The organism is Acidaminobacter sp. JC074, from assembly GCF_022496765.1.
Classification (GTDB): domain Bacteria; phylum Bacillota; class Clostridia; order Peptostreptococcales; family Acidaminobacteraceae; genus JABXKX01.
In genome coordinates, this window is record NZ_VANV01000009.1 from 345,599 (window position 1) to 395,812 (window position 50,214).

Below are 50,214 nucleotides of genomic sequence, written 5' to 3' on the forward strand. Positions count from 1 at the left end.
TTCATGTAAAGCTTTTCAGATATTTCTTGATCGCTCATCTGCTTCTCTAGCATTTCATGAACGAGCTTGACCGGTCTGACGCCAACCAAAGTACCATAGTGATTGACTTTACCAGTGATCTTGCTCATCAAATCATAAAGCACTCTTGAATTAGACCTTTTGACTGCTCTCTTATCTTTTGCAGAAAGCTCCGAATAAGTTATCTCCTTAATTGTCGCCTCCACCCTAAAAGCATCTTCTTCTTCAATTATTGTGTTTAGCAGTTCCTCATCATCATCTACAAAATCAACTTTGTCGACAAAAGTTTTTAATAAATGTTCAACTTCATAATGAAACTCGTGATTTATCTTAACTTTCATTTTTCACCTACATAAATGGATTGTGTTCTCTTTCAAAGCCTATAGTGGACATAGCGCCATGTCCTGGATATACCTTGGTTTCATCATCAAGTCTTAACAACTTAAATGCAATGGAACTGATAAGGGTCTGATGACTGCCACCATACAAGTCAGTTCTACCTACAGAACGGTTAAAGAGTGTATCACCTGTAAATAAGTGATCATCAATATGGATACACATCCCACCTTTTGTATGGCCAGGCGTCATAATAAACTTCATGGTCTTGTTACCAAAAGTCAATTCATCTTCATCTCTAACGTACTGGTCTGCTGTAAAACTGATGGCATGGTCACAAATCCTTGAAGATTCATTAAAATCAGGATTTTGTAACATATCATCTTCATCTTCTGAAGCAATGACAGGCACATTATATAAGGCCTTTAGTTCTTCTACAGCCCCTATGTGATCGCCGTGACCATGTGTTAAAACAATATACTTCACTTTTGCCTCATGTTTTTTAACTTGTCTGTCTATCACATTTGCCTGTGCACCAGGATCAATTATAACTGCTTCTTTTGTTTCATCACACATTACAAAAAAACAATTTACAGCAAACTTTCCAACTACTATTCTTTCTATCATAATTAAAACCTCTTTTTACTATCTAACATAACAGTTACAGGACCATCGTTACAAATATCCACTTGCATATCCGCCTGGAAAACACCTGTCTCAACATTAACAGACTCTTTAACATAAGAAACCAACTTCATATAAAGATCATTGGCTTCATCCGGTCTAGCTGCTTCACTAAAGGAAGGTCTTCTACCTTTTCTACAGTCAGCCAATAAAGTGAACTGAGAAACAATAAGCATCTCACCATTTACATCTTGAATGGATAAATTCATTTTTTCTTCTTCATCTTCAAAAATCCTAAGCCCTAGAAGTTTGTCCGCTATATAAGTCATGTCTTTTTCAGTGTCTCCTTTTTCAACACCTAAAAGCACCATAAATCCAGGTCCGATTTTACCTACTACCTCTTCGTCAACAATCACACTTGAATGCTTGACTCTTTGTACAACAGCTCTCATTTTTTCCTCCTATAAAAAGCTGGCATCTGCCAGCTTATGATGTTACTCTTTTTACTTCTATAATATCTTCTAAAGTCTTTAACTTACTCAACAAGCTATTTAGTTTATTTATATCTGTTACTTCAATACTTAAATTTATAACTGCAACACCTGATTTTAAAAGCTTGGCACTGACACCTGTAACCACTAAATTGATGGCGGTAATAATAGATGTAACCTCAGAAAGAAGACCCTTTCTATCTGGTGCTATTACTTGAATTTCAGTTGTAAATGTTGCTGTCTCAGCTACATGCCAAGCCACTTCAATAAATCTGTTTTTCATCTCATCGGTATTTTCAAAGTTCTTACAGTCAGCGCGGTGGATGGTTACCCCCCTACCTCTTGTAATGTATCCGATGATGTCATCACCAGGAACAGGCGTACAACATTTTGCAAATCGAGTTAAAACGTCATCTAAACCTTTAACAACAACTGATTGACCCGCACGTTTCCTGTTGCGCTCTTGTTCTCTCGTTTCTTCTTTTTTAATTTCAATGCTTGTAATATCTTCTGGTTCTTGTTCCTTTTGGTGTTCTTTTCTATAAGCTTCTTTTAACTTAGGAAGCACCTGATTCATCATAATACCACCATAACCGATGGTAGCATATAAATCATCTAAAGAATAAACACTCAGTCTTGCCATTAAAGGATCTAACCACTTGTTCTGCATCAACTCATTTGGTTTAAAACCAGCTTTTCTGATTTCTCTTTCAAGCATTTCGCGACCTTTTTCAATGTTTTCTTCGCGACGTTCTTTCTTAAACCAGTGTTTGATTTTATTCTTAGCTTGGGTAGACTTTACAAAAGTCAACCAGTCTCTTGATGGACCGTTTGAGTTCTTTTGAGTCATAATTTCAACAATCTCACCCGTGCTTAATTTATATGATAATGGGACAATACGACCATTGACTTTAGCACCGACACATTTGTTGCCGACTTCTGTATGGATCTTATAGGCAAAGTCTACTGGCGTTGAACCATCTGGTAGTTCTATTACACTTGATTGTGGCGTAAAGACATATACCTGGTGGTCTAAAACATCAATCTTTAAAGAAGACATAAATTCTTCAGGATTATCAATGTCACCTTGCCATTCCATCATTTGTCTTAACCAAACAAGTTTTTCATCGATATCAGACACGCCTTTTTTCTCTTTATAAGAGAAGTGGGCAGCAATACCATATTCTGATACTCGGTGCATTTCATGCGTTCTAATCTGTACCTCAAAGGGTTCCCCTTCATTGCCCATAACGGTTGTATGAAGCGAACGGTACATATTAGGCTTTGGCATAGCAATATAATCCTTAAACCTGCCAGGAAGTGGTTTCCACATAGTATGGACCACACCAAGCGCCGCATAACAATCCTTAACCGTATCAACTAGGATCCTAATAGCTGTAATATCATATATCTCTGAAAACTCTTTATTTTGATATTTAATTTTCTTGTATATAGAATAAAAGTTTTTCGGTCTACCATATATGTCATAGGACATATGGGTTTCATCTAAAGATTCAGAAATCTGAGCGATTACAGAATCAATGTAAGACTTTCTTTCAGATAACTTTTTATTCATTTTTGATGATAAATCATAATATACTTCTGGTTCTAAATAAAGCAAACATAAATCTTCAAGCTCACCCTTGATCTTAAAAATACCCAGTCTATGTGCAATTGGTACATAAATTTCTAAAGTCTCAAGTGCTTTTTCCTGCTTCTTGGCTTCAGATTGGTACTTTAAAGTTCTCATATTATGAAGACGGTCTACAAGCTTGATGAGTATAACTCTGATGTCTTTGGCCATGGCTAAAAACATCTTTCTCAGGTTTTCAACTTGTATTTCTTTTTTTGTCTCATAATGCATTTTTGTAAGCTTTGTCACACCGTCTACCAACTGGGCAACCGAGTGACCAAATTCTTCTTCAATCTCTTCGAAATCTGCATCCGTATCTTCTATTGTATCATGTAATAAACAAGCTACAATTGTGTCTGAATCTACTTCTAATTCTGCAACAATTAAAGAAACAGCAAGGGGATGAATAAAAAACGGTTCTCCCGATTTTCTCAACTGGCCTTCATGGGCCTTCTTTGAGTAAACATATGCCTTCTTTAATTTTTCTATATTAACATTTTTATTAATGGATTGAATTTTTTCAATATACTCATTAATTTCCATACTACACCTTCTAACTACTAAATGATTAATATAGTTATTATATAACAAAACACTTCCCTAAACAACACATAAAAGGCTATATTAGAGTTAAAAAAGCCCGCTACAATAGCGGGCATTTGATTAGTATTCTATTACGTTTCTAACTGTGTAATCTTTTAATGTTTCTCTACCATCTAAGAATGATAATTCGATTAGAAAAAGAACTGCTGAAACTTCTGCGCCTAACTTTTCTACAAGCTCTGCAACGGCTTTAGTTGTACCACCTGTTGCAAGTAAATCATCCACGATCAAGACCTTGTCACCTTTTTTAATGGCATCTTTATGAATTTCTAAAGCATCTGTGCCATACTCTAATTCATATTCGTGCTTAACTGTTTCAGAAGGTAATTTACCTGGTTTTCTAACAAGAACCATTGGCTTTCCTGCTTCATAAGCCATAGGTGCACTGAAGATGAATCCTCTAGCTTCAGGTCCAATGATAACATCATAATCATACTCATCAGCAATTTTCACAAGTTCTGCAATTGCAAACTTAAATGCCTCTGGCTCTTGCAGTAAAGTTGTGATGTCCTTAAAACTGATACCTTCTTTAGGAAAATTCTCTACCGTTCTTATTTTACTTTTTAAATCCATACTTCCTCCTGTAATCATTTAATGATTTCCTTGTAAATCTTTATATAATCGAAAAATTCATCTCGTATTGATGAGACCTTCTGGAATATATCTGAAGATTCCAGATTCAACCTTTCTTTAGGTCTAGGTAAAACTTCAATGTGATAAGCATCTGATTCAACGAGCTTAATCAAATTCAAGTAAGATAATATCCTGAGAGACAACTCACACTTGATCACATCCATATGAAGCATTTTCGAAAAATCTTCTAAATCAATGGTTAACTTACCTTCTTCAGACAACAAAGCCTTATATATATCAACCAAGTCCAAACGATGGGGTATGGCTGTGTATAATAACTCTGCTTGGGATTTTTCATCCACATAAGGCTGGGTCATATACTTAATTCTCGATTGACTGTAGTTCTCTAGTAAGCCTGCCCATGCTTCACTGTAAAGTAAGTCATAGACAACAACCTCATCATAATTTTTAAAATCTATATTTTTAAAGATTGGATTAACCACAATGTCCACAGATGATTTCTCAGAAATATCGTTAAAGTGGATCCTTATATCTTGAGAACTCACATCCAAGTCATCTAATCTAAAATACAATTCTATAAAAGAATAAAAAGATTGTACCAATACTAATCTTCTACCACCACTTGAAGTACAATAATCAAGTCTTGAAGAACTTGTTGTATCAAAATCAGTAAAAGCATACGATGGCCTCTTAGGACCATCTAGTCCATTATAAAATAAAGCACGTGCCAATGTCTTTGTAAATAATTTACCAATTTCTGAGCCCTTATAATAGTCAGGCTGTAGACGTCTGATATCTTTGATCATAAATTGGATGGTTTCAATGCCTCTGAAGACATTTTTAGACAAAGTCATTACCATATCCAATTGATCCGTAGACCTTAGGTCTTTAAACTCCTCTGCCATTCTAAAGCCAATGGCATCAAAAGTTCTCTTACCATCATGTAGGATAAGTTTAAGGTGATCTTTTTCCTGACCAAGCATCCTTACACTATCTACAGTTAAACCATTGTATACAAATGACGGTTTGGGATTACCAAGACCATGAGGCTCTAACTCATTTAGGGCATCTAATGTTTCATAAGTAATCTCATTACTATGAACAATAGAATCTATTTTAACACGAGGCACTAGGTCCTCTTCTGTAATGTGCTTTCTTGCGTATTCATTTATTTCAAATCTTAGCTGGTCAACATCGTTTTCATGTAGAGAAAGACCTGCAGCCTGCTTATGGCCACCAAAACCTATAAAAAGGTGTTTACAAGCATTCAAGGCATCAAATATTGAGATGTCTCCAACACTTCTGGCAGACCCCTTAGCCACACCATCTTCTATGGATAGGATGACGGATGGTCTGTGGTATTTCTCAGTTATTCTAGAAGCAACAATGCCAATAACACCTGTATGCCAGGCAACACCAGAAACAACAATGATCTTTTCTTTTTCCAAATCCACTTGTGCTTCAATCAAGTCATCAATGGATTCTACGATTTCTTTTTCTATGGCTTGTCTCTCGATGTTTAACTCATTTAAGGCTTTGGCTAGACGAAGTGCTTCATCTTCATTCTTACTTGTTAGAAGCTCCACACCAAGACCTGGCTTGCCTATTCTACCTGCGGCATTGATCTTTGGTCCTAGATTAAAACCAATATGTCCAGTGTTAATCTCTTTATCTAAAAGCTCAGAAACTTCCAAAAGGGCTTTTAAACCAAGGTTTTTTGTATTAGATATAACATCTAAACCGACCTTTGTAATCGACCTGTTTTCATCTACAATAGGAGCAATATCTGCAACAGTACCTAGAGCAACGACATCCATAAACAAATCGTAATGATTTACAAAACGGTCTCTTAACAGACCTTGCACAATTTTCATGGCAATGCCAACACCAGCCAGCATATCAAATGGATAGTTACAATCACTCTGCTTAGGGTTTAAGACCGCATAAGCATCAGGAATTTCTTCCTGACAATTGTGGTGGTCTGAAATAATGATGTCCTTTTTCATCTTGTTAACAAAGGCCACTTCATCTACTGATGTGATACCGCAATCAACACTGATAATCAAGTCACCACCCTGTTCGATGATTTTATTAAGACCATATTCAGAAAGACCATAACCTTCTTCTAACCTATTTGGAATATAGTAATTAACAGGTACACCTAATAAATCAAAACATATCAAAAGAACTGAAATAGATGTAATGCCATCTACATCATAATCTCCATAAATCCATATGGATTCTTCATTGTCCATGGCGTCACGAATTCTATCAATGGCCTTTTTCATGTCCTTCATCAAAAAAGGATCATACAATAAGTCTATAGATGGATTTAAAAAATCCTCTACATCTTTTTCAGTATCATAACCTCTGTTAACGAGTATTTGCTTGATGATTGGATGAACCTTGGTATCAAGGTTTACCTCTTTATTTTTTTCTATTGTCCATTTTTTACTATGTAAACTCATACTTTTATTTTACCTTCTTCTCTTCCCCTTTTTATGATAGTTTAATTTTTACTTCATGTAAAGAAAAGAAAAGCTTAGAGCCACAGCTCTAAGCAAGATTTCTATTGAACACTCTTATAGTGTTGTTGTTTATCAGCTCTTGATCTCTTCCATAATGCCCAAAGTGGACTTGCAATAAAGATCGAAGAATAAGTACCAGCTAATACACCTGCCATTAATGGGAATGCTAACTCTTTGATAGAATCAACACCTAAAACATAAAGCGAACCAATAACCAGTAGTGTTGTAACTGATGTGTTGATTGAACGAACAATCGTCTGCTTTAATGACTTGTTTGCAATTTCAAAGTAGTCAGGACGCTTTTCAAATTTAACGTTCTCTCTGATTCTATCAAATACAACAATCGTATCGTTTATTGAGTAACCAACAACTGTTAATACCGCTGCAATAAATGCTGAGTTAACAGGTACTTGGAAGATCGCATAAACTGATAATAAGATTGCAACGTCATGTAACAAGGCTAAAATTGCCGCTACACCAAACACAATTTCAAATCTGAAAGTGATGTAAACAAGCATACCTGCAGCTGCAATGATTACAGCCCATAAGGCACGTGTCTTAATCTCATTACCAACACTAGCACTGTATTGATCTGTTGATCTATGCTCAGCATTTGGGTAAAGTGATTTGATCATTGTTTCAATTTCAGCTCTATCATCAACTGATAAAGAAGTTGTCGTTCTGATGATAACCTCTTGGTCTCTTGTCTCATCAATACCAGTCTTAATAACTGCAGAGTTTAAATCTTTGTTAACGCCATCAAGACCTTCTTCAATATCTTTTGTATCAAATGTTTCATTTAAGTTGTACTGAATTTGTGTACCACCTTGAAAATCGATACCTTCATTTAAACCATTTATAGCAAACATGCCGATTCCAACTAGGATAACACATAGAGAAATGGCAAACCAAATTTTATAATGCTTTAAAATATCCATATTCCCTCCTATGCACCAAAGTATTTTCTATTCTTAACCCAGCCTAATGCATCGATATTTACAAGCACAGTTCTCGTAAAGATAACTGCTGTAAACATTGAAGCAACAATACCTATACCTAAAGTAGTAGCAAAGCCTTTGATTGGACCTTCACCAAAACTGTAAAGTACAACAGCTGCAATTAAAGTAGTAATATTCGCATCCATGATTGTTCTCATCGCACGCTTAAAGCCTGACTTAATTGACGCTCTAACTGTCTTGCCATTTCTAAGTTCTTCTTTTAATCTCTCAAAAATCACGACATTCGCATCAACGGCCATACCCACACCAAGTACAATACCAGCTACACCTGGAAGTGTTAAAGTCGCTTGAAGACCAACCATTGTGAAAAGAATAATTGTAGAATATAAGATAAGTGCAAACGATGCTACTAAACCTGGTACTCTGTAGTAGAATAACATAAATATTACTACAAGAATGAAACCTATTTTAGCTGCATTAATTGCAGAATCCAATGCATCTTGTCCAAGAGTTGGACCAATTAATGATGATTGAACTTCTTCTAATTCAAGTGGTAAAGCACCTGATTTGATCTGTAAAGATAAATCAATTGCCTCAGACTGAGTCATGTTACCACGGATATATACTTGACCTGTACTTAATACAGAATCAGCGATCGGCGCTGAAATAACAACACCATCTACAGCAATAGCAATAATACCAAAACCAGATTCTCTTTGAACATATTCAAGAGTCGTTTCTTCAAATGCCTTAGCACCAGCGCTATCCATTTCTAAATCAACAACATAACCTATTGCACCAGTTTCTGTATTTAAGAATCTGCTACCAGAGTTCTTAATTGATGAACCATCCATGATTTCAACGGCATCAAAAGAACCAACAAGTACATTACCTGCATCTACTTCTGCTTGATCAATCAGTTCACCTTCAGCTACCTTATGAAAAGTTAACTTTGCAGTTGTACCAATAAATTTCGCAGCTTCATTTACATCTGAAACACCCGGCATTTCTACACGGATTCTTCTTTTGTCGTAGTTAACAGTAATCTTAGGCTCCATTAAACCTTTACTGTCAATACGTGTACTCATTACAGCTTTTGTTCCGTCTAACTCTGTGCGGATACGTTCTTCGGTCCATGATGGATCTACAATCGCCTCGTATTCAAGTACAACTCCACCTTGAATATCAAGACCAAGTTTCATTGAATCTGCTACTGAAGATACACCTACAGTTTCTGTACCGATTCCAAAGAATGCAGTATATACCATTAATCCTACAATTGCAATAATTAAGATCAACGATACTAGCTTTCTAGACTTCATGTTGTTCCCTCCAATATTAATTATTTTTTATGTGAGTTCGCTTCTTTTACATAACCTTTTGCAGAATCCAAAAGACCTTGTATAGCTTCATCACCTAGTGTTTTCACAACTTTTCCTGGTGATCCAACAACTAAAGATTTAGATGTTATTACCTTGCCAGGTGGAATTAAAGCACCTGCACCAATGATAACATCATCTTCTATGATGGCCCCATCTAAAACAATGGCACCCATCCCTATTAAAACACGATTGCCTACCGTACAACCATGAACAATAGCATTATGTCCAATTGTAACATCATCACCAATAGTCGTCTTAAAACCTTTGGCTACATGGATAGTTACATTATCTTGTACATTGGTACGCTGACCTATTTTGATGTTTTCAACATCGCCACGTAAAACAGCCCCATACCATATGCTTGAATCCTCACCTAATGTTACTTTACCAATAACAGAAGACGATTCTGCTACAAAGCAAGATTCATGAATTTCTGGTAAATAGTTCTCGTATTTAATAATCATTTATTCCTCCATTAACTTCGCTTGAATGTAAAGTGACGCTTCAAGTCTTTTCTTTTCCATATCACAACCTAAGTCATATGGAATGTTAATGTCATTATTAAAATTGAATGCATTGGCGTGACAGCCACCAGAACAGTAGAATTTAGCCCAACACGTCTTACACTTCTCTTTGTTGTAGACATGTGCATTCTTAAATTCTGTGCTTAAGTGGTTGTTATAAGTACCTTCTACAACACTACCGATTCTGAAATCTTCATTGCCAACAAACTGATGACAAGGATAGATATCTCCATCTGGTGTAATTGCCACATACTCAGACCCAGCACCACAACCCGTTAGACGTTTAACCACACATGGTCCTTGAGATAGATCTACAATGAAGTGGAAGAATGAAAAATCATTTTCTTTACCTCTTCTTGAAACCAACTCTTCAGCCAATAGATCATATTGTTCATAAATAGTCTCTAAATCTTCTTCACGAAGTGCATAGTCGTGGTGACCTTCAGCAACAACCGGCTCTACAGAAGTAGACTTAAAACCTAAGTCAGCCATATGAATGACATCTTTTGCAAAGTTGGTGTTGAATCTTGTGAAAGTCCCTCTAACATAGTAGTTCTTGTTACCACGCTTTTCAACAAGCTTCTTGAACTTAGGTACTATGATATCGTAAGTACCACCACCGTTAACTGTGTATCTCATTAAATCGTTAACTTCTCTAGTACCGTCAATACTGAGTACGACATTGTCCATATGCTCATTGATATAATAAATTTTATCATCATCTAATAAAACACCATTCGTTGTAATTGTAAATCTGAAAAGCTTGTTGTGCTCTTCTTCCAACGAACGACCATACTTAACCAATTCTTTAACCACTTCAAAGTTCATTAGCGGTTCACCACCAAAGAAATCAACTTCTAGATTTCTTCTGTTACCTGAATTATCAACTAAAAACTTAAGTGCTTTCTTCCCTACTTCTAGACTCATAAGACTTCTATCGCCTTCAAAGTCACCTTGCGAAGCAAAGCAGTATTTACAACGGATGTTACAGTCATGAGCGATGTGTAAACACATTGCCTTAATCACTGGTTTTCTGTTTTGGAATTCCAGATTCTCAATGTAGCCATCCTCAGAAAAAAGTTGTTCATGGTCAATCAAATACTGTAATTCACCTATGGCTGATATAACTTCTTCTTTGTCGTATTTGTTAGCTAGAAGCTCTGCAGTCTCTGATGCTTGATTCTCAGGAAAATGATCCAATATATCAAAAATCATTTCATCCACAACATGCACAGCACCACTGTTTACATCTAGTACAACATAAACCCCATTTTTCTCAAACTTATGTATCATATTTCACCTTTTCCATTCTACAAGAATTTAAACAAAAAACGAGCTAATAGTACAAGTACTACTATTAGCTAGAATTTCTTATTTATTTTCACATTCTTGGTTAGCTACTGTACAAGAAGTCTTACATGCTGATTGGCATGAAGTTTGGCACTCGCCACATCCTGCATGAGAAGCAGTTTCCTTCAATGTACCTTTGTTTAATGTCTTAATGTGTTTCATACTACACCTCCCTACTTTTAAGCCACATAAAATTATATCATAAGCCAGTCGATAATTAAAGCGAAAAAAAACAACTCGCAGATTAATCTGCGAGTATTTTAAATCTCAAAATCATCTATTTTGAAATCATCATCGTTATCATTATCGTTATCATCTTCAACAGACGTTACTTCTTCTGTTTCAGTAGTTGGATTGACACGAATTGCCACAGCATTTTTCTTGATTCTAACTTTTGATTCCTCCGAAAGAATAACATACTCATCATCTTCCATCAGAATAATTTCACCAATGAAACCACCTATGGTTTGAACCTTATCGCCTACTTTTAAAGAGTTCAATAAGTTCTGAGCATTCTCTTGTCTTTTCTTTTGAGGTCTAATAATCATAAAGTATAACAATGCACCAAATATTACGATTGTTGGTAACATACTTAAGATGCTACCTTGTGCAGCTGTGAATAATGCAAAATTTAAACCCATTTATGAAGCCTCCTTTATAATTCCCAAATCTAATAAAGATTTATTACTATGTTAATAGTACCAAAAAAGCCTGATTAGAACAATATGAAAATTCTAAAAGAAAAGTCTCAAACATTAAATGTTTATAAACTACTTACCATAGTATCTTTGGAAGAACTCTTCCCTAAAGTCAAGAAGTCTATCATCCATAATAGCCTGTCTTACATCTTTCATCAAATTAATTAAGAAGTAAAGGTTGTGTGTTGTTAATAATCTTGATGATAAAATCTCACCTGACTTAAATAAATGTCTTAAATAAGCTTTGGTATAATTTCTACATGTGTAGCAATCACAATCTGGATCTAGCGGTGTAAAGTCTTCAATATGCTTGGCATTTTTGATAACCACCTTACCCTGAGACGTCATAGCTGTACCATTTCTAGCAATTCTAGTTGGTAGTACGCAGTCAAACATATCGATACCGCGAATAACACCATCTATAAGCGCATCTGGGCTACCAACACCCATTAAATATCTCGGTTTGTCTTTTGGAAGCAGTGGTACTGTATAGTCTAGTACTTCATTCATCAAGTCTTTTGGTTCACCAACACTTAGGCCACCAACTGAATAGCCTGGAAAATCCAGTTCTAAAAGTTCTTTAACACTTTGCTCACGAAGGTCCTTGTACATACCACCTTGAACAATACCGAATAAAGCCTGTCTGTCAGGGTTCTTATGTGCATCTTTACATCTCTTCGCCCAACGTGTTGTTCTTTCAAGAGACTTCTTTACATAGTCATAATCCGCTGGGTATGGCGCACACTCATCAAAAGCCATCATGATATCAGAACCTAGGGCATTTTGAATTTCAGTTGCTTTTTCAGGAGATAAGAAATGTTTAGAACCATCAATGTGAGATCTAAATTCTACACCCTCTTCAGTAATCTTTCTTAAGTCACCTAAAGAAAAGACTTGGAAACCACCAGAATCTGTTAAGATAGGTCTGTCCCAGTTCATAAATTTATGAAGGCCACCAGCCTTTTCAATCAACTCATGTCCCGGTCTTAAATATAAGTGATAAGTATTTGACAGAATAATCTCTGCATTCATATCTTTTAACTCTTCCGGTGTCATCGCCTTAACCGTTGCCGCTGTACCTACAGGCATAAAAATCGGTGTATTGATGATACCTCTTGGTGTGTGTAATCTACCAAGTCTAGCACCTGATTGCTTACACTCCTTTATTAATTCATAACGTATTGCCATCATAGCCTCCTATAATAATATCATAGCATCACCAAAGCTAAAGAATCTATATTTTTCTTTAACTGCAGTCTCATAAGCATGTAATACTTTTTCTCTATCAGAAAAGGCACTTACTAACATAATTAATGTAGACTCTGGTAAATGAAAATTCGTAATCAAACCATCTATAATCTTGAAGTCATAACCTGGGTATATGAAAATTTCCGTCCAACCAGAACATTCTTTTAAAGTACCATGCTGCTGCATAACGCTTTCTAAAGTTCTCGTTGAAGTAGTACCCACAGATATGATTCTACCACCATTTTTCTTTGCATTTAAAATAATGTCTGCATTTTCGTCATCCATCATATAAAACTCGGAATGCATTTTATGTTCTAGTACATCATCCACCTTAACCGGTCTAAATGTACCAAGGCCCACATGCAAAGTCACGTAGGCAATATGAATACCTTTTTCTTTGATCTTATTCATTAAGTCTTCCGTAAAGTGAAGACCAGCAGTTGGTGCTGCTGCAGAACCATTATGCTTAGAATAAACTGTTTGATAACGTTCCTGGTCATCTAGGGTCTCAGTGATATAAGGCGGTAATGGCATGGTACCAACTTCTTCTAGAACATTTTCAAAAACACCTTCATAGAAAAACTTAACCATTCTTGAACCTTCATCCGTAATGTCAACGACTTCACCTGTCATCAAGCCTTGACCAAAAGTAAAGCTTGAACCAATTTTCGCTTTTTTACCTGGTTTAACAAGGCATTCCCAAACATCTTTTTCTGTTTGTTTTAAAAGTAAAAATTCAACTGTAGCACCTGTTTCTTTAACACCAAATATCCTTGCAGGCAATACCCTAGTATTATTAAGTACCAAACAATCACCTGGATTTAAAAGATCCAATACATCCGCAAAAATGTGGTGCTCAATAGCACCACTTACTTTGTTTAGATACATCAGCTTTGATTGATCTCTCTTTTCCAGAGGTGTTTGAGCGATTTGCTCATCAGGCAAATCAAAATAAAAATCTTTCGTTCTCATAATTCCTCTATTCTATATGTGTTCCTGTATAATAAAAGGTCAAAATATCTTCAAAATTTAAACCTTGTTCAGCCATATTCTTTGCGCCCCACTGACTCATTCCAAGACCGTGTCCCCATCCTTTTCCATGGATGGTGTAGCTGGTTGCTTGAGATGTAACCTGTGAAGTGGACTTGCCACTAAAGACATTTATGTTAGAATCCAGCGTATATGTTTTACCATCTCCAGAGATAACTGTCAAGTTACTTGGTGATTTTTCTTGAAAACTTTGTCCATCTGTGACAACTATCGCATTATCTGGCACAACCTTAATCAAGGTAGACTTCATTTCATTATAACCAAATACTTTTCTAATGTCTTGCTTTGGTAAAAGTACTGTCTCATTGCTACCAACAAATGTAGCCTCATAAACTCGGTTATTGTCTGTGTACTCTGAAATAAAGAAGTTCTTTAAGGAACCAAGATTATAACCCTTACTTTTTAAAGTGTTTTCTATAAAAGACTTGGAATATTCAAGTGTCCATGAATCGTTCGGCGCACCCAATGAAAAGGGATCATAGATGCCTTTGGTATAATCCTGCGGTGACGAAAATACATTTTCACTGTTTTCAGTATAACCACCACTGTTAGAATGATAAAAAGCATTCACAAGTGTATCTTCATATTTTAAGACCAAACCACTTGTTTCATCAACTGCCTGATTGGATACAGGACCTTCATACTTATAACCACCATAAACCTGTGATAAAGTCGTATTGTCTAAGTTAAAGCCATAATGACTAAATTTGTTAAAGTTTGCTACAGCAAAATTTCTTGCAACAATAGCCTGAGCTTTTAAAGCTTCAATCGGCCATGACTTATCCATCTCTCTCGGTACAACACCATACAGGTACTCATCCATGTAGACATAGTTAATAACAGAGACATCATTGGTACTGAGTCTTTTAGCTCCAAAACCGCCTCGATATGGCATGTCACCGAAATACGAGAAGGCATCCTTTAACTCAGCATTCATAGGCGCTACAACATAATCATTTGTCGTGTCTAAACCAAACAAAATTTGACTATCTTTTAAGACAACCAAGTTTGGATTGGGTAAAGCCACAGTCCCACCTACAGACTGAGCTTGACTGTTCGCTGTACTTTGATTGGTAGAAATACCATAAACATAAAACAAGTCTTTTAAAACAACAAAACCGCCATTAAGTTTCTTGGTATCTGCCTTGGCAAGTTCATAACTCGCATAAGGTCCCATGACAGCATGATAGCCGTCATCTTTTACAAAAGCAAATTGACTTATATCCGTTTGACACAAACTTTGATAAGCACCATCTACAAGTTGACCAATTTCAAAGGGTACTTGTCCCTTAATGGTAACCGGTGCCTTTTGATCATTTGAATCAAGGGAAGTATACTGTAAACCAATTTTTATGATAGTTTCATCTTTTACTTCAGCAAATCCCATTATAGAAAAAACAAGTGAAAGAATCAACGATAAAACAAGAATTAAAGAGATTTTTCTCATAGCTACTCCTCTAGAAGATAAAGTCTGTTAAAATGCTCGTATGCATGCCTTGTTAAGACTCTACCACGTGGTGTCCTGTTGATAAAACCAAGTTGCAACAAATAGGGTTCGTAAACATCCTCTATGGTGATTTTTTCCTCACCTGTTGAAGCTGCCAATGTATCAAGGCCTACAGGTCCTCCACCGAACTTATCCATAATTGTAAGGACAATACGGCGATCCACCCCATCAAGCCCTAACTTATCAACTTCTAATAAGTCAAGTGCTCTGGTTGCGATATCATCTGTAATCACACCATCACCTACCACTTGTGCATAATCTCTTACACGTTTTAAAAGACGATTCACAATTCTAGGTGTCCCTCTTGATCTTCTAGAAATCTCTGTTGTCGCACCTGGATTGATGTCCACACTCATAATACGAGCAGAACGTCTTACGATGCTAGACAACTCCTTGGTTGTATAAAGCTCTAACTTACACATAACACCAAAACGATCTCTTAATGGAGAGGTTAACTGGCCTGCTCTTGTAGTCGCACCGATTAGAGTAAACTTTGGCAGATCTACACGCACTGACCTTGCGCCCGGTCCTTTACCAATCATGATATCCAAAGTAAAATCTTCCATCGCTGGATAAAGGACTTCTTCAACATGTCTGTTTAAACGATGTATTTCATCAATGAATAAAACATCATTTTCTTGAAGACTGTTAAGAATAGCAGCCAAATCCCCAGGTCTTTCTATAGCAGGGCCTGATGTTACCTTGATATTTACATTCATTTCATTTGCGATGATATTGGATAAAGTTGTTTTACCAAGTCCCGGCGGACCATAAAGTAAAACATGATCAAGTGGCTCACCTCTCATTTGTGCAGCCTGTATAAAAATTTTAAGTTTTTCTTTTTGTTTTTCCTGACCAATATAATCATCCAAAGTCTGAGGTCTAAGTGTCTTGTCAATAAGATACTCATTTTCCTTCAGATTCGGTGTGACAAATCGGTCATGTTCTAAATTGTCAAATCCATCAAATCGATTCATTTTACTTCCTATCTATTCATGAGGTTTTTAAGGGCTAGCTTAATGATATCCTCTGTTGACAAGTTACTAGCATCAATACCTGAAACTGCCGAGTTAATTTCGTTATGGGAATAGCCAAGTGCAAGTAAAGCCGCTTTTGCATCCTCAAAACTTGTATGATCAATGTCTAAAGTTTCTTGAATCACTTCACCATGATCAACAGATATATGCATGACTTTTTTGACCTTGTCTTTTAACTCCAAGATGATTCTCTCCGCCGTCTTCTTGCCAACTCCATTGGCTGTGGTTAACACCTTTACATCTCCCGATATCAAAATGGTATACAAACTAGTATAAGGGATTGATGATAAGATGGCCAAGCCAACTTTTGTACCAACACCCGATACGGATGTTAAGAGTTTGAACATTTTAAGCTCATTTTTTGATGAAAAACCACAAAGGGTCATTGAATCTTCTCTTACAATCAACTCAGTAAAAATACAGATCTTTTCACTGTGATGTTGCAGCTCAGCAATGGTCGTTAATGAAGTCATCACTTTATATCCTATTTCATTAGACTCGACTACTATGTAGTCTTCATCTACATGTTCTACATATCCTTTTATATATTCCAGCATAAAATTCTCCTTCTTATGCTCTATTCTAACACAAACATACATTCGATAACAGTCTTGTTCATTGACTATCTTATTTTCTTAACAATTCAAAAACAAAAAATAACAAAAACCTAAGGGGAACTTAGGTTTTTGTCTTAGGGTTTAACTTAGATAAAAGTATCATTAGAATGTCTTTGACATCTATTAACTAAAGTATACACGATATTCTCACAAAAAACCACAAAAATTTAAAAACCATCTGATATTTATTTCATTTTCTTAACAAGAGTTTCTTTTTGTTAATTAAGTTCAAAATATGATTCATATCGATTCGTATCATCAAACCAGATTTCATTATGATACTTAAAGCCGAGCTTTAAAAGTAACTGCCTTGATGCCATGTTCTCTGGCAGACATGCAGCAATAACTTTGTAGTCACCCTTTTCACTTAAAAACTCAAGCGCTGCTCTGCCCGCTTCATAACCATAACCCTGATTGTGATAATCAGGCATGATATGAATGCCAAACTCAAAAACACCCTCTTCTTCGAAGGAAAAACCACAACAACCGATGATTTTCCCCTCTAAGACCATGGCAAACAACTGAGTGCCATAGGTCTCATAATGCTGTAAACCTCTTTTAATGGACCGTTTTACTTGTTCTATGTCAAGTACAGGCTCAATAAACTTCATAACCTCAGGATTGCCCCATAAGGCTAGACCAGCTTCAAGATCATCTTCAGTCCATAATCGATATGTTAATCGTTCTGATTTAAATAACATAAATACCTACTTTAACAAAATAATGTTCTCTATAAACCTTCTGATAGATATCTTGCCACCAGAAGACCTTTTACCTCTGATGTAATCCATTTCAGCCTTAACATTTTGAAAATCATAAAGTGAGTTGGAATAGGCTAAGAAAATCTCATTCATATAATCTTCTATACCGATATTGGCAAGGTTAATAAGTCCCTTATTGATAGCTCTTCTCAGCCTTTGCTCCATAGCTTTAGGATTATCAGATAACTCTTTACAAATATCTTTTACTTTAAAGTCAAAAGTTGATTGCTTGTTTTCAATCATGTAATTGCATATAGCCAATATATCTTCTGTTCCTTTTTCACCCATTATACCAAGCTTTGAGAATATAAGCTTAATGGCCCTCATTGGATCATCTTTAGGTTTTTCAACACGTTTTTCGTTCTTTCTAAACATATTGCCCATGATTTCAAACTTGGTTTCCAAGTCGATTTTTTCTGTTACCTTTTCAATAACCTTGGCCACTTCGTTTCTGTTGATCGGCTTATTGATAAAGAACTCAATCCCAGATTCATAAGCCTTAGATATCATATTCTTATTGGTTACTTGAGAAATCATGATACATTTTGGTACCTTGCTTAAAGATTGCAAAGCACTGACGATAGCTATACCATCTACCTCTGGCATCAGTAGGTCTATTAAAACAATGTCTGGTTCTAAATCAGACACCATTTGAACCGCTTTACGTCCCTCATGACAAACACCAACTACTTCGCCAAGTGAAGAAGACTGAATAATGCTTTCCATAATTCTTATGATCTTATGGTCATCATCCACTATAACAAATCTCATATTACCCCCCTGCTAATTCCTTGTCGATATAAACGAAGAAATCTGTCCCAACATTTTTTATAGACTTCACTTCTATTCGACCATTTAATCTATTTTCTACAATTTCTTTGACAAGTGCTAATCCAACACCTCTGCATATATCGCCTGTTTCTTCATCAAATTTTGTGGAGAAACCTGTTTCAAATATAAACTCAATATCTTTTTCATCAATACCAACACCATTATCTGAAATGGTAAAAACAAAGTACTTACCCTGTTCATGAAACTTAAGCTTAACCGTCCCATAAGAGTTGTTTTTCATCAGCTCCTCTATGGCATTGTTAACCAAGTTTCTTAGAACAGACATAATCAAGTAATGCTCTTTAACATAACGACTTGTGTGTACACTGGTTATAAACTGAATATCAGAATTGTTGTCCTCTAGATACCTTGTAATAGAAAACCTTAGTATTCTAATCAACTCAGTTAACCTCATGATACTAGCTGTTTCCTCACCATCGGTAATCTTACCAAGACCATCCACAACTCTCGAATAATTCTTTTTTATCTCATGTATGTCTGTTGCAATTTTTAAGGCTATTTTTTTTATGTCCTCATCACTCATATCTTCAAGTTCAGAATAAAGTGAGTAAGCATCCCCCATGACATATTCAATATAGTCCATATTCTTCTGAATAAAGTAGGCTTCACTTTTTAGTTCAGATGTCAGCATCAGAAGCTGCTTATAACGTATCTCATGTTCATCTTTTCTAATCAATCTCGAATAGTAATTTAAAAACATGACAATGCCAATACTGATAACCACACGAATAAGCGCAACCAGGAAGAAAATCATAGTTGAGTTAGATGTATAGATAAAGGACGGACCGTATCTGGCGATGGCTTCTACTGTATTACCTGCCCAATCACCAAAGACTGCTACTAGGGCCCAGTGTGAAATGGACTTAGAATCTGATTTGGTGTATAAAAAATAAAAGATAACACCATAGAGTATATCAAAATATACAAAAGGAAAATCAGACCAAAAGGCCGCTTCAAAGGAACCATATATATTGTATTGGGTTAAGGTTCTAAATAGAAGACCGACCCCCATGACATAAAAACCTGTTTTAATTGGATTTAAAGTTCTATCAAAATAGTAATAAATAGGTAGCACTGCTACAGATATTGAAAACTTAAATTCAAATGGTAAGGAATCAAAATAAAACTGTGCAATTAATGCGTCAACGATTGCTATAATCAGCATTTTACTATGCATATTTATATTGATTCTCTCTAATCTTAATTGCATCACTCTTCTCCCACGTACTCTATATTTTAACAGATTTTAATACAAAATGAAAATAAAAAACAACCTAAACAAGTTAGGTTGTTAAAATAATGGTTTCATCATAGGCTGATACTCATAGCCTCTCTTGCCTGAATATCTTGCCATTCTTAAACCGGTTGTCTTCTTGTAGCCAAGAGATTCATAAAATCCTACAGCTTCCACTGTTGAAGACAATCTTACATATGGAAAACCTTCCATTTTGCACTTATCCTCAAATAGTTTTACAAGTTCTCGTCCAATACCATTTCGAGTATGTTCTTCAAGTACAAACAGGTTTAAAATATTATCTTTTGAACCTCTAACAACACCCACTATTTCATCACAGTCATATGCAATCCAAATATCAGACATTGCAAGGGTTCTTTCTAATTCCATAATCATTTTTGGATCTTTTGAATCAACATAGTTGAAGATCCCTAAGAATTTCTCCTTAGATTTATCATTTACATTTTTAAATGTATGTTCTTTCATCATTGTAGCTAGTAAACCGCTAACCTCTTGAAAATTTGTTCCGTCGTAAGCTCTTATTGTTTTCAAAATATCACTCCTAGATTTCGTATGAGCAAAAATCTAGTGTGGCGAGTAGTTACCTAGCGCGTATAAACTACCGCCTTCTATAGACCTTTGCTTGGTTATTGACCTTTTTGTTTGATTTACGTAATCTATTATTCATGAATTTAACTCCTTTTCTTGTATTCACTTTCGTCCTAACAACGTTCTCTTAAAAACCTTTCGCTAATCTGGATTTCACCTTGTCCAGACGATGTCCTGTTTACAGCCGACTTTAGCATCATCGACCAACACTTAAACATCTCTTCCTGCCACAGAATCATAACTTATAGTTTTTAAGATTACCGTCATCTATTTATAAAGGGCCTTACCCTTTTTTACTTGTTAATAACTTCAATTTCTTTTTCATCGATAAACTGATTGGTGTACAGATTGAAGTAATGACCTTCGTTATTCATCAACTCATCATGTGTACCATCTTCGATGATTTTTCCTTTTTCTATTACTAATATTCTATCAGCTGAGCGAATCGTTGACAAGCGATGTGCAATAATAAAACTTGTTCTTCCGGTAAGAACCTTTTGAATCGCCTCTTGTACAATTAACTCTGTTTCTGTATCAACAGAAGATGTCGCTTCATCTAATATGAATAGCTTAGGATTTGCTAAGATGGCTCTGGCAAATGAAATCAGTTGTTTTTCACCAGTAGATAACTTAGCACCACCTTCACCCACTTCAGTATCATAACCATTTTCAAACTTCATAATAAAGTCATGAGCGTTAACAAGCTTTGCAGCTCTTATGATATCAAGTTCCGATGCCTCTAACATACCATAAGCTATATTGTCTCTAATGGTACCTGAAAAGAGGTGCGGTGTTTGCAAAACATAACCAATATTGGAATGCAGCCACAATTGAGAACGCTGTCTATAATCAATACCATCAATGAGGATATCACCCTTTACAGGTTCATAGAATCTACAGGCCAAGTTGACAATTGTTGATTTACCTGATCCTGTTTCACCAACAAGAGCAATGGTTTGTCCTGACTTGATGTTTAAATTAAAGTTCTCTAAGATGACTTCATCTTCTTTATAGTAGAAAGTTACATCCTTAAAATCTATATCACCATGAATAGGCTCCCAGTTGTGACGTTTTGAGTCCACTGAATCTCCGTATTTCTTAATGATTTCATCGCCATCTATAATATCTGATTCTGTATCTATCATAGACAGTAATCGTTCTGCAGAGGCTTGCGCTACTTGAAGCTCTGCAAATATTCTTGCCATTTCTCTGATCGGCTCGTAAAACTGTACAGTGTAGTTAACAAAGAGTACCAGTGTACCATATGAAATGGTCTTCATAATAACACCGTTACCACCAAAGCCAAGTGCCAGTGCCATACCTACACTACCCATAGAGATAACTATCGGCATGTACATAGAAGATATAATAGCAGATCTAACGGATTTCTTTTTCATATCGTAAGTAATTTCTTGAAATTCAGTTAAATTCTCATCTTCTCTAACAAGTGTTTTAGTCGTCTTTGCACCTGTAATACCTTCGTTAAAAGCACCTGTAATCTTAGAGTTTATCTTTCTAACTTTTCTAGATACTCTTAAAATCTTTTTTTGAAAAAAGATGCTGACGATCGCTAAAAACGGTACAACTGTCAATGTAATAAGCGCAAGCTTTACATCAACAACAAACATAACGACTGCAATCATGGTCATCATAGAGATACCCCACATAAAGTCTACTAGACCCCATGCTAGAATCTCACCGATTCTATTGGTATCTGATGTCATCCTTGCCATCAGCCAACCTACAGCTGTTTTATCAAAATAAGAAAATGATAATTCTTGTAGCTTCTTGAAGCCTTTTTTTCTTAATGAGTAAGTCACGCCAGCCTCTATCTTACCTGCTTCTTTAATAAACAGGTAGACAACACCTGAAATAGTCAATACAGCCATTGCATAGACCATGACAAAGTAACCAAAGCCATCTAAGGTATTGTTACCAATAAAATGATCAATGGCAAACTTGGCAAGGTAAGGAATCAAAACATCCGTCCCTGCTAGGATCATCATAAAAACTGCCAAGACAATAAAGTTCTTTCTGAAAGGTTTTAAATACTGTAATAAGTTTTTCCAGATGGCAAAGTCATAATTTGAGCTAAATTCTTTTTCTTCATGTGTATTCATACTTCACCCCCTATATGATGTCTTCTTCTTTATAAGCATTTTGAATTTCCCATATACGCTTATATAAACCTTCTTTTTTAATTAAAGCATCATGTGTATCTAAGTCTGTAATCTTTCCGTCTTCTAGGATCATAATTCTATCAGCCTCAGATAATGTTGATACTCTATGTGAAATGATGATTGTCGTTAAAGCCTTATCAGTGTGCTTTAAACGATGTCTAATTGCCGAATCAGTTTCTGTATCAACGGCACTTAGCGAGTCATCAAATATAACAACTGGTGCATCTGTTATGATACGTCTTGCAATGGCCATTCTTTGCTTTTGACCACCTGATAGAGAAACACCTCTTTCACCTACCAGGGTCTCATACCCCTCATTAAACTCCACAATCTTATCGTGAATAACAGCTGTCTTAGCAGCATTTTCTACATGGTGATGGTCAGCATCAGCCTTGGCAATTTTTATATTATCACGAATATTTTTAGCAAACAGGAATGGTTCTTGTAAAATCAAACCAACATGTTCACGTAAATGTTTCTTATTATAATCTTTTACATCGATACCATCGATTTTGATACTACCCTTGTCCACATCATAAAGTCTCGCCATTAAGTGAACCAGAGTTGATTTACCTGATCCAGTTGGACCTAAGATGGCTAAAGTTTCACCTTTATTTACCTTAAATGAAATATCATCTAAGATCTTACGTCCCTCTTCATATTCGAAACTTACATGATCAAACTCGATAGAACCTTTAATTGGACTAAAGTTGTCTCCTGAAGTAGTCATTTCAGAAGGCACTTGTAAAATTTCTTGCGTTCTATCTATGGCAACAAATGCCTTAGACATATCTGTCAGGATTCTTCCTAACTGTCTTACAGGCCACAAAAGCATACCTACGTAAGATGTAAATGCAAATAGTGTACCCAATGTGATTTTCCCTTGAACTGTCCAAACTGTACCGATACATAGGACAAGTGCAGATTGGGACAAGCAGATGATATCTGATGAAGACCAGTACTGAGCAAATAGCTCTAGCAGTCTAAGGACTGAATCTCTCATATGGGCATTTTTTTCTTCAAACTTATCAATCTCATAAGCCTGTCTACCAAAAGCTCTTACAACTCTAACACCTGTTAGGTTTTCTTGAATGGTTGTAGACATCGCACCTTCTGCCTCATCAACTACTTTAAAGGTTCTTTGGATACGTTTAAAGAAGAAGTATGAATAGAAGAATATGACTGGCACTACTGCTAGTGATATAAGTCCTAGATTCATATCTAAATTTAATACTATAAATGCAATTGTAATAATCATAAAGATTGCTCTGAATATTTCAACCATTTGAGTTCCTAAGAACCTTCTAATCATATCTACATCTGAGGTACATCTTTGGATCAAGTCACCTGTTTCTGCAGATACATGGTATTCATATGATAATTCCTGCAAGTGACCATATAGTCGGTCTCTTAAGTTTTTGGCAATGGTTTCAGATGCCTGAGCAGACCATTTACCTTTAAAGTATAAAAAGACACCTCTTGCAATTGTTAAAGTAACCACTAATATGCCTGGTAGCCATAACATCTGAATCAATTCTTCTTTGGAACCGAAATACAGAAAAAATCTCCCTATCATGTTGGCATTGTCTATTGGATCTGTTCCAATAACCGAGTCAATCGTCGTACGAACGACAAGTGGTACAATCAACGATGCTGTTACTGCTAATAAAATTGCTACGATGGCGCCTATGTATTTAAGTACATTACCTTTCATGTACTCAAACATAATTTTAAAGCGTTTCATAATATAACTCCTTGTGCATATAAATTGAATGTCAGCTTTCTGATTTTATCTCAAACAAAAGTATATTGCATGTCCTAAATCAGTTTAAAAAAGTTTTTACATAGACGACTTCTATGTAAGACATGTTTTTATGTAAGAATACAAAAAAACACAGGATTCACCTGCGTTTTTCAAAAAATTTGATATAAAAAAACCGCAGGTACGCACCTACGGTAATATAGACATAGTTATCTTATCCCGTCGGTTACGCTATGATTTACAGAATTTAACATTGTGACGCCAAATCCGTTATATACTTTTGTTAATACTTCAATTGTCATTCTACTGATAGTTCTGTTCATTTCGTAACCTCCTTTCTTAAATACATACTTTAATAACTTACAACTTAAGTATAAAGCATGCTTATTTTTATTACAAGCCCTTAACGTGGTGTAATAATTCTGTAACATTAGCTATAATCTTTTTCACTTAACTCCACAAAATGATTGTGATGACCCAGTCTCAAAATGGCCACCTGACCGCCAGATACTGCAAGGGCTTTGCACTGACAGTAAACATAATCTTTTTCATTTGTGCTTGTTATAACATCACCACAAAGCAAGCATTTCGCCTTGTTGGATAAAATCTTCATGACTCACCTCTTTATACTTTTTAACTCATAATACATCTCTTCTAAGTGATCAACACGCTTGTTTAAGGTCTTAATCAAGGTCTCTAACCTAAGAATGATTTCATCTTTTTCTTTTAACTTTGACTTTAAATCAAGAATTTCGTCTGATACTATTGCAGGTGCAACCTCTAGCGGATCTTCATCTTCCTCAATACCAAGTTGCTCCATTACTGCCGCACTGATATTCTTATAACTCATGATAGCTCCTTACATAAATTGGGTGATTCCATAGAATGCCAAGGCTCCTAAGACAAATGCAATCAAATGAGAAATCAAATATTTGAAAGGTCTGTCAAGAAATTGCTTATTCAGCCACAACTTTAGAGCATTATAAGCCCTCGTGAAACCTTTCATTTTTTTCATTTCTACATAGTTAATACCCAGTTTACTGATTTTGACACGGTCTTCTATAATTTCTACAGCCTTATTCATATATTCAAAGGAAACCATACCAGATTCCAGATAAAAGTCATCAGCATCAATTACTTTCATAGCGCTCATTTGGTCTAAAATATAAACCAACTCACGTGTTCTCATAATCTTATCAACTTCTTCTAAATCATAGGATTCAGCAGAAAAATGAATTTCCTCATTCAGTATATCACGCCTATATAAATCATCAAGAATTTTTTTCTGTAATTTCGTCATACCTACCATTTTCCACCCTCTTTAATTATAAATCATTCTTCTAATCAAAACAAGAAACTAAAATTATTTAATCCCTTCCATTTTACTAGGAATTATGATATTATTATGTAAATGAGAATCGTTATCAAAGGAGGATTATATGGCGGCATTAATAATAGGTGCAGATAAACTAGGTAATATACCAGAATTTTTACATAAACAAGGCATTGAAGAAATCATTCACTGGGACGGCAGAAAAAAAGGTATGAGAAAGATGGACATACCAGAAGATATCGGTATGGTAATATGTTTGTATGATTTCTTAGAACATCGCTTAACTGAACGTGTTAAAAAAGTAACAAAAGATAGAAATATCCCCTGTGTTTTTGCAAGACGTTCAATCTCTGACTTATCTAAACAATGGGACAGATGTCAAAACTGCCGCAAGTGCTTAGTTAATTAGACTTTAACTTAAAAAGTTTAAACATATTCAGCTATCATAAGAACACCTAGTCCATTTGGATTAGGTGTTCTTTATTTGACAGTATAAAATTCATTCATTTCTTGCATATACTTGCTAAACATTTCTGCACGCTATAAAAAGACCTTACTAATTGAATAGTAAGGCCTAAATAATAAATTTATGATCTTGGTCTCATTAATGGGAATGCAACACATTCTCTGATTGGCTTATCCATCATGACTGAGAATAATCTCTCTGATACTCCAAAGCCATAAGCTGGTGGCATACCATATCTTAATGCTTCAATGAATGTTTCATCATGCTCATGTGCTTCTTCATCACCTGCTTCACCCATTTCTCTTTGCTCTTTGAATCTGCTTTCAAGATCTAATGGATCGTTAAGCTCTGTATAACCGTTACCCATTTCAGAACCAGCAAGGATAATTTGCATTTGAGCAACTTTTCTATCATCACCAGGCATTCTCTTTGGTAGTGGGTTTAACTGAACTGGTTGACCTACTAAGAAACCAGGACCAGATAAGTCTTTTCTTACAACCTTCCAAAGCACGTCAATCAGTCTCCAGTAGCCTAAGTTAGGATCAAACTCTACATGGTAATCATCTAATCTCTTCTCTACTTCTTCTTTAGTTGCAGTAAATACGTTAACGCCAGTTGTTTCTTCGATGATTGTTTCGAAATCATAGATTTTCCACTCAGCATCCATATCGATGTCAAATCCACGAGTTGTAAACTTAGAAGAACCCATTACAGCATGTGTAATCTTTCTATATAAGTCTTTTGTAAACTCCATACCATCATCAATATCTGCATAAGCCCAGTAAAACTCCATTTGAGTGTAGTCTTGTAAATGCTCAGGACTCATACCTTCGTTTCTAAACTGTCTACCAATTTCAAAAGTCTTTTCATAACCAGCAACTAGTAATTTCTTTTGCCATAACTCACCCATAGAAATTCTTAAGAATACATCGATGTCTAGTGCATTGTGGTGTGTTGCAAATGGTGTAGCTGCAGCACCACCTGAAGAAGTTTCAAGAATTGGTGTTTCTACTTCTAAGAAATCATGGTCGATCATGTAATTTCTAATAGTAGCCCAGAACTTTTGCTTCTTTAAAAAGATTTCCTTTACATCTCTATCCATGATGATGTCTAAGTATCTCTTACGAAGTCTTGTTTCATCATCAGTTAAACCATGGAATTTTTCTGGAAGCGGCTTAAGTGCTTTTGTTAAGTGGTGATATTCAGTTGCTTTAACACTAACTTCACCAGTCTTAGTTTTAAATACAGTACCAACAATACCTACGATGTCACCGATATCACACTTTTGGAATAACTCAAATTCCACTTCTGATAACTTATCTTGACGAAGATAGATCTGAATTTGACCGTCGTTATCTTGGATATGCATAAAACCTGCTTTACCCTTACCACGCTTTGTCATAATTCTACCTGCAACCTTTACAGCTACAGCCATCTCTTCTAATTCTTCTTTAGTCGTTTCAGCATACTTTTCTTGTAAAGCAACTGAATAATGTGTTGGTGCAAACTTATGTCCAAATGGATCAACACCTTTAGATCTTAACCATTCAATCTTATCAACTCTGATTTGTTCTTGCTCAGTTAATTTTCTTACTACTTGATTTTCTTGATTACTCATTTACGTTCTCCTTTCTCGATTGAGCACGTGTACAATATAAAAACTCCCGTGCCCAAGACCATTGTCTTGAGGACGAGAGTTACTTCGCGTTACCACCTCAATTTATTCATACATCACTGCATGAACCTTAACAAGTACTATCATACTCTACTCTATAACGGGAGTACCCGTCTTGCTTTACAAGAAACTCCAAGGCCTTATTCACATAATTTCACTGCATCTTTTCACCAACCAGATGCTCTCTTAAAGCTTTATTATGCTACTCATCTCTTCACAGTCTTTACTTATGTGTATGTTACACCAGACGCAAAAAAAAGTCAATCAAAAAATATGAAAAGCCAGATAAAAATCTGGCTTAATTGTATTATGCAGCTTCTTCAGTTGCTTCAGCTTTATGCATTGAGAATCCTGTGTAACCGTAGATTACAGATAAGATTGGGTTGATTAAGTTAAGGATACAGTAGATTTGGTAACCGAAGATACCAACGCCTAATGACTCTAAACCTAATGAACCGTACATGTAAGCACCACATGTGTTCCAAGGAATAAGTGGAGATGTTAATGTAGCTGAATCCTCTAGAGCTCTTGATAAGTTCTTAGGATGTAAGCCAAGTTTGTCATAAGATTCTTTGTACATTCTACCTGGAATAACGATAGCTAAGTATTGGTCACCAGCAACTAAGTTCATAAATACAGCAGTTAATACTGTAGATAATACAAGACCACCTCTACCTTTAAGTAAAGATAAAATACCATCAGCTAAAGCTCTTAACATACCAGTCTTTTCCATAACACCACCAAATGTTAATGCACATAAGATAAGTGAAATAGTCCACATCATTGATTGTAAACCACCACGGCTAAGTAGTGAGTCAATAACGTCAGAACCAGTAGCATAAGATACACCATTTTGCATAACGTCAAACATGCTCAATAAGTTATAACCATCTTGGAAGAAGATCATAGCTAAACCACCAAGTAAAGCTCCACCGAATAAGCCCGGGATAGCTGGTACTTTCATAACTACAGCACCGATTACGATTACTGGAATTAATAATAATAATGGATTGATTGAGAAGTTAGCTTCTAAAACTGTTAACATTTCGTTGATACTGTGAGTATCTGCATTACCTGAAGCAGAAAGACCCATGATACCGAAAACGATTAATGCGATCACATAAGATGGACCAGTTGTGTAAATCATATGCTTGATATGATCAAATAATGTAGCACCAGAAACTGCTGGAGCTAAGTTTGTAGTGTCAGATAATGGAGACATCTTGTCACCAAAGTATGCACCTGAGATGATTGCACCAGCAACTACTGCAGGATTCATGTCAAGACCAACACCAACACCCATTAATGCAACACCGACAGTAGCAGCAGTCGTCCAAGAAGAACCAGTCGCTAACGATACGATAGAACACATGATCAGTGTAGCTACTAAGAAAATACTAGGTGATAATACTTTAAGACCGTAGTAAATCATAGTTGGAACGATACCAGAGGCAATCCAAGTACCTACTACCATACCGATGATCATTAAGATAATGATTGCGCCCATAGACATTTTAATAACGTCTACAATACCTTCTTCTAACTCTACCCATGAAAACTTAAGTACGACCATAGCGAATACTGCAGCTACGATTGCAGATAAGAATAATGGAATATGCACTTCACCGTCATTTCTGATTACATAAGTTAATGTAACCATAAGGAAAATAATTGGTACCAGTGCGTGCCACAATGTTGCTTGTTTCTTTTGATTTTGATTCAAAATAATTCCCCCCTTTAATAAATTCATCTTTATTATATTATAAGCGTCACAAAAAAATACATAAAAATACGATTTAGATGAAAATTTGTTAAAAATTTATAAAGTTCAGAATTTTTTAGTATTTAAACACAATAGACCAAATTGGGTTATTTTTTTCTCAATTTTATGTTTATGCAAAGGTTTTCCTGCAGCTACAGACCGGTTTTGGGCGCATTTTTCCAACAATTCACAAGACATGTAAACTTTTCGAAACGAAAAAACTTAGTATTTTATTTCACAATCTTGCATAATTAATCACACGCCTAATATTCATGCAAAATCAAAATGTATTTTTTTGAGTATTTTATACTTATACTATTTATACTGAAAATACATGAATACTTAGCTGAGCGAGCTTTTGTGTAAGCTTATTTTACATAAATCATGCCTTCTAGCATACGATTTCAAGCGATCTACGAAACAGAAAATATAGGTCCTTTGTAAAACATCTCCAAATAGCAAAAAAAATACACTGCTATGCAGTGTATTTAGTCTTGAATAATCTCTACAGTTACTCTTTTGTTAGATTTTGTTGCAGCTGCCTTAACAACTGTTCTGATAGCTTTAGCAATACGACCTTGCTTGCCGATTACTTTTCCCATATCATCAGGACTCACTCTTAACTCAACAATAATTGATTGAGCGCCTTCAACTTCACTAACAGAAACTGCTTCAGGTTGATCTACCAACGATTGAGCAATTAATTTAACCAGTTCACCCATTCGGACACCTCCTAGTTATTATTACTTCTCGATAATACCTTCAGCCTTTAATAATCTCTTTACTGTCTCAGTTGGTTGAGCACCATTTGATAACCACTTTTGAACCTTCTCAGCGTCAACTTTTAAAGTCTTTTCTTCGTTCATTGGGTTGTAGTAACCAACTTGCTCGATAATTCTACCATCTCTTGGTGAACGAGAATCTGCAACTACTAGTCTATAAAAAGGCTTCTTCTTTGCACCCATTCTCTTCATTCTAATCTTTACTGCCATAATTCTACCTCCTAGGTATATAAAATTTTTATAGTAATTATACTAATACTAACCGTTTAAAATGGTAACCCCATGCCACCTTTTTTCATTTTCTTTGCGAATGCAGGATTGTTGAATTGCTTCATCATCTTCTTTGTTTGAGCATGTTGCTTAAGCAGTTTGTTAACAGCATTGACTGTTACACCAGAACCTGCAGCAATTCTTTTTCTTCTGCTCGCATTGATGATTTCAGGATTTTGTCTTTCCTTCGGCGTCATTGATTGAATGATGGCCTCAAGTCTTAAAAATTCCTTCTCATCGATATCTATATTCTTAAGTGCTTTATTGTTCACACCAGGAATCATTTTTAATAGGTCGCCAATAGGCCCCATATTTTTCATTTGTTGAAGCTGGTCTAAGAAATCCTCTAAGTCAAACTCATTTTTTCTCATTTTCGCTTCTAACTTTTTCATTTTTTCTTCATCTAGGTTTTGCTCTGCTTTTTCAATTAATGATAAAACATCACCCATACCTAGTATTCTTGAAGCCATTCTATCTGGATGGAACTCTTCAAGGTCTGTTAGTTTTTCACCAACACCGACAAACTTGATTGGCTTGCCTGTAACGGATCTTACAGATAAGGCAGCACCACCACGTGAGTCACCGTCAAGCTTTGTTAAGATAACACCTGTTACATCTAACTTCTCGTTGAATGTTTCAGCGACATTAACAGCATCCTGACCTGTCATGGCATCAATTGTTAAAAGAATTTCATGCGGCTTAATAATGCCCTTTACATCTTCTAACTCATCCATTAAAGCTTCATCAATGTGCAAACGACCAGCTGTATCGACAATCAGTACATCAAAACCTTTGATCTGTGCTTCTCTTAAAGCTTCCTTTGCAATCTTTCTAGGATCTTCTTGACCCATAGCAAATACAGGAATATCTAATTGTCCACCAACCACTTGTAACTGCTTGATAGCAGCAGGTCTGTAAATATCACAAGCAGCCAATAATGGTTTTTTACCTTGTTTCTTTAAGAAGTTACCTAACTTACCAGCCATGGTTGTCTTACCAGCACCCTGCAAACCACAAAGCATGATAATTGTCGGCGGTTGAGATGAAAGCTCAAGTTTCTCAACTTTTTCACCCATTAACTTAGTTAACTCTTCATTTACTATCTTAACTACCATCTGACCAGGTGTCAGACTTTTCATTACATCTTCGCCAACAGCTCTCTCAGAAACCGTCTTTATGAACTTCTTAACGATCATAAAGTTAACATCTGCTTCAAGAAGTGCTAGCTTGATCTCTCTCATGGCAGCCTTTATATCTTTTTCATTCAGTTTACCTTTGCCTCTCAGCATCTTAAAGGTGCCCTGAAGTTTTTCTGCTAAACTTTCAAAAGCCATATTGCCCTCTATTCTATCATCTCATCGATGTCGCGGGTCACAATTCCAATGACATTTTTAACTTCTTTACGAAGGACTTCAGAATCGCCATCCACTATTTGAGATAAATTCATCATTTTTAACTGGATATCATTTAAAAGTAGATTGTTCTTATTAAACTTATCCATCAATCCTAATTTTGATTCGTAATCTTCAAGCGTTTTGGTTGCACGTTTTACTGTATCGTGTACACCTTGTCGGCTTATTGATAAATCCTCAGCGATTTCACCAAGAGAGTAATCATCTAAACAGTATAAGGTTAATATATCTTTTTGCTTGTCTGTTAACAATTCACCATAGAAAGCGAATAACTCAGCAACCATCATCTTCTTCGATAACATTTTATCTCCTTGCTGTAAAGGTTATTTACTTTACAGAAGAATTATATAAGAGTCCTGACATAAAGTCAAGACTTTTATACGATATATTTTATTAAATTTTATTCACCTAATAAAGCATCCGCAAATGCACGTGGATCAAACCTTTGAAGGTCGTCAATCCCCTCACCTACACCGATTAATTTAACTGGAATATTCAGCTCATGATTGACTGAAATAACAGCACCACCTTTAGCAGAACCATCTAATTTTGTTAATACAATGCCACTGATAGGTGTTACTTCCTTAAACAACTTAGCTTGCTGAATAGCATTTTGTCCAGTTGTACCATCTAATACAAGTAAAACTTCCTTTTCAGCATTTTGGTATTCTCTTTCTACTACCTTAAACACTTTCTCAAGTTCCATCATTAAGTTCTTCTTGTTATGAAGTCTACCTGCCGTATCTACAATTAAAACATCAGACTTTCTAGATCTTGCAGCATGAACCGCATCATAAACCACTGCCGCTGGATCAGAACCTTCTGATTGAGCAATGACATCTACAGATGATCTGTCACCCCATACCTTTAATTGATCGATTGCAGCTGCTCTAAATGTATCTGCAGCAGCCAAAAGTACATTCTTACCATCATTTTTAAGTAAATTTGTAATTTTACCTATAGAAGTTGTCTTACCTGCACCATTTACACCAATAACAAAGACAATTGATGGTGGGTTGTCTACTCTAAGACCCGGCTCTTCATGTGTCATCATTTCTACAAGAACATCTTTTAGAACAGGCTTAACGTCTTTAGAATCCGTGATCTTTCTAGCAGTCAACTCTTCACGAAGTTTTTCAATGATATCCATTGTCGTAGACATACCAACATCGGCCATAACCAAGATTTCTTCGATTTCCTCTAAAAGCTCATCATCAATCTTGCCATAGTTGTTGATTAAGTTATCAATCTTATCAGTGAAGTTCTTTTGAGTTTTCATAAGACCTTCTTGAAGCTTAGCAAAGAAAGATTTCTTCTTAGGCTTTTCTATAACTTGTTCAACGAATTCTTCAGTTTCTACCACTTCTTCTACAGGCTCTATTACCTCAGCAGATGCCTCTGAAACTTCTTCGACTTCTTCTACTACTGATTCCTCGACAGCTTCTTCAAAAGCCTCTTCTGGTGTTTCGTCTATTATGATATCGTCTTCCTGAACTTCCTCACCTGAAAGCTCAAGTTCTTGATCGATGATTTCATCTTCTTTCTTTTTCTTACCAAACAATTTCTTAAACATTTTGTCCTCCGCTTACTCTAAAATTGCATCTTCTAATTTAACAGAAATCATTTTTGACACACCGAATTCCTGCATGGTTACACCAAACAAGTTATCGGCAATTTCCATGGTGCCTTTTCTATGGGTAATGATTACAAACTGAGAATTTCTCGTAAACTCTTTTAAGAAATCTGCAAATCTGTAAACATTAACGTCATCAAGTGCTGCCTCTATCTCATCTAGGATGCAGAAAGGAGCAGGTTTAGTCTTTAAGATGGCAAACAATAATGCAATGGCTGTAAGAGCCTTTTCACCACCTGAAAGTAAGGAAATATTCTGTAGCTTCTTACCTGGCGGTTGAACATTGATTGCAATATCTGATTCCAATACATTTTCAGGATCCATTAATGCAAGTTCTGCAGTTCCACCTACAAACAGAGATTCAAAGATTTCAGCAAAGTGAACTTTAACCACCTCAAAGCACGTTAAGAAGTTCTCTTTCATTTCCTTTTCAAGTTCTCTTATCAGTCTCTTCAAGGCATTTCTAGCTTCTACAAGGTCATCATGTTGTTCCTTCAAGAAATGATAACGTTCGTAAACTTCTTCATATTCTTCAATGGCATGAACATTAACATCACCAATGATCTTTAATTCCCTTTTGATCTCTTTTATTTCTTTATTGGCACCTGACATATCAATGTCTTTTTTACACTTGATAGCATCCTCAGGCGTCATTTCATAACGTTCAAATAATCTTTCAGCGATATCCTCACGATGTACATCAAACTTGGCCTTCTTGATTTCATACTTATGAAGGGTATTCTTGATTTCTTCTATTTCATCAAAGATAGCCTTGTTGTTTGTATTGATCTCATGAATGGACTTTTCACTAGACTCGACAGATTTTTGTAACTTCTCAATCTCAATATGTTTAGTAGAAGACGCCTTGATGATGTCTTCTTTCTTAGCATCAAGTAGATTCAACTCATCCTTATATGCATTTAGCTTCATGACACCTTCATTTAAAAGCTTTTGACCCTCATCTGATTGCTTGAGCAATTCATTATGGGTGCCTTCTATTCTTTCGATAGAAAGTTCGGCATTCTTTAAAGTCTCTAGTAAAGATGCATTCTTAACACGGATCTCTGTTAAGTTTTCTCTTAAAGACTGCATTTCATGCTTTAGAGACTCAAGAATCTCTGTTTCCTTACTGATAGTTTCTTCTAAAGCCTTACTTTCAGCTTCTAAAAGCTTGATTCTATCTTCTTTTAAAGTAATGGAATCATGAACAGATTTGATATCATTTTCAATGACGATATGTTCACTTTTCCTCTTACTTGATAAGGCTATCAACCTGTTAAGTTCATCTTTAACAACTTGTATGTCATTTTCCTTACGGGCAATCTGCATACGAAGTTCTTCACTGATCTTATTGTTTTGCTCTAGCTCATATTTAAGCTCTTTTTGATCGTCTCTTAACTTTTGAATCACATCAGAAAGTTCTTTGATAACTGCTTCAATCGAAACAATCTTTTCATCGAGTTCTTCAATCTTACGTTTACGGCTTAAGATACCAGAAGATTTAGATTTGTAAGAACCACCAGTAATGGTACCACCAGGGATAAAAACGTCCCCTTCTAATGTGACTACCTTGTACTTGAGATCCTTTATCTTTAAAGCTTCAGTTGCTGTATCTACATCCTCAACAATGACGGTACGACCTACCAAGTAGTCAAAAAGGACATCATATTTTGGATCGTAGTCAAAAAGCTCATTGGCCTTACCGATATAACCCTTGATATTATTTAAAGCCTTTAAGTTCTTTTCCTGATCACCCTTGGCTCTGATTGTACTTAATGGAATAAAGGTTACACGACCACCTCGTGTACGCTTTAATTCAGCAATCATGCTTTTGGCATCATCAGGTCTTTCTACGACAAGGTTCTGAATGGACTTACCCAGAGCAACTTCTAAAGCAGTCTCATACTTTTTAGGAATAGACATCAAAGACGCCACAACACCATTCATACCAGCCTTTAATTTGTCGTTCTTATCAACTAATTGAAGGGCTTTCTTAACCGAGTGATCATAACCGGCATGGTCTTTTTCCATCTGCTTAAGTAAAGTGGATTCTGTTGTATATTCCGTTAGTTTTTTACGATTGTCATTGATCCTGACATTGTTGTTTTGAAGTTCTTTCTCAAATCCCTCTAATTGAGACTTGGTTGTAGAAATCTTTTTTACAAGTTCATCTTCAGATGTCTTTAAGCTTGATAACTGATGATCATGCTCTTTTTCCTTTTGCTTGGCATCCTCAATTAACTGGTCGGTTTCTTGAATTTCCTTATTAAGAACTTCCCTTCTTGCCATATGGTTTTCCAAAATGGTATGGTAAGAATTGATTTCACTCTTATTTTTTTCAGCTTCATTCATTTTAGACACAATGGCCTGTCTATGAGATTCACTGGCATTTTCTGCATCGAACAAGTTGCCTGAGACCTCTTCAAACTTATGCTGTTTTGTAGATATCTCATTCTTGATTCCCTCGATGTTCCCCATCAAGGTATTCTTCTCATCAATGGCTTTTTTCTTGTCTTCTTTTAAAACGACAAGCTTATCTTGGTTTTCCTTTAAAACATGCTTCAAACGCTCATCTTCTGCCAAATTGGCATCCATTTTTGCCTTAACTACATTCATGTCACCATCAATACCTGCGATGACATTCTTGTCTTCATAGAATGAATTTTGAAGATGGGTCAGTTTTTCGTTAGTCTCTTCAATGGATTTAAAGAAACCATCACGCTTTTCTAAAAGCCCCTTTTGAGAAGCATTCTTCTTTTCAAGGGTTTCAGAAGCTTCTGATATATTCGCAGCTTCTTTTTTAATCTTTTTATCAACACTTTCAATTTCATTAATAAACAAATTGAGTTCAAGCTCTGATAATCGGTCATTTAAAACCAAGTGACGTTTGGCTTTTTCACTCTCAATTCTAAGTGGTTCCACACGGCCAGCCAGTTCACTGAATATATCTTCAATACGAATCAGATTTTGCTCTGTATTGTCTAGTTTTCTTTCTGTTTCTCTTTTACGAGTCTTATATTTTACAATACCAGCAGCTTCTTCAAACAACTGACGTCTTTCATCAGGATTATTAGATAATACCCTTTCAATACGTCCCTGACCAATAATAGAATAACCATCTGTACCGATACCAGTATCCATAAATAAATCACGGACATCTTTTAATCGACAGTTGGTATCATTTATAAGATACTCACTTTCACCCGAACGGTAAACTCTACGACAAACTTTTACTTCATTGTAGTCTAAAGCAAAAAACCTTTCAGAGTTATCAAAAACAAGCGTAACTTCAGCCATCCCAAGCTTTTTACGATGTTTTGTACCATTGAAAATGATATCTTCCATTTTATTACCACGAAGTGTTTTTACTTTCTGTTCACCTAGCACCCACCTAACAGCATCTGTGATATTAGACTTACCAGAACCATTAGGCCCTACTATACAAGTAACGCCATTGTCAAAGTCTATGTGAGTTTTATCTGCAAAGGATTTAAATCCTCTCATTTCTAAACGCTTTAAATACACTATACACCTACCTTAATACACATCCTTAATATTATCTCATAAAACGACCCTATTTAACAGTCATTTTAGGGACTTTAAAGACTTGACCATTCATGTGCACTTCAAACTCATTAGAGTCCATGTCTTTTGGATAAACAGAAATCTTTTTTATACCATACTTTTTTTCTAAACGATTTAAATTGTCTCTCTTTTGTCCTACGAGAAAAGAAATTTCCTTTGGATGAACATAAACAGATACCCTTCCAGGCTTTAGAACACCATCTAAAACATCGTAATAGAGTTTGCTTTCAACCAACTGTCTAAAGGAAGGATGATATGGCCCTGCAAGACTTTCACTTAAAGACTCGCTGGCCTGCAATCCCATACGTATGACAGGTATACCATAGTGGGTAAAATGCTTATAAAGGACTGCACACCAGTTGACGGCTTGATCTAAAGTTAAAGGTTTATAAAAACCTTTTTTATAGAGAACTGCTAAGTCGGTATTTTCTATGACGATGGTTGGATATATCCTGACCATATCTGGCTTAAGAGATATGATTTTTTCCATTGTAACAAGAGACTTTTCTAATGTATCCCCTGGCAGGCCAATCATCATCTGAAGGCCTAACTTAAATTTTCTTTTCTTAATCAATGCACAGGCCTTATCCACACAAGCGATATCATGTCCTCGGTTTGCTGATTCTAATACATCTTCCACCAAGGACTGAACACCTAATTCTATGGTTGTAACACCATAATAATCCAGTCTGTCCAAAACAGTCTTATCAATATAATCAGGCCTAGTCGACAGCCTGACACCATCAATTAGACCTGCATCTAAATACGCTTTTGTTAAGTTAAGATAAGCTTCTTGCTTGGATACTTCAATACCTGTAAAAGAACCACCAAAGAAGGCAACTTCCACACGACATTCATCATAGGTCTTATGGATACTCTCCAAATGATCATCAATGGTCTTTTTTACACGACCTATATCAAATGATTCCTTTACACCTGTGATAGATTTTTGATTGCAAAAGACACAATCATGAGGACATCCTTCATGTGGGACAAATATAGGAATATTAAAGTGCTTCAATTTTACCACTCCTTAAAGCCATCTTAGCAGCTTCTTGCTCGGATTCCTTTTTAGACCTACCTTCACCAATTCCGATAACAGCAGCGTTTATTTTTACAGCTGTTCTGAATAGCTTTCTATGGTCCGGTCCTTTTTCTTCTAAGAGTTCATACTTGATTCTGTTGTCCTTTTTCATTTGAACAATCTCTTGTAAGTGGGTCTTATAATCATCAACGATCAGGCCTCTTTCAACCAAGTCGATTTTTTCTGCCATCAAGTCAAAAATGATGGGTCTTACAACTTCAAAGCCACCATCTAAATAAAGCGCTGCAATCAGGGCTTCAAAGGCATCCGCTAAAATAGATCTTCTGGTACGGCCACCGGTCAAGGCTTCACCTTTACCAAACAGCATGTATTCACCAAGTTCTATTTCTGAAGCCACTTCAGCAAGTGTCGCCTCACATACGATTTTTGATCTTGTTTTGGTCAGCTCACCTTCTTTAAAATCAGGATTTTTCTTGTAAACATATTCACTGATAATAACACCCAGTACAGAATCACCTAAAAACTCCAGTCTTTCATTGTATTCTGCTTTTCTATCTCTTAACTCATTGGCATAAGAACTATGGGTAAGGGCAAGCCTCAAGTGGTCTGGGTTCTTAAATTGGTAACCCAGAAGATTTTCTAACTCATTTAGTTTTTTCATACACTCTCCTTTCGAAGAATTACTAAATTAGAAAAATCATAAATTTTATGACCTATCTAATTGAGTAATTCAAATATAATTATATAATTTTTGACCTTAAAAATAAAGCGTTCATGCCCTATATAAGACTTTTTTAGGATTTATTTTTTTAATCCTAAGGATAAGAAATCCTCCACCTGAGTGAAGGATTCATAAACACATGTAAATTAGGCTTTTTCTAAGTACTTACCTATATTGGCTTGAGGATTCATCTGACCTTTTATAAGCGGCTTCTTCGTCGTCATAATAACCGATACACCTGGACCATGGCCCATTTTAACACAGTCACTGTGCATGATGACACCAATACTCACAGCACCTTTTAGATAACCTCTACCAAAAGAGTTGTCACAGTCTCTAAGAAGAACAATATCACCAAAACATAATTTGTCTAGACCAAATTCCTTAATGGCATCTGTATCAGCAGTCATAATGTCGTAATCACCTGTATAAGCACTAGGAGAACCTATGCCTGAACCCATTAGGTAAGCTGGCACTTCTGCTACAACATCAACGATTAGCTGACCATCTACCTCTTGTATGTTCATTTTCTCGAAAAGCTCAGGATCGATACTCATCACATTAACTTCAGGATAATCCAGAAGCTGCATGCCCTGTCCATGACCCTTAATTAAAATTTTATCGTCAATGGCCATGTTTTCTAAATCCTCTTGCGAAAATGAGATCATGACATGGTCGATACCACCATGAACACCAATAACATAGCCTTTCGCCCCTTTGGCATCTCCAGATACAACTTTCGCTGTGTTTCCAACACATGCAAATGTATTGAGGGCAGCATTTTCACTGGCATTTTCATTACGAATAGAAACACCTGGCTCTACATGGTCTCCAGCCCAACCAAATGCTGGATCTCCAACCTTTACATTGTATGTAATACCGCCTGTAGCTGGTAAAATGCGAGGATCTCCCTCATGAGTTATTCTATAATTTCCACCAAGTGGATGATGAATCTTTCCTTGAAGTGATTGCATAACCAATCTGTTTTTATTTGTTTTCATATCAACACCTCCGAAAATTATTATAACACATATATAGAAAAAATGAATTTTTTCAAATATTATTTACAAGCAAAGAATTATTTATTATAATTTTACTTGCACAAAATTATCATAAGGAGTTAAGACATGGAAGAATTAAATTTAGAAATATTAAACGAAATTTTTGAAGAGGTTATTGACCTAGACAATCCTCAATTTTTAAACTTGTACCAAGCACTTATACCTTTTAATGAGGAGATTGATCAAAGCGAAATGGCTGACTATTTAACGGAGAACTTTAGTGTAACCACCGAAGGCGAGCTGGCCGATATGGCTGATTACGAAAAGAATACTTTTGTTGAGTATATAATAAATGTCTACTAAAAAAGGATCGAAAGATCCTTTTAAACTTTTTTGACTCTATTAAAACCAGAAATAATAGCGGTCAGCGGAATCGCCATAATAAGACCAGTACTTCCTGCAACAGCTCTAATTACTTCAGATGCAATCATATCCATATTGATAATTTCTGTAAAGGACATGTTAAATGCATTGAATAAAAGCATTAGATGAAGCGCACCACCTGTATAAGCAAGTATCAATGTATTTGACATTGACCCCATAATATCTCGACCGACATTTAATCCAGACTTAATGAGTTCTTTAGTTGTAATTTCCGGATGTACACTTTCAATTTCATACATAGAAGATGCAACCGAAACAGTAACGTCCATTATAGCACCTAAAGCACCTATTAAAATACCAGCATATAATATACCCTTAAAGTCTAAGAATGACTTTTGTGGCACATAAGCAAGCATTTGAGCCTCATCTCCACTCAATCCTGTTAACTGAGCACCATTACCAATAACAAAAACAACAAACCCAGCAATCATCAACCCTATAACAGTCCCTAAAATCGCTGACAAGGTCTTTTTATTTCTTCCTACAATCAGTAATAAGGTTACAACTGTTGTTACAATGCATATAAAAGTAGAAGATAAAATCGGATTGTACCCATTTAAGATCATAGGTACCAATACTAATACAATAATACCACCTGTAAATATTAAGCTCAGTACAGATTTGATACCGTTTTTTCCACCAATAACTGTTAAGAGAATTAAGAAACCAAGTACTGCAGCATAGACATACTGTTCTCTTACCTTCTCTACAATTTGGAGAGAATAAATCTGGCCATCTTCATCTTCAAACATACGCAGGAGCATTTTATCTTCAGGTTCAAAAATTAACTTATATGGGTTTATCATTTCTATAATATTTTGTACTGTATAAACCTCACCTGTATGGCTTCCTGTTATCAACTCTATTTTAATATGCTGGTAACGCCTGTCTGATTGCAAAGGTACGTCTGGCCGTTCCTCTTTGGTTTCGTCTAATGTGATTTCAATAATCCTCGCCTTAACAGCTGTATATTCGGGTCTCATACTATCTTCATAATAATCTTCTAACTCTTGGTCTAGCTTGTCAGCTTCTTCTGCATCTGTAGCAAACACACTACCTGTTACCAAAAGTAAAATCATTAAAATCATAAGTAATTTCTTCATTATGACTCTCCTTAAATCCTCCTAAAACTTCCAAAAGAAAAGCCTCCATAAGGAGGCTATCTCAACATTATTCTACAGGTAATTTTAATTGTTGTCCAACTAAAATGAAGTTTGGATCTAAAATTTGATTGATATCAACAATAACTTGAATTGTTGTTTTGTTATCTCTAGCAATCTTCCAAAGAACATCGCCAGCTACAACTGTATACATTTCTAAATCAACAGTTTTTTCTGTTAATACATCAACAGTCTTAGGTGAAATAGAACCAGTTGCCTTGATAGCATCTACCATTACATCTCTAATTGGAATGAAAGTATCCACGTCATTTTGAGCATTTGTAAAGTTATACTTGTCACCACCTGTAAAGATGAAATCATTTGTAGCTACGCTATATAGTTTATCATCTTCAATTGGTGTACCATCTAATAAAGTTAAAGAAACAAGTCTAGAACCAAACTCTGCTTTAGGATCATAAACTGCTTTTAAACCAGAGAATGAACCATCACGTACATCTGGGTTTAATAAACCGTTTTCGATAACAGCTTTTAAATCTTTACCTGGAAGGTCCATCTTAATTAACTGGTTGTCATATGGCATGATTTCATACATGTCACCCATAGTGATATCACCAGCGTAGAGTGATCTTCTTAAACCACCACCGTTTTGAACAGCAATGTCTGTACCAGCTTTTTCTGCCATTACTTCACAAGTCCATAGACCTAATTGAGTTACGTTTGGTAATTCATGATCAAATTCTGCAGTAGCAGTTCCAACTTTTTCGTTTAATACAGGACCAACTTTTTCTTCGTAAGAAGCGAATACTTCTTGAGTCGCAGCATCAGGAATGATATCTGACTTAGTCTTGTAAGTGTTATCCACTGTAGCTACTACATCTTTAACCGTACCATCTTCATTTAACTCAATTGCTAATTTACCTAAAGATCTACCATACTTATAAGCTTGTACAATTGCTACTTCATTTACATTACCAGCAACAGTCTTATGGCTGTGTGCAGAAATAATTGCATCTAAGCCAGTTACACCTTCAGCTACCTCAGCAGCAGTACCAGTGATTACTTTTGTTTCTGAATCTTGCTTAGAATCTAAGTGAGTTACAGCAATGATTACGTCTGGTGTACCTTCTTCAGCCTTACCAGCTTGTAAGAAGTCAATCCACTCTTGAGCAGCAACGATAGGATCTCTAAACTCTAATCCTGAAACATGCTCAGCTTTAGTTAAAGTTAAAGTATCTTGGTGAGCAAGACCGATTAAACCAATCTTAATACCACCTTGTTCAATAACCATATAAGGCTTAGCCCATTCTACAGGCTCATTTGTAGCAGTATCATAAATGTTTGAAGCTAAGTAAGTAAAGTTACCTTCTTCAGCCCATTTAGTAATCCACTCTCTACCCCAGTCAAACTCATGGTTACCAACTGCAGACGCAACAACGCCCATAGCCTTCATCATATCAGTTACTGGTGCACCATGTGTTAAGTTAGAAGTTGCAGTACCTTGGTAGTTGTCACCACCAGCGATGAAAATCGTATTAGGATTTGCCGCTTTTAACTCGTTAGCTTTACCAACCATTTTTGACATACCAAGGTTCTTACCCCAGTCTCTCGTATCTTCTGCCACGTTACCGTGGAAGTCGTTGAAAGTAATAATGTCAATTGTGTTTGCTTCAACAACTTCTTCAGTTGTTGTTGTTGTTGCAGTTGTAGTAACTGTAGTCTCTTCAGCAACCGCAGTAGCAGGTAAACCTGCAAACAGTGTGAATAACATCGTCAATACAAGAACAACACTAATTCTCTTTGTACTTTTCATGTTTTCTCCCCTTTAATATGTAGATAATGTTTTAGAGTAAACTCTATTTTATATCATACTACATATTAAATAAAATCCCAATATATCTTTACTACAAATTAGGATAATGTTTTCATTACAATTTTTTCTGTCAAGAACGCTTTTTTTCTTGACAAACATAAAAAATATACTGAAACAAGTCAAAATCATGTCGAGTTCAGACAATTCCGACTACAAATAGAGTCTATTTCATAGTTCGAGTTATAAGTCGGGAAATTAACACAAATTTTCTTTATGTACTTTTTACAAAAAGCACGAAAAGACTCCTAGGAGTCTTCGTCGTACAATGTTTATAAGTGAAGCTGAAAAGTATTACTCTTCAAACTTTCTAACAATTAATGTACCATTATGGCCGCCAAAACCTAACGAGTTAGATAAAGCGTAATTAACAACTTTTTCTACACCTGTATTAGGTGTGTAGTTTAAATCAAGCTCTGGGTCTTGATTGTGTAAGTTGATTGTTGGTGGTACAAAGTCATCATGTACAGCCATAACAGAAGCGATTGCCTCAATTGCACCAGATGCACCTAATAAGTGACCTGTCATTGACTTAGTTGACGACACATTGATATTATAAGCATGGTCACCTAAAGCTGACTTAATAGCCATAGTCTCAAACTTGTCATTGTATGGCGTTGAAGTACCATGTGCATTGATATAATCAATTGCAGTTGGCTCGATACCAGCATCATTCATGGCCATCTTCATACATCTAGCAGCACCTTCACCACCTGGTGCAGGACTTGTAATATGGTAAGCATCTGCTGTTGCACCATAACCCACTACTTCTGCATAAATTTCAGCACCACGTGCTTTTGCATGGTCTAATGATTCAAGTACCAATACACCAGCACCCTCACCCATTACAAAACCGTCACGGCCTTCATCAAATGGTCTAGAAGCAGTCAGCGGATCATCATTTCTTGTTGACATAGCCTTCATTGTACAGAAGCCCGACATACCCAGTTCACATATTGATGCTTCTGCACCACCTGTAAACATAACATCTGCATCACCACGCTGAATCACTTTAAAAGCATCACCAATTGCATGTGTACCAGAAGCACAAGCTGTAACAACAGTTGTATTAGGACCTTGAGCACCTAAATCCATAGAAACCATACCTGAAGCCATGTTTGTAATCATCATTGGAATTAAGAAAGGACTCACTCTCTTAGGGCCTTTGGCAACCAACTTCTTATGTTGTTCTTCTAAAGTTTGGATACCACCAATACCAGACCCCATAATAACACCAACACGTGTCATATCAGTCTTTTCAAAATCCATTTTTGAATCTGTATGAGCCATTTGTGCAGCTGCAATAGCAAAGTGCGCAAATCTGTCCATACGCTTTGCTTCTTTTTTATTGATATACTCACTAGGATCGAAGTCCCTGATTTGACAAGCTACCTGTGTTGTGTAGTCAGTCGTATCAAAGGCATCAATCATACTAGCGCCGTTTTTACCTGTTTTTAAACCATTAAAGAATGCATCTTTTCCGTGACCGATTGGTGTCACTGCACCAATACCTGTTACGACAACTCTTCTTTTCATGTTATCCTCCAAAATATATTTAAATAATTTAAAATTATAATTGCTAAAAGTTAAGGCTTGAAAATATCAAGCCTTTAAGATTTTGATTAAGCTACTTTTGATTCAATGTAGTCTACGATGTCACCGATGTTATCAAACTTCTCAGCTTCTTCGTCTGGAATTTCAATATCAAATTCATCTTCAAAAGCCATGATGATTTCAACAGCATCTAAAGAGTCTGCTTCTAAATCTTTCATCATTGAAGTTGTTCTTTCAATCTTAACATCATCTTCTAAACCTAATTGATCAATAATAATTTCTTTAACCTTCTCAAACATACTTTTCACCTTTTCCTTATAAATATTATTTTATACAAAACCCTAAGGGTTAAATATACATACCACCATCCACTTGTAAAGTTTGACCAGTAATATATGCAGACTGATCTCCTACAAGGAATGAAACTGTGTTTGCTACATCTGCTGCAGAACCAAATCTTGCAAGTGGAATTGCTGTCATGTAGTTTTCTACAACTTTTTCATCTAATTTTGCTGTCATATCTGATTCAATAAAACCAGGGGCAACAGCATTGACACGAATGCCTCTTGAAGCAAACTCTCTAGCAACTGACTTTGTAAAACCAATGACACCAGCTTTAGAAGCCGCATAGTTTGCTTGACCAGCATTGCCCATTAAACCAACTACAGATGTGATATTAACAATAGCACCTGCTCTTTGCTTTAGCATTTTCTTACCAATTAATTTAGTTGCTAAGAAAACACCTTTCAAGTTGACATCAATTACTTGATCAAAGTCTTCTTCTTTCATTCTTATTAAAAGACCATCTCTTGTAATACCAGCGTTATTGACTAAAATATCAATCTTACCTAATTGACTTTCTGTCTCTTTAATTAAATTTTCTATATCAGAAGCTACTGAAACGTTAGCTTTGACTGCGATACCTTTAACACCTAGTGCTTCAACTTCTTTAACTACTTCATCAGCAGCCGTAGAGTTTGAAGTATAGTTAACAACAATATTAGCACCTTCAGATGCAAGCTTTAAAGCGATTGCCTTACCAATACCTCTAGAACCACCAGTTACAACTGCAACTTTATTTTCTAACATATTAAGCCTCCAATTTAGCAAGTGTCTTTTCCAATGAAGCCACATCTTCAACATTTAAGATGGTTACTTCCCTAGAAATTTTCTTTATAAACTTTGATAATGCCTTACCAGGACCTATTTCAACGAATGTATCAAATCCATCTTCCACAAGTTTTCTGATTGACATTTCCCATTTTACTGGAGATGAAACCTGATCAATCAACAAGCCTTTAACAGCATCAGAATTTTCTACATAATCAGCAGTAACATTTGCAACTACCGGATACGTCATAGGACCAAAAGATACACCTTCAAATTCTACGGCAAGTTTTTCACCAGCACCCTTTAACATTGAAGTATGGAATGGCGCTGATACAGGCAGCATAACTGCTTTTTTAGCACCTTTTTCTCTACACTTTTCCGAAGCTTTTTCAACAGCAGCTAATTCACCAGCAATTACAAGTTGTCCAGGACAATTGTAGTTTGCAGGCTCTACAACACCTTCAGTTTCAGCACATGCCTCTTCTACTAAAGCACCATCTAAACCAAGGATTGCAGCCATACCACCAACACCTACTGGTACTTCTTCTTGCATGTACTTACCTCTTTGACGAACCACTTTAACTGCATCTGATAAATCAAGTACACCTGATGCAACTAAGGCTGAATATTCGCCAAGGCTAAGTCCAGCAACAGCTTCAGGCTTAATACCTTTTTCTAACATAACCTTGTATACAGCAATTGATGCCGTTAAAATAGAAGGTTGTGTTTTTTCAGTTAGTTTTAATTCCTCTGCTGAGCTATTAAAACATAGTTCTTTCATATCGTAACCAATTGCCTCAGAGGCCTGATTAAAGACTTCTGAAGCTACTGGATATTCTTTTGCTAATTCTTCACCCATACCAACGTATTGAGCACCTTGGCCTGGGAATACAAATGCTATTTTACTCATGCTTCCTCCTAAAATTCTACTGCCAGTGCACCCCAAGTTAAACCACCACCGAATGCAACTAATACAACTTTGTCACCTTTTTTAATCTTACCTGATCTTACCGCCTCATCTAAAGCGATTGGAACAGATCCGGCCGATGTGTTACCAAACTTATCTAAGTTCACGTGAACACGGTCAGCAGGTAACTTTAATTTTTTACCAGCAGAATTGATAATTCTGATATTAGCCTGGTGTGGTACAAGATAATCTAATTCATCCATGTTCCATCCAGCCTTTTCAATTACCTTCTGTGAAGAAGAAGCCATAATTCTTACAGCAAATTTAAAGACTTCACTACCATCCATTTTGATGTAGTGTAATCTGTTGTCTACAGTTTCTTTAGTAGCAGGCATTCTTGAACCACCAGCTGGTTGTGATAAGAACTTACCACCAGAACCCTTTGCGCCTAATTCCATAGCAACGATTCCGCCAGATTCAACTGGACCAATAATAGCAGCACCAGCACCATCACCAAATAATACACAAGTATTTCTATCAGTAAAATCTAATATCTTTGATAATGTCTCTGCACCTACAACTAAGATGTTTTTAGCAGCACCAGATTCAACAAACTGCATAGCAACTGTCGATGCATATACAAAACCTGAACATGCAGCACTTACATCAAAAGCACTTGCATTCACTGCGCCTAATTTATCCTGAAGTGTACAAGCTGTCGAAGGAAAAGAATTATCAGGTGTTATTGTAGCAACAATAATCATATCTAGTTCTTCAGCAGTCACACCAGCGGCTTCCATAGCCTTTAACGAAGCGCCATAGGCTAAGTCAGATGTCGCTGTTTGATCATCTGCTATTCTTCTAGATGAGATCCCTGTTCTAGTTCTAATCCATTCGTCATTTGTATCTACTATCTTTTCTAAGTCAAAGTTTGTTACTTCCTTTTCCGGTAAGCAACTACCAGTTCCTAAGAAACCTGCTCTAATACTCATATAGACAACTCCTATTCATCATCCTCCGTTTGTACTTGAGAGGAGATTTTTTCTATAATATTATTTGAGACGTATTTCTCAGCATACTTAATTGCATTCTTAAATGCTTTGGCATTTGAGGAACCATGAGCTTTTACGATTGGTGCTTTAACACCTAAAAGAGGTGCACCACCATACTCCGTATAATCCATCTTAACCTTTAAGTCTGACAACTTGCCTTTAACAAGACCTGCTGCAATCTTAGTTAATGTATTAGATAAGAAAATACTTTTTAATTCACCCATGAAAGATTTAGCAACACCTTCTGTAAGTTTAAGAACAACATTTCCCGTGAAACCATCACAAACTAAAACGTCTGCTTTTCTTTCAGGAATGTCTCTTGCTTCTACGTTACCAATGAAGTTTAAATCAGACTCTTTTAAAAGCTGATATGCTTCGTTGATTACTGGTGTACCTTTACCTTCTTCAGTACCAATATTGATAAGACCTACCTTAGGATTATCAATACCCAAAACATCTTTTGCATATATAGAACCCATAATACCGAATTCTAATAAGTTTCTTGCTTTACATTCTGCATTAGCACCAACATCCGCCATAACAAACATACCACTAAATGTAGGGAATACTGTTGTTAAAGCCGGTCTGTCTACACCTTTGATTCTTCCTACTCGAAGTAATCCACCAGCTAATAATGCACCTGTATTGCCTGCTGAGATCAATGCGTCAATCTCGCCTTTTCTAACTTTATCAAAGCCAACTACCATTGAAGAATCTTTTTTACGCTTAATTGCGATAACTGGTTTGTCCTCGTTCTCAACAACTTCTGTCGTTGGAATGATTTCAATCCTTGATTCATCATATGTATACTTAGCCAGTTCAGCCTTAATCGCATCTTCGTTACCAAGAAGTACCATTGTACCAGAAATCTCTTTTAAAGCTTCTACGGCACCCTTTACAGTTTCAACAGGGGCATGATCGCCACCCATTGCATCAATTGCTATTCTCATTCTTTGCTCCTTCTACATCTATTGCTGTCAGAATAAATTTACTTCTAAAAACTTGGTTGTCCCCTACATTGACCATTACATGTACATAGTATTCTTTGTTATCACGAATACGTGTTACATTAGCCTTTGCAATCAAACGCTGTTCTGCAAACACCGGTACATTGTACTTGATGTTGGCAACACCTGTAATTGCTACGGGTGCATCTATAACTGCCATTGCTAGTGATTCTGCTAAGGCAAAGATATAATGACCTTTAACAATTTGCGTCTTAGTAAATACCATGTCTTTATCAGTTTCTAAAAATGAGATACCACTTTGATTCAACTGTAAATCGATAAGTTCACCAACGATTTCACCACGACTTAAGGTTTTAACCTTGTCGTGCATTTCTGTAGCAACGGACTTCATACGTTCTCTTAACTCAGGAATATTTAAACTCATTCTATCTAAACGGATTGTCTGGATAGAAACATCAAACATCTCACTAAGTTCTTCATCTCTTAAGAAAGGATTCTTTTCAATCTCCTCACTTAACCTAACAAGTCTTTCTTTCTTAACCATTCTAGGCATATTCTTACCATCCTTTAGTACTATATTTTAGTACCTGCTACTAATATAAAGTATAACAACAAAATCTCAAAAATCAAGCCTTTTTTTAGTACCTCATACTAATCACAGCTACTGATACTAGTATACCATATAAAAAAACTCCCCTCAACCCAGTAATAACAAGGGTTAAGAGAAGTTCGTTTTTTATAAAACTTTACCAAAATTTTATATTTAATTTTGATAATAAAACTACTCACCAATGATTAATTGCTTGTCTTTAAACTTAAAATAAAGCTTTTGATAGTTAGTTTCAAACTCAGTCTCTGTAGGATCTAGTTTGTAACTGATAATCGCATCCACATAAGTCTTATTATCCA

General features: G+C 35.9%; 48 protein-coding genes and 1 other annotated feature (1 of these 49 running past the window's edge). Of the genes, 2 read left to right on the forward strand and 46 right to left on the reverse strand.

The genetic code is table 11. The features are described 5' to 3' along the window. The 26 genes from hemZ to EZV73_RS12205 form a co-directional block, all read right to left on the reverse strand. On the reverse strand, window positions 1–359 hold the 5' portion of the coding sequence (gene hemZ / locus EZV73_RS12080) for a coproporphyrinogen dehydrogenase HemZ (RefSeq protein ID WP_240840576.1). It extends 1,057 nt beyond the left edge of the window; 359 of the gene's 1,416 nt are visible here — the first part of the coding sequence; the start codon lies at window positions 357–359; the stop codon falls past the left edge of the window. 7 nt (window positions 360–366) lie between these two features. Further along, the gene (locus EZV73_RS12085; RefSeq protein ID WP_240840577.1) at window positions 367–981 is read right to left on the reverse strand and encodes an MBL fold metallo-hydrolase; all 615 of its coding nucleotides are present in this window, start codon (window positions 979–981) and stop codon (window positions 367–369) included. Between the two features lie 2 nt (window positions 982–983). Further along, entirely contained in the window at window positions 984–1,430 is a 447-nt protein-coding gene (gene dtd / locus EZV73_RS12090; protein WP_240840578.1) for a D-aminoacyl-tRNA deacylase, read from the reverse strand. Window positions 1,431–1,464: 34 nt separating this feature from the next. After that, window positions 1,465–3,645, reverse strand: a complete 2,181-nt coding sequence (locus EZV73_RS12095; RefSeq protein WP_240840579.1) for a bifunctional (p)ppGpp synthetase/guanosine-3',5'-bis(diphosphate) 3'-pyrophosphohydrolase — start codon at window positions 3,643–3,645, stop codon at window positions 1,465–1,467. Between the two features lie 120 nt (window positions 3,646–3,765). Continuing rightward, entirely contained in the window at window positions 3,766–4,278 is a 513-nt protein-coding gene (locus EZV73_RS12100) for an adenine phosphoribosyltransferase (protein WP_240840580.1), read from the reverse strand. Window positions 4,279–4,292: 14 nt separating this feature from the next. Next, the gene (gene recJ, locus EZV73_RS12105) at window positions 4,293–6,767 is read right to left on the reverse strand and encodes a single-stranded-DNA-specific exonuclease RecJ (protein WP_240840581.1); all 2,475 of its coding nucleotides are present in this window, start codon (window positions 6,765–6,767) and stop codon (window positions 4,293–4,295) included. Window positions 6,768–6,868: 101 nt separating this feature from the next. Next, window positions 6,869–7,765, reverse strand: coding sequence for a protein translocase subunit SecF (gene secF, locus EZV73_RS12110; RefSeq protein WP_240840582.1), 897 nt, complete (start codon window positions 7,763–7,765; stop codon window positions 6,869–6,871). Window positions 7,766–7,773: 8 nt separating this feature from the next. After that, on the reverse strand, window positions 7,774–9,108 hold the full coding sequence (gene secD, locus EZV73_RS12115; RefSeq protein ID WP_240840583.1) for a protein translocase subunit SecD: 1,335 nt from the start codon (window positions 9,106–9,108) through the stop codon (window positions 7,774–7,776). A 20-nt stretch (window positions 9,109–9,128) separates the two neighbouring features. Further along, window positions 9,129–9,632 (reverse strand): gamma carbonic anhydrase family protein, encoded by a 504-nt coding sequence (locus EZV73_RS12120; RefSeq protein ID WP_240840584.1) that lies wholly within the window; start codon window positions 9,630–9,632, stop codon window positions 9,129–9,131. Further along, entirely contained in the window at window positions 9,633–10,985 is a 1,353-nt protein-coding gene (gene scfB, locus EZV73_RS12125; protein WP_240840585.1) for a thioether cross-link-forming SCIFF peptide maturase, read from the reverse strand. A gap of 78 nt (window positions 10,986–11,063) precedes the next feature. After that, window positions 11,064–11,204 (reverse strand): six-cysteine ranthipeptide SCIFF, encoded by a 141-nt coding sequence (gene scfA / locus EZV73_RS12130; protein WP_240840586.1) that lies wholly within the window; start codon window positions 11,202–11,204, stop codon window positions 11,064–11,066. Window positions 11,205–11,302: 98 nt separating this feature from the next. Further along, window positions 11,303–11,683, reverse strand: coding sequence for a preprotein translocase subunit YajC (yajC, locus tag EZV73_RS12135; RefSeq protein ID WP_240840587.1), 381 nt, complete (start codon window positions 11,681–11,683; stop codon window positions 11,303–11,305). A 129-nt stretch (window positions 11,684–11,812) separates the two neighbouring features. Next, the gene (tgt, locus tag EZV73_RS12140) at window positions 11,813–12,931 is read right to left on the reverse strand and encodes a tRNA guanosine(34) transglycosylase Tgt (protein WP_240840588.1); all 1,119 of its coding nucleotides are present in this window, start codon (window positions 12,929–12,931) and stop codon (window positions 11,813–11,815) included. Between the two features lie 6 nt (window positions 12,932–12,937). After that, on the reverse strand, window positions 12,938–13,960 hold the full coding sequence (gene queA / locus EZV73_RS12145) for a tRNA preQ1(34) S-adenosylmethionine ribosyltransferase-isomerase QueA (RefSeq protein WP_240840589.1): 1,023 nt from the start codon (window positions 13,958–13,960) through the stop codon (window positions 12,938–12,940). Window positions 13,961–13,967: 7 nt separating this feature from the next. Continuing rightward, window positions 13,968–15,485 carry a SpoIID/LytB domain-containing protein gene (locus tag EZV73_RS12150; RefSeq protein ID WP_240840590.1) on the reverse strand — a complete coding sequence of 506 codons (1,518 nt, stop codon included), beginning with the start codon at window positions 15,483–15,485 and terminating at the stop codon, window positions 13,968–13,970. A 2-nt stretch (window positions 15,486–15,487) separates the two neighbouring features. After that, a complete protein-coding gene (ruvB, locus tag EZV73_RS12155; protein ID WP_240840591.1) occupies window positions 15,488–16,522 on the reverse strand; it encodes a Holliday junction branch migration DNA helicase RuvB in 1,035 nt (344 codons plus the stop codon). A gap of 8 nt (window positions 16,523–16,530) precedes the next feature. Beyond that, window positions 16,531–17,139, reverse strand: coding sequence for a Holliday junction branch migration protein RuvA (ruvA, locus tag EZV73_RS12160; RefSeq protein ID WP_240840592.1), 609 nt, complete (start codon window positions 17,137–17,139; stop codon window positions 16,531–16,533). 278 nt (window positions 17,140–17,417) lie between these two features. After that, window positions 17,418–17,900 (reverse strand): GNAT family N-acetyltransferase, encoded by a 483-nt coding sequence (locus tag EZV73_RS12165; RefSeq protein ID WP_240840593.1) that lies wholly within the window; start codon window positions 17,898–17,900, stop codon window positions 17,418–17,420. Between the two features lie 6 nt (window positions 17,901–17,906). Further along, on the reverse strand, window positions 17,907–18,731 hold the full coding sequence (locus EZV73_RS12170) for a response regulator (RefSeq protein WP_240840594.1): 825 nt from the start codon (window positions 18,729–18,731) through the stop codon (window positions 17,907–17,909). Window position 18,732: 1 nt separating this feature from the next. After that, window positions 18,733–20,022 carry an ATP-binding protein gene (locus EZV73_RS12175; protein ID WP_240840595.1) on the reverse strand — a complete coding sequence of 430 codons (1,290 nt, stop codon included), beginning with the start codon at window positions 20,020–20,022 and terminating at the stop codon, window positions 18,733–18,735. Window positions 20,023–20,103: 81 nt separating this feature from the next. After that, the gene (locus EZV73_RS12180; protein WP_240840596.1) at window positions 20,104–20,598 is read right to left on the reverse strand and encodes a GNAT family N-acetyltransferase; all 495 of its coding nucleotides are present in this window, start codon (window positions 20,596–20,598) and stop codon (window positions 20,104–20,106) included. A gap of 350 nt (window positions 20,599–20,948) precedes the next feature. After that, entirely contained in the window at window positions 20,949–22,775 is a 1,827-nt protein-coding gene (locus EZV73_RS12185; RefSeq protein ID WP_240840597.1) for an ABC transporter ATP-binding protein, read from the reverse strand. Window positions 22,776–22,785: 10 nt separating this feature from the next. Then, window positions 22,786–24,579: an ABC transporter ATP-binding protein gene (locus EZV73_RS12190; RefSeq protein ID WP_240840598.1), complete on the reverse strand. Its 1,794-nt coding sequence runs from the start codon at window positions 24,577–24,579 to the stop codon at window positions 22,786–22,788. A 448-nt stretch (window positions 24,580–25,027) separates the two neighbouring features. Continuing rightward, a complete protein-coding gene (locus EZV73_RS12195; protein ID WP_240840599.1) occupies window positions 25,028–25,210 on the reverse strand; it encodes a hypothetical protein in 183 nt (60 codons plus the stop codon). A gap of 3 nt (window positions 25,211–25,213) precedes the next feature. Beyond that, complete coding sequence (locus EZV73_RS12200; RefSeq protein WP_240840600.1) at window positions 25,214–25,447, reverse strand: hypothetical protein; 234 nt, start codon at window positions 25,445–25,447, stop codon at window positions 25,214–25,216. Window positions 25,448–25,456: 9 nt separating this feature from the next. After that, window positions 25,457–25,906, reverse strand: a complete 450-nt coding sequence (locus tag EZV73_RS12205) for a hypothetical protein (protein WP_240840601.1) — start codon at window positions 25,904–25,906, stop codon at window positions 25,457–25,459. A gap of 130 nt (window positions 25,907–26,036) precedes the next feature. Here EZV73_RS12205 and EZV73_RS12210 point away from each other — a divergent pair, with 130 nt between their 5' ends. Beyond that, entirely contained in the window at window positions 26,037–26,339 is a 303-nt protein-coding gene (locus EZV73_RS12210) for a DUF2325 domain-containing protein (RefSeq protein WP_240840602.1), read from the forward strand. A gap of 178 nt (window positions 26,340–26,517) precedes the next feature. On the opposite strand, the gene lysS is transcribed toward EZV73_RS12210, so the two are convergent. The 11 genes from lysS to EZV73_RS12265 form a co-directional block, all read right to left on the reverse strand. Next, window positions 26,518–28,014, reverse strand: coding sequence for a lysine--tRNA ligase (lysS, locus tag EZV73_RS12215; protein ID WP_240840603.1), 1,497 nt, complete (start codon window positions 28,012–28,014; stop codon window positions 26,518–26,520). A 65-nt stretch (window positions 28,015–28,079) separates the two neighbouring features. Beyond that, window positions 28,080–28,298: a binding site (T-box leader), on the reverse strand. An 80-nt stretch (window positions 28,299–28,378) separates the two neighbouring features. Continuing rightward, window positions 28,379–29,794 (reverse strand): Na+/H+ antiporter NhaC, encoded by a 1,416-nt coding sequence (gene nhaC / locus EZV73_RS12220; protein ID WP_240840604.1) that lies wholly within the window; start codon window positions 29,792–29,794, stop codon window positions 28,379–28,381. 527 nt (window positions 29,795–30,321) lie between these two features. Next, a complete protein-coding gene (locus tag EZV73_RS12225) occupies window positions 30,322–30,555 on the reverse strand; it encodes a KH domain-containing protein (RefSeq protein ID WP_240840605.1) in 234 nt (77 codons plus the stop codon). Window positions 30,556–30,576: 21 nt separating this feature from the next. Further along, window positions 30,577–30,825: a 30S ribosomal protein S16 gene (gene rpsP / locus EZV73_RS12230; protein WP_240840606.1), complete on the reverse strand. Its 249-nt coding sequence runs from the start codon at window positions 30,823–30,825 to the stop codon at window positions 30,577–30,579. A gap of 56 nt (window positions 30,826–30,881) precedes the next feature. Continuing rightward, on the reverse strand, window positions 30,882–32,219 hold the full coding sequence (gene ffh, locus EZV73_RS12235; protein ID WP_240840607.1) for a signal recognition particle protein: 1,338 nt from the start codon (window positions 32,217–32,219) through the stop codon (window positions 30,882–30,884). A gap of 8 nt (window positions 32,220–32,227) precedes the next feature. Further along, complete coding sequence (ylxM, locus tag EZV73_RS12240; RefSeq protein WP_240840608.1) at window positions 32,228–32,599, reverse strand: YlxM family DNA-binding protein; 372 nt, start codon at window positions 32,597–32,599, stop codon at window positions 32,228–32,230. A gap of 98 nt (window positions 32,600–32,697) precedes the next feature. Continuing rightward, window positions 32,698–33,870 carry a signal recognition particle-docking protein FtsY gene (gene ftsY, locus EZV73_RS12245; RefSeq protein WP_240840609.1) on the reverse strand — a complete coding sequence of 391 codons (1,173 nt, stop codon included), beginning with the start codon at window positions 33,868–33,870 and terminating at the stop codon, window positions 32,698–32,700. A gap of 12 nt (window positions 33,871–33,882) precedes the next feature. Next, entirely contained in the window at window positions 33,883–37,455 is a 3,573-nt protein-coding gene (smc, locus tag EZV73_RS12250) for a chromosome segregation protein SMC (protein ID WP_240840610.1), read from the reverse strand. A gap of 49 nt (window positions 37,456–37,504) precedes the next feature. Next, complete coding sequence (locus tag EZV73_RS12255) at window positions 37,505–38,536, reverse strand: elongator complex protein 3 (RefSeq protein ID WP_240840611.1); 1,032 nt, start codon at window positions 38,534–38,536, stop codon at window positions 37,505–37,507. Further along, window positions 38,523–39,221: a ribonuclease III gene (rnc, locus tag EZV73_RS12260; protein WP_240840612.1), complete on the reverse strand. Its 699-nt coding sequence runs from the start codon at window positions 39,219–39,221 to the stop codon at window positions 38,523–38,525. Before rnc ends, EZV73_RS12255 begins: the two co-directional genes overlap by 14 nt. A 206-nt stretch (window positions 39,222–39,427) precedes the next feature. Continuing rightward, window positions 39,428–40,282 carry a DUF4438 domain-containing protein gene (locus EZV73_RS12265; protein WP_240840613.1) on the reverse strand — a complete coding sequence of 285 codons (855 nt, stop codon included), beginning with the start codon at window positions 40,280–40,282 and terminating at the stop codon, window positions 39,428–39,430. Between the two features lie 126 nt (window positions 40,283–40,408). Between EZV73_RS12265 and EZV73_RS12270 the strand changes: the two genes are divergently transcribed. Then, window positions 40,409–40,645, forward strand: coding sequence for a hypothetical protein (locus EZV73_RS12270; RefSeq protein WP_240840614.1), 237 nt, complete (start codon window positions 40,409–40,411; stop codon window positions 40,643–40,645). A gap of 20 nt (window positions 40,646–40,665) precedes the next feature. Here the strand turns inward: EZV73_RS12270 and EZV73_RS12275 are convergent, their stop codons facing one another. The 9 genes from EZV73_RS12275 to fapR all read right to left on the reverse strand — a co-directional run bounded on the left by EZV73_RS12275 (window position 40,666) and on the right by fapR (window position 49,858). Beyond that, entirely contained in the window at window positions 40,666–41,829 is a 1,164-nt protein-coding gene (locus EZV73_RS12275) for a YibE/F family protein (protein WP_240840615.1), read from the reverse strand. A gap of 67 nt (window positions 41,830–41,896) precedes the next feature. After that, window positions 41,897–43,657: a 5'-nucleotidase C-terminal domain-containing protein gene (locus EZV73_RS12280; protein WP_240840616.1), complete on the reverse strand. Its 1,761-nt coding sequence runs from the start codon at window positions 43,655–43,657 to the stop codon at window positions 41,897–41,899. Window positions 43,658–44,008: 351 nt separating this feature from the next. Next, a complete protein-coding gene (fabF, locus tag EZV73_RS12285) occupies window positions 44,009–45,250 on the reverse strand; it encodes a beta-ketoacyl-ACP synthase II (RefSeq protein WP_240840617.1) in 1,242 nt (413 codons plus the stop codon). Between the two features lie 86 nt (window positions 45,251–45,336). Then, complete coding sequence (gene acpP, locus EZV73_RS12290; RefSeq protein WP_240840618.1) at window positions 45,337–45,567, reverse strand: acyl carrier protein; 231 nt, start codon at window positions 45,565–45,567, stop codon at window positions 45,337–45,339. Window positions 45,568–45,616: 49 nt separating this feature from the next. After that, complete coding sequence (gene fabG / locus EZV73_RS12295) at window positions 45,617–46,357, reverse strand: 3-oxoacyl-[acyl-carrier-protein] reductase (protein WP_240840619.1); 741 nt, start codon at window positions 46,355–46,357, stop codon at window positions 45,617–45,619. Between the two features lies 1 nt (window position 46,358). Continuing rightward, window positions 46,359–47,288, reverse strand: coding sequence for an ACP S-malonyltransferase (gene fabD, locus EZV73_RS12300; RefSeq protein WP_240840620.1), 930 nt, complete (start codon window positions 47,286–47,288; stop codon window positions 46,359–46,361). Between the two features lie 8 nt (window positions 47,289–47,296). Next, window positions 47,297–48,277, reverse strand: a complete 981-nt coding sequence (locus EZV73_RS12305; protein WP_255813294.1) for a beta-ketoacyl-ACP synthase III — start codon at window positions 48,275–48,277, stop codon at window positions 47,297–47,299. A gap of 11 nt (window positions 48,278–48,288) precedes the next feature. Further along, window positions 48,289–49,287 carry a phosphate acyltransferase PlsX gene (gene plsX / locus EZV73_RS12310; RefSeq protein ID WP_240840621.1) on the reverse strand — a complete coding sequence of 333 codons (999 nt, stop codon included), beginning with the start codon at window positions 49,285–49,287 and terminating at the stop codon, window positions 48,289–48,291. Next, window positions 49,271–49,858: a transcription factor FapR gene (gene fapR / locus EZV73_RS12315; protein WP_240840622.1), complete on the reverse strand. Its 588-nt coding sequence runs from the start codon at window positions 49,856–49,858 to the stop codon at window positions 49,271–49,273. The genes plsX and fapR overlap by 17 nt, the downstream gene beginning before the upstream one ends. Window positions 49,859–50,214 lie beyond the last annotated feature (356 nt).

Excerpts from the sequence above, each read along its gene's own strand:
- EZV73_RS12085 (WP_240840577.1), bottom strand. The coding sequence starts at position 981 with ATGATAGAAAGAATAGTAGTTGGAAAGTTTGCTGTAAATTGTTTTTTT.
- dtd (WP_240840578.1), bottom strand. The coding sequence starts at position 1,430 with ATGAGAGCTGTTGTACAAAGAGTCAAGCATTCAAGTGTGATTGTTGAC.
- EZV73_RS12095 (WP_240840579.1), bottom strand. The coding sequence starts at position 3,645 with ATGGAAATTAATGAGTATATTGAAAAAATTCAATCCATTAATAAAAAT.
- EZV73_RS12100 (WP_240840580.1), bottom strand. The coding sequence starts at position 4,278 with ATGGATTTAAAAAGTAAAATAAGAACGGTAGAGAATTTTCCTAAAGAA.
- recJ (WP_240840581.1), bottom strand. The coding sequence starts at position 6,767 with ATGAGTTTACATAGTAAAAAATGGACAATAGAAAAAAATAAAGAGGTA.
- secF (WP_240840582.1), bottom strand. The coding sequence starts at position 7,765 with ATGGATATTTTAAAGCATTATAAAATTTGGTTTGCCATTTCTCTATGT.
- secD (WP_240840583.1), bottom strand. The coding sequence starts at position 9,108 with ATGAAGTCTAGAAAGCTAGTATCGTTGATCTTAATTATTGCAATTGTA.
- EZV73_RS12120 (WP_240840584.1), bottom strand. The coding sequence starts at position 9,632 with ATGATTATTAAATACGAGAACTATTTACCAGAAATTCATGAATCTTGC.
- scfB (WP_240840585.1), bottom strand. The coding sequence starts at position 10,985 with ATGATACATAAGTTTGAGAAAAATGGGGTTTATGTTGTACTAGATGTA.
- scfA (WP_240840586.1), bottom strand. The coding sequence starts at position 11,204 with ATGAAACACATTAAGACATTAAACAAAGGTACATTGAAGGAAACTGCT.
- yajC (WP_240840587.1), bottom strand. The coding sequence starts at position 11,683 with ATGGGTTTAAATTTTGCATTATTCACAGCTGCACAAGGTAGCATCTTA.
- tgt (WP_240840588.1), bottom strand. The coding sequence starts at position 12,931 with ATGATGGCAATACGTTATGAATTAATAAAGGAGTGTAAGCAATCAGGT.
- queA (WP_240840589.1), bottom strand. The coding sequence starts at position 13,960 with ATGAGAACGAAAGATTTTTATTTTGATTTGCCTGATGAGCAAATCGCT.
- EZV73_RS12150 (WP_240840590.1), bottom strand. The coding sequence starts at position 15,485 with ATGAGAAAAATCTCTTTAATTCTTGTTTTATCGTTGATTCTTTCACTT.
- ruvB (WP_240840591.1), bottom strand. The coding sequence starts at position 16,522 with ATGAATCGATTTGATGGATTTGACAATTTAGAACATGACCGATTTGTC.
- ruvA (WP_240840592.1), bottom strand. The coding sequence starts at position 17,139 with ATGCTGGAATATATAAAAGGATATGTAGAACATGTAGATGAAGACTAC.
- EZV73_RS12165 (WP_240840593.1), bottom strand. The coding sequence starts at position 17,900 with ATGTTATTTAAATCAGAACGATTAACATATCGATTATGGACTGAAGAT.
- EZV73_RS12170 (WP_240840594.1), bottom strand. The coding sequence starts at position 18,731 with ATGAGATTTGTTATAGTGGATGATGACCATAAGATCATAAGAATTATG.
- EZV73_RS12175 (WP_240840595.1), bottom strand. The coding sequence starts at position 20,022 with ATGCAATTAAGATTAGAGAGAATCAATATAAATATGCATAGTAAAATG.
- EZV73_RS12185 (WP_240840597.1), bottom strand. The coding sequence starts at position 22,775 with ATGAATACACATGAAGAAAAAGAATTTAGCTCAAATTATGACTTTGCC.
- EZV73_RS12190 (WP_240840598.1), bottom strand. The coding sequence starts at position 24,579 with ATGAAACGCTTTAAAATTATGTTTGAGTACATGAAAGGTAATGTACTT.
- EZV73_RS12195 (WP_240840599.1), bottom strand. The coding sequence starts at position 25,210 with ATGAAGATTTTATCCAACAAGGCGAAATGCTTGCTTTGTGGTGATGTT.
- EZV73_RS12200 (WP_240840600.1), bottom strand. The coding sequence starts at position 25,447 with ATGAGTTATAAGAATATCAGTGCGGCAGTAATGGAGCAACTTGGTATT.
- EZV73_RS12205 (WP_240840601.1), bottom strand. The coding sequence starts at position 25,906 with ATGGTAGGTATGACGAAATTACAGAAAAAAATTCTTGATGATTTATAT.
- EZV73_RS12210 (WP_240840602.1), top strand. The coding sequence starts at position 26,037 with ATGGCGGCATTAATAATAGGTGCAGATAAACTAGGTAATATACCAGAA.
- lysS (WP_240840603.1), bottom strand. The coding sequence starts at position 28,014 with ATGAGTAATCAAGAAAATCAAGTAGTAAGAAAATTAACTGAGCAAGAA.
- EZV73_RS12225 (WP_240840605.1), bottom strand. The coding sequence starts at position 30,555 with ATGGGTGAACTGGTTAAATTAATTGCTCAATCGTTGGTAGATCAACCT.
- rpsP (WP_240840606.1), bottom strand. The coding sequence starts at position 30,825 with ATGGCAGTAAAGATTAGAATGAAGAGAATGGGTGCAAAGAAGAAGCCT.
- ffh (WP_240840607.1), bottom strand. The coding sequence starts at position 32,219 with ATGGCTTTTGAAAGTTTAGCAGAAAAACTTCAGGGCACCTTTAAGATG.
- ylxM (WP_240840608.1), bottom strand. The coding sequence starts at position 32,599 with ATGTTATCGAAGAAGATGATGGTTGCTGAGTTATTCGCTTTCTATGGT.
- ftsY (WP_240840609.1), bottom strand. The coding sequence starts at position 33,870 with ATGTTTAAGAAATTGTTTGGTAAGAAAAAGAAAGAAGATGAAATCATC.
- rnc (WP_240840612.1), bottom strand. The coding sequence starts at position 39,221 with ATGAAAAAACTAAATGAGTTAGAAAATCTTCTGGGTTACCAATTTAAG.
- EZV73_RS12265 (WP_240840613.1), bottom strand. The coding sequence starts at position 40,282 with ATGAAAACAAATAAAAACAGATTGGTTATGCAATCACTTCAAGGAAAG.
- EZV73_RS12270 (WP_240840614.1), top strand. The coding sequence starts at position 40,409 with ATGGAAGAATTAAATTTAGAAATATTAAACGAAATTTTTGAAGAGGTT.
- EZV73_RS12275 (WP_240840615.1), bottom strand. The coding sequence starts at position 41,829 with ATGAAGAAATTACTTATGATTTTAATGATTTTACTTTTGGTAACAGGT.
- EZV73_RS12280 (WP_240840616.1), bottom strand. The coding sequence starts at position 43,657 with ATGAAAAGTACAAAGAGAATTAGTGTTGTTCTTGTATTGACGATGTTA.
- fabF (WP_240840617.1), bottom strand. The coding sequence starts at position 45,250 with ATGAAAAGAAGAGTTGTCGTAACAGGTATTGGTGCAGTGACACCAATC.
- acpP (WP_240840618.1), bottom strand. The coding sequence starts at position 45,567 with ATGTTTGAGAAGGTTAAAGAAATTATTATTGATCAATTAGGTTTAGAA.
- fabG (WP_240840619.1), bottom strand. The coding sequence starts at position 46,357 with ATGTTAGAAAATAAAGTTGCAGTTGTAACTGGTGGTTCTAGAGGTATT.
- fabD (WP_240840620.1), bottom strand. The coding sequence starts at position 47,288 with ATGAGTAAAATAGCATTTGTATTCCCAGGCCAAGGTGCTCAATACGTT.
- EZV73_RS12305 (WP_255813294.1), bottom strand. The coding sequence starts at position 48,277 with ATGAGTATTAGAGCAGGTTTCTTAGGAACTGGTAGTTGCTTACCGGAA.
- plsX (WP_240840621.1), bottom strand. The coding sequence starts at position 49,287 with ATGAGAATAGCAATTGATGCAATGGGTGGCGATCATGCCCCTGTTGAA.
- fapR (WP_240840622.1), bottom strand. The coding sequence starts at position 49,858 with ATGCCTAGAATGGTTAAGAAAGAAAGACTTGTTAGGTTAAGTGAGGAG.